Here is a 57,671-nt window from a genome sequence, read left to right on the forward strand (position 1 = left end):
ACATATTTATGCCTCATGCAAATATTATATTTATATAAGTATAATATGAATATAAGTAACTTTAAGATGCTTTATTAAAGTTAATAAAATATAAGGGGAAAAATGAATGAATGGACTCCACCTTCTCGGCGACGATTATTCTGTGACTCGCTTGCCTTTATCTGCCAAATCAAGTTTTATTTCAGTCACTTTGGTCAGAGTGGGAGCAATAACAACACTAGCCCAATTTATGTTAGGTGCAACATTAGGGCATGCGATGACATTTAACCAAGCGATGCTGGCAACCTTTTTAGGGAGTTTACTGCTCCAGTTTGTTAGCCTCGGACTCGGTATTGCTGGTGCTCGTGAGGGGGTGTCAATCAGTCTGCTAGCTCGTTGGTGCGGTTTTGGTCGCATTGGTTCTATTATTATTGGCAGCGGAATAGCGATTAGTCTGCTTGGTTGGTTCGGCATATTAAATGCAGTTTTTGCAGATAGTTTGAATCACATGTTGGGCGATTCGATCAATTTTACTTGGGCTGCCGCTATCTCCGGGATCGGATTTACAATACTGGTTGCATTCGGATTCAAAGCGTTGAGTTGGACAGCAAAGCTAGCCGTACCACTCTTTTTCCTGGCAATTTTCTGGATTTCATTCAGTCTGCTAGCAGGACACAATATTGCTGATTTGGCTGTCGTCCCCCCTACTGGGACGCCGATTTCAATTGCTGCAGGCGCTACGATGGTAGCCGGGGGATACATTGTCGGTGCATTAATGACACCAGATATTAGCCGCTATTGTAAGAATAGCAGGCACGTATTCTGGATGACTATGATCTGTATTTTAGTAGGCGAATTTATTGTCAACGGTATCGCCATATTGATTGCGCATGCGCTCAACACTGCCGATGTAGTGACAATTATGATCCAAACATCCGGGTGGATTGGGTTGCTCACCGTTATTCTTGCTACCATCAAAATAAATGATGTTTGTTTATATTCTTCATCGCTAGCCCTTACAAACGTGGTACAAGGAATAACGGGTAACAGGTGGAATCGAACTTGGCTGACGGTTTTGCTCGGTATCGCAGGCACCATCTTATCAATGGTCGGGATTTTAGATAAGTTTACCGATTTTCTCACTCTACTCGGTGTCGTATTTCCGCCAATATCAGGTGTCATGCTGGTTGACTATTACGTATTACGTACCAGCCGCCAATTGCTTGATGCCTCTCGCCAGACGCAGACATTACCTAAATCAACGCAGTTAATTGGCTGGAAGGCTATCGCGGCTTGTATTGTAGGGACTATCAGCGGTATGAATATTGATTTTGGCATCCCATCATTTAATTCGTTAATCATTGCCAGTGTTACTTATTGGATAATTTGTACTATAAGTAAAAAACCATGACTTCATTGTATGACGTTGTCACTTCCAGTGGATTACGTTGTTATACCCCATAGAAAATGTGTAATTTAAACAGGAGTTGAAAATGGTAAATGATATTAATCATAAAAATATAATTCGCTCTAATGGACTTGATACTGACTCTTTCGGATCACTCATATCATTTATGGAAAATAATGAAGAACCATGGGGCGTAAAAGATTGTGAATCTCGCTTTATGTATGCAAACAAAGCCACTCTTAAATTTAGCCAGTTACCCACTAATTTTAATATTGAAGGCCGATTGGACAATGAGTGTCCTGCCCAGTGGGCAGAATTTGCGCCAGATTTGCAAAAGCAAGATCGAGCAGTTGAAACGGCTAAGAAACGTGTGGCCATGATTCAAACCTGTTTATGGGGACGGGAGCATACGCTTTGTGAAAAATACCCTCTATTTGATGATTCAAAAAAATGCATCGGTACAATATTTCATGTAACAAAATTCAATTTCATTTCTCTGTATGACTTATTTAATAAGGAAATACCCTCTGTACTAGTAATGAACCCCCCTACAAATGATTTCACTAAAAAGGAACTTGAAGTGATATTTCACTTATTACAATCACTCAATGCTAAAGAAATCGGGATAAAGTTAAACCTTTCTCATCGAACAATAGAAAATAAATTACAATTGATATATGAAAAGGCAAAAGTAAATTCACTAAACTCATTTAAAGAATACTGTAAAGCCAAAGGCTTTAATCATTACATCCCGGAATGGTTTATTAAATCTGGCTGTATATTTATTTAGGATTCATAAATAACTCTAACTAGAGAATAAAAATGTGAACAATCCAATTCCGATACCAAAGTGCATCGGCTTAAATTTAATACATTCTCACAACAAAAATATGAATATGAAATGTCATTCAGACTGTCATCGTATTTATATGTTAATTAATGGCTAGAGCAATCAAAAGATATGTAATATTTTAATTAGACAGTCATAGGCTCCCTGCTCAACCCTTTTATCAACCAATACTTGCGCCAAGCCTGCCCCCAGTTGCGTAAATACGGATAAAGTATGAAAGAATTTATCCGTAGGACACAGTAAATCCTGTTTTAAAAAATGGTTTGTATGCTGGCGATGTATTGCTTATTGAAGTCCTGTTTTCTTGCATGACGTAAACTGCATTCTGCCGGTATCATCATTCTTCCTCCTACAAAATACAGTTCTGCACTCAAGCCGTTAAGATATCTACCTGAGTAATTTTGACATGAAATCCGGGAACATTGGTACATCTCTGCTGAATGAAAACGACGAGTTTATTGCCTTACGGACAATCAACCCATCTATAAAAGCAAACAGAATTATAGCGATTTCTTCAGGATTGATATCCATACGAAACTCTCCTGCCGTAATACCTTGCTCAATGATCCCCGCAATGCTTTGTCGCATGATGTTGTCACTGGAGATAAAAGATTTCTGTATATCCGGATTCCGCGCTGACTCCGCTATTATTTCAACCCAAAGCTGATGAGTAACCGGGTAGCCCACATCACTTATACAGGAAATTACCTGTTTACAAAGGCGATCATAATATGAGCCGGTATAAGGCTCATTATGTGCGGTCAATGCTGAATTTTGTTCTTCCAAAACGATGGCCCGTATAAGATCATCCTTGCTTTTAAAGTAAGTGTACATTGCACCCTGGCTAATACCGGCACGAGTGGAAATTTCGCGCACGCTTGTTGCATTAAAACCCTTTTCAGCGAAACAGGCTGCGGCAGCGGTAATTAGTTTATGGTAGGTTTCAGTATCCTTTAACATATCGGCCTTTGACAGTGAATCTATATTGAACTTTAACGCGCTTTTGCGCCAAGAGCCAGATATGAGGTTAGTGGCCTGGCCCTGACTTTATTCCATTACTTCAAAAGTGGTAACTCATTAAGCATATTCTTGAGGTTCAACATATCCCACGGCAGATGTTCAGCGATGGTAAGTCCAACAACTTCTGCTTCAGAGTTGGCCTGATTGATCAATTTAAGCACATCCTCGATGGTCAGTTTCCCTTCAGCCACGTCACCAAAGTCATGCTTCCCTCTCCCCGGTTTTGCAAACAAAACAGAACGAAAAAGTGAAGCGTCCAGAACATCCAGATCAAGGTGAATAGCCAGATACTCGATTTTTTCTCTGGCAATCCACTCCTTGACTTCTTTTGCACCGTTTTTGACCTCTTCAGGAGCTGAAGTCGCGATTTTATAACGGTTCAGGTATTCACTTTCGTAAGCCAGCGGATCGTGGATGCCAGCAATCATTATTTTTGACGGAGAAAGTTTATTCGTTACGTGCTCCACTAAATCTTTATCACCAGTTCCAATCAGCGCTCCCAGCACATGGGCATGTGCATTCGGATACTGTTTAGCCGTCTGTACATCAGGGTGAGCGTCAATCCACAACACACCCAGCTTATCAGCGTATTTACTCAGTAGATGCGCAAAAGGTGCAAGAGAGACCAGGCAGTCACCGCCTAAAACAACAATGGCGTCAGGGTTGTGTTTTTCAATAAGGTCTGCAGCATCATTCAACTGCTTAATAATCTGAGGCTTTGCAGTAATGCCGTCTACTTCAGCCAGAGGTTCTGTGCCCGGCAAAGCAACGGGAACTTCCTCGACCGGCCCTTTCGCTTCCGGAGAAAGGAAGGAAAGAAGAAGAGAACCAAGGTGATAGGGAGGATTATTTCCGCCCTGCCATTGGGGGAAAGAAAGTCTAAGTGTTTTCCTGGTCATAAATTGCCTACCTTTAGTTTCTGTGGAGACCCGCTTACTTTGAAAAAATTACATTTCTGACATTCATCAATGCGTAGCTGTTCAGATAAAAACTCTGAAAGCTGGAAATGAATGAACGATCATTCATTATGTGGTGAGTTCGAAAATTACACAACTAGTCTGTGTGTAGCTGTTAACTACCCTGGCTATTATGAACTGAATAATCAAATAGTTATGACGTTGAGTTTTGCTCTACTGTGATTGACCTGATCCGGTAGTTTAACTCACTTCGATTTTTATAATTTTCGCATTTAGCACTGAACAGTATTGGAACAATGCTTCTTAAGTGAAAATTCACTAATGATATTGATAAAGATATTATTGACTGAATGTAGATAAGTTGGTTAATGAAACTAAAAAATCCGTCGCCCCAACATATAACTTTTTCTGTGCCGATTTTTTCAGGGCTTTACTACTCACTAACATACAGTTTTGGTTGAGGCTACCATTTTTACCACTTGGTAGAACTTAGCCCCTACATTGCAGTTAAATTCCATATGATAATCTTTAATTGTTGCACCACTGGTTTCATCATTTAAATAATCACCAAACACAACATAATTCACGCCCCCATCTCGTTGTGATGATTTGAATATAATGCCATCAAATAGTCCATTCCTATAATTACGAATAGTTTCTGCAAACATCTGAGTCTCGATATAACTAGTATCAGTTGCTCTGAATGGGGTGGAAATTAGCCCATGAAGAGAGCCCAGTATATATCTGTTTTGAAGGTACTTGTCTTTTCTGGGATTATCGAGAATATTAGCACTTTCGTGTTGTATATCATCCAAAAGGGTAAAATCAAAAAAGTTAAGATCCTTGGTACTCACAAACTCGCCAATTGCTATAGTATCATTAACATAGGGACGAAGCTCCGAGATTGCTGTTTCAGGATCTCCCGCCGTATACATAAACGATATTCCCGGAGGACTCATTCGACTATTCGCTGCAAGATAATCTGGCGGTGCAGAAAGTACTTTCTCAGGATTTGATAAGAAAGCGTTTCTGTCATCTTTGACTAAGCGTCCACGATAAAAAACAGTTCCTTTATTTATTGTCTTCAATGCTGAGTTAAATTCGCTCTTTTTGTCCACACGATGCATACATGAGCCAATCAAATTTTCATAAAAACGAGAAGCATCTGTATGAGTGAAACGACGGTGGTGTTTAAGCTCTTTGGCAAAAATATTCCATTTCTCGATAGCTTCTTTAATGCAGTTTTCGATAAACAGATCATCTACAGTGCTTTGATAGCGCCCTTTTATTTGGAAAAAAGAGTCATCTTCTTGGCATAATAAGTCAGCGAGTTTTTCGAGTACTTGTTCATTATCATAAGTAAAGCGCTTCAATACTTGTTTCAACGAAATCGATGCAGAAGTATCGATTTTATTGAGTTCATAGTGATTCCTGATTTTACCTCTTAGCGTAAACAGAAAGTCCTCTAAAATAATGCCACGGAGTTTCTCTTCCGAACATATAAGACAACGTTTTGGAGCCCCAAAGTTAATATTTCTTGTATTGAAATAGTACGATGTTTGGTTACATTCTTCACAAATGACCCCAACAGAGTGTTGAATATTCTCCTGTCTCCGTAGTCTCAAACTCGTTCTAAAGCTACTCATGGTATTACGAATCCTGGCTTGTATTAAAACCATTGATATTAAGCCCTTTTCCCTCAGAGTCCCAGTCAATTTAGAACTGTTATCGATTGGTTAATTGGCGGCATACGTGGCATCTGGGTGTTAATTTATAATCCCGTCATACATTTACATGTTGGGCGTTAAGCATGAGGGATTAACCTAAACGTTGTCGCTAATCATATGGGCCACACATCGGCCCAGATGATTTACAACGTGTACGGGGAATGGATATCAGAAAAAACTTTGATCAAATGGCAATCTTGAATGCTGGTTTTGATAATGATGCCCACTAATGTCCCAAATAATAGCTATCTGATATAAATTCCTTATATATCAATAGTTATCTGGCCCACTGCGGTTTATTTAGAATATGGTCTTGCCAGTCAATTACTTCACTCTCGCGCACAGCAATATGGCGCACCGAAATCCGCTCGCCATGCATCGAGGATTTTGATCCCGTCAATAATGGATGCCAATGGGGTAAATCATGGCCTTCACCAATTAAACGATAGGCGCATGTAGGCGGTAGCCATTCAAAAGTCACCAGATTTTCGCGGGTTAACTTAATGCAATCTTCTTCTAATTCAAAACGACGCTCATAGTTACGACATTGGCAAGTTTTAATATTCAGCTGATCACAGGCCACATTAGTGAAATAAATTTCATCAGTGTCCTCATCAATCAGTTTATTCAAACAGCATTGACCACATCCGTCGCACAGTGATTCCCATTCGCTATCCGACATTTCTGCGAGTGTTTTTTGTTGCCAAAAAGGAAGTTGTGACATAACGGTATCCGGTATAGTGAATAAATATAGAGTCAAATGAGCGGGTCGTTATAGACGCTTTGGCTACCAGATGCAAGTTTTGCCGCCCGAGAGATGGTCCAGGCGGCGTATATTCACTCAGAGTACACGGGTGCTCAACGTCTTGCCATTGAGGCCAATTTTTAGCATATCGCCCGATGCCATCGGCCCGACACCTTGTGGTGTGCCGGTCAAAATAATATCGCCAGGCCGTAAAGTAAAGAAACGGCTGATATAACATATTAATGGCAGGATGGGCGTAATCATATCGCGGGTATTTCCCTGCTGACGGATTTCATCATTAATGGCCAGAGATAATTCTGCCTGTTGTGCATCACCAAACTCAGCAACAGGGATAAAACCCGAAATCGGACACGAACCATCAAATGCTTTGGCTTTTTCCCACGGCTGGCCCGCCTTTTTCAACCCGGCCTGTAATTCGCGCAGGGTTAAATCTAATGCCACACCGTAGCCCACAATAGCGCGAGCCGCTCTATCTTCATTCGCTTGTTTTAACGGCATACCGATCAAAACGGCTAATTCTACCTCATGATGTACAGCACCGAACTCCTTCGGGATAGCGACCGGTTGACGAATATCACACAATGCAGTTTCAGGTTTTATAAACAGCACTGGCTCGACTGAGGTGGTACTGCCCATTTCTTTAATATGTTCGGCATAGTTACTGCCGACGCAAACCACTTTATTTACTGGAAATTCCAGCAAAGCCCCTTGCCAGTCTCTATGTTGATACATACTGCCTCTCCTGATTACATCCTGATAGACACTACCCGCAGCCAAATACTCTGGTCTACCGCTCATTTTGACCGCAGGTTTTATTGACTAATACCATCTGCCATCATACCAATGCTGATAGCGAAATAGTAAGAACGATTCCAATGCATAATAGTCCGGAAATTATCATAAACCAGAAACGCGCGCCCTTGCACATCATCGGGCACGATCACCCAGGCGCGCAAGTCAGAGTTAGCCACACTCCCCTTAGGAACAACACCAAGCTGCTGCCATTGTTTCACGGTCTTGGCTTGGTTGTCTTTCAACCCCGCCAATGCAACATTGAAGCCCTCTGGCAATTGTGCTTCCTGCCCCCAACCAATGCCCGGTTTCCAACCTTCAGTAGACAGATAGTTAGCTGTAGAAGCAAATACATCATCAATATTATTCCAAATATCGACTTTGCCATCGCCATCACCGTCAGCACCATAAGTCAGGAAAGAGCTAGGCATAAATTGACTTTGCCCCATGGCGCCGGCCCATGAGCCTTTTAACTGCGGATCTTCAACCCGACCTTGTTGAATAATCTTCAATGCAGCAATCAACTCTTTGGTGAAAAATGCCTCGCGTCTCCCCTCAAATGCCAAAGTCGATAAAGCTGAAATTACATCCTCTTTACCTTGAATCTTACCAAAGCCACTTTCCATTCCCCACAGCGCCACGATATAGCGCTCAGGGACTCCGTAACGTGCAGTCACTTGTGATAATTGGGGTTGGTAGCGCTGATATATCTCTTTGCCTTGGGCTATTTTGCCTGGCGTCAAAACTTTGGCGAGGTAATCATCCAGTGTGACCTTTTTCTCTAGCTGGTTCCGATCTGATTGGATAACCCGATCAACAAAATGAATATTGGCGAAAGCAATCTCCAGAGTCGCCTCGCTGATCCCGTTTGCTCGAGCCTGAGCTTTCAATTGTTCAACATAAGCAGGAAACTGCGCCGGGTCACGCCCTTGCTCGGATAACATTTTTTTGCTGCTGTTATTGCTGACAAGGGCTGGTGTTGTTTGCGGTGCAACGACCGGCGTTTGTATTGGTGCGGCCGTGTTCTTATTAGCACACCCCAAAGATATAACAGCCGCAAGAGCGACTGTAATCATTGACAATTTCATCGATGCATTCCTTTATCAAGCCGTAAGTGAACTAGGCTTTCGTTTCACCCAAATGCATTTTTAATAGGCTTTCCGGCGGCGGCGGGACTTGCAGATAAAAACCTTGCTCAGCGAGTGAATTTTTCACTTTTTCAATATCCGCTGTTGCTAAGTTTTTACGCTCATTGAGTGAAAGCAGCATCGCAAATTGAGGTTTACCAAAACTGGCGAGTAATTCAGCTGGCACTCGCGAAAAATCGTCTTTCTTTTCAATATAAAGGTAGGTTTGATCGCGTTTCGGGCTTCTGTAGATAGCACAAAGCATATTCTGGACTCTAGTCGATAAATTCAAGGGTAATTTACCCTAAATAATTCGAGTTGCAGGAGGGCGGCAACTGAGTGCCACCCAGTCACTTACTTCAGTTAGTGACTGGGTCAACAAAAGCAACCAACGCACATGCAGCTTGAAGTATAACGGGTATAACTGGGGATTATAACACGCCAGGCTATATCACCTATCCGAGATATCAATAGATAGGGATATCAATGCGGACAGCACAAGGGTCTGGGGCTAAGTAAGACTTTTTAGTGTTGTTCATACTCGGGCGTTGTTGTTGCTGTTGTTGATATTCCTGCTGTTGGCATTTCACCTGTTTTTCCTTTTCATTCCTTGTCACCTCTGCATCCTTTCGCGCTTTCTCGTCATCCAGTTGACGTTGCCATGATTGAGCATCAAGGGCGCTTGCCCCTAATGCTTTTCGTTTTTCAAGATAATCCGTAGAAACTTTACTATCTTTTGGAAGATCAGCGTGGTAGCTAAAATCAGCTCTGACTTGCAATGGTATTGATAGGGTAATAGCGCAGATAAATGATAGTAGGGTGAAATTCCGTTTCATTGTTAATTTCCTTTAGTCAGTGAATGTAGAAGCTGAAAAATATCATATAATGATTATCATTCTCAATACGAAATCACTAGAGCAAACTTGTGACTCATTTCTGCTTTATCAATGTATGGCTCAAATTGGCAATGTATTGAGTGAGATTTCTCCGAAATAATATTACGAGGTATTTCACTCATAGTGATAATAGCCACATTACCCCCTCTTATTTCTCATCTTAAAAACGATAATAACGAGTATGAAGCCGGTTAGCCTGTTGAAAAAATAAACAACACAATCATGACAGTGATATTAACCAAATATAGACAAGCCGGGGCTAGCGAATAAGGAGAAGTTATGCTGTAATTTCCTACAAGATTGGCATCATTTGGGTGTTAGGATTCAATATATTGATACGGATAGATTTATTTTTATATTACCTATAACATGCTTGGGAAGATCAGAATATTGTACCCCGAATGATATTCCGGGGATTAAACGCAGCTGAAACTGAGTCAGGATAGATGTCACAATCGCCAATTGAGTTAAAAGGCAGTAGTTTTACCCTATCGGTCATTCATTTACATGATTCACGACCAGAGGTAATCCGTCAGGCATTACAGGAAAAGGTAGATCAAGCGCCCGCTTTCCTGAAAAACGCCCCTGTTGTGATTAACGTTGCAACGTTACCTAACGGTGCTAACTGGAAAGATCTCCAACAGGCTGTCACTTCAGCGGGTCTGCGTATTGTTGGCATCAGTGGTTGTCAGGATGAACGTCAAAAACGTGCGATAGCACGGGCTGGCTTGCCATTACTGAGCGAAGGTAAAGGTCAGAAAATGGCTCCGGAACCGGTTATTAGTCCGCCGGAGAATGTTCCTACCAAGACACGAATCATCAACACGCCTGTCCGTTCTGGCCAACAGATTTATGCCCGTAATTGTGATTTGATTGTTATCAGCAGTGTCAGTGCTGGAGCTGAATTAATTGCCGACGGCAATATTCATATCTATGGAATGATGCGCGGTCGTGCGCTAGCAGGTGCATCAGGTGATGCGCAGTGCCAGATTTTTTGCACGCATCTGGGTGCTGAACTAGTCTCTATCGCAGGGCAGTACTGGTTGAGTGATCAAATCCCCAGTGATTATTTTGGTCAAGCTGCGCGTTTGCATTTGCTGGATAACGCATTAACTATACAACCTTTAAATTAAGCCCTTTTGACAAGGAATCCATTTCATGGCACGCATTATTGTTGTTACATCGGGTAAAGGGGGCGTTGGCAAGACCACATCAAGCGCGGCTATCGCAACCGGCTTGGCCCAAAAAGGTAAAAAAACCGTTGTTATCGATTTTGATATCGGACTACGGAATCTAGACTTGATTATGGGTTGTGAACGCCGGGTAGTTTACGATTTTGTTAATGTGATTCAAGGTGACGCCACGTTGAACCAGGCATTAATAAAAGATAAACGCACAGATAATTTGTATATTCTGCCCGCTTCTCAGACCCGTGACAAAGACGCTCTGACCAAAGAGGGTGTCGAAAAGATTTTAAACGATCTTGGCGAAATGAATTTCGAATTTGTGGTATGTGACTCACCTGCTGGCATCGAAAGCGGTGCGTTAATGGCGCTGTATTTTGCTGACGAAGCGGTTATCACGACCAATCCTGAAGTTTCTTCAGTTCGTGACTCAGACCGTATCCTCGGGATATTGTCATCCAAGTCACGCCGAGCTGAGAATGGTCAGGAACCGATTAAAGAACATCTGCTGTTGACTCGCTATAACCCAGGGCGTGTTAATCGCGGCGATATGCTTAGCATGGAAGATGTCCTTGATATTCTGAGGATACCACTGGTTGGCGTTATTCCAGAAGATCAGTCCGTATTGCGCGCCTCGAACCAGGGCGAGCCTGTGATTCTGGACAAAGAGTCAGATGCCGGTAAGGCGTATGACGATACCGTTGACCGTTTGCTAGGAGAAGAACGTCCCTTCCGCTTCATTGAAGAAGAGAAGAAGGGCTTCCTGAAACGCCTTTTTGGGGGATAAACCATGGCTTTGTTAGACTTTTTTCTGTCCCGCAAAAAACCGACAGCCAATATAGCCAAGGAACGGCTGCAAATTATCGTCGCTGAGCGTCGTCGTGGGGACAGTGAGCCCCATTATTTGCCTGACTTGAAACGCGATATTTTGGCGGTTATTTGTAAATATATTCAGATCGACCCTGAAATGCTGCATGTGCAATTTGAGCAGAAAGGGGATGATATTTCGGTACTGGAACTTAACGTGACATTACCGGAAACGGAAGAAACGCCTAAATGATTTCTTCGCAATAACTACCCCCTGTATTTATTTACAGGGGGTAATTCCTTTTTGTTAGCTGTATATATTCCCAGGTTTATCCTTATTATATATACGCCCATCAAAACAAGAAAATTCTTAACTCTTACTTCTGCTATTAATAGCGCTGTAAAATCTCAGTCAATTCCGTTGCTAATAGCTCCCCACGCCAGCCACTTAATAGTTCAGGCTGAACCTCTGATGACTTCAATTTCCAATGCCAACTGAGCAATTGGTTTATTTGCCGGCGTGACGCTAACAATTCACTGCTTAACCCACTACGCTCACTGACCGACGCAATAAGTGCTTTAATATCTTTAAAAACTTTTTTGTAACCCGGTTGATCAACCAGATTGATAATCGGCGGTGGCAGTTGACCCTCAGGAACGGCATTACCTTCCGCTACCAGCGCCAGCAAGGTACGGCCATGATAGCGGATCTCCTGCCCACTCAAGCCCAGAGAGTCAAGTTCACCCAGCGAGGTTGGCTGATAACGGGCGACTTGCCACAGGTTCTCTTCGCGCACCACAAAGTTCACCGCCAGATCTCGTTCACGAGCCTGACGTAAGCGCCATGACGCCAGCTTTTGCAGGCAAGCCAACTGATGACCACGTAACTGCCAGGCATTGGTGATATCGCGGTAAGCTAATTCAGGATCGAGTGTTTCACTACGGCGGCGGCACAACAACTCACATTCGTCTTTAGCGGCGTCCATGCGCCCTGCAGCTTCGGTCGCTTCAACTAATTTAGCGGCCAAAGGTAGCAAGTAAAATACGTCAGCAGCAGCGTAATCACACTGTTTTTCACTCAGTGGACGAGCAATCCAATCCGTGCGAGATTCACTTTTATCTAATTCGACCCCTTCAAATTCATTCACCAGCATGGCGAAACCGCAAGATAATGTTCGGCCCGAAAATGCCGCCAGCACCTGAGTATCAATCATCGGTGTGGGCATGAGTTCAAAGGCATTCAAGAACACCTCGAGATCTTCACTCCCCGCATGCAGATATTTGACCACATTTAAATCTTGCAACAACTCTCGGAAAGGCTGCCACTGCGTGATGGGCAAAGGATCAATCAGTGAAAGTTGCTCGCCGTCATACAGTTGAATCAGGCCCAACTGAGGATAGTAGGTGCGGGTTCTGACAAACTCTGTATCCAATGCAACCTGGGCATGTGTTCTGGCTTGTTCGCAGACCTGCTGCAACGCACTGTCGGTCGTGATCAACTGATAATTCAAAACGTGATTCTCTATTAGTCGTTAGTTCTATGGCAAACACAACAACGCCGGTGATAACCGGCGTTGTTGATGATGATTGAGTGACTCCCTCGTTAAGCTAAGCCGCGTTTTGCTCGCTAGTCTTAGCTTTGATCTGATCGTCACGCAGTTCCCTGCGCAAAATTTTGCCAACATTCGATTTTGGCAATTCGTCACGGAACTCTACTATTTTCGGTACTTTATACCCTGTTAGGTAGCGGCGGCAATGGGTTAGCAGCTCTTCTTGAGTCAATGAGACATCTTTTTTTACGACAAACAATTTTACTGTCTCACCGGAGACCTCATTAGGCACCCCTACAGCGGCAGACTCCAGCACTTTCGCATGTAACGCCACCACATCTTCAATCTCGTTGGGATAGACGTTAAAGCCTGAAACCAGAATCATATCCTTTTTACGATCAACGATACGCAAGAAACCTTGTTCATCTAACGTCGCAATATCACCTGTTGCCAGCCATCCATCTTTTAATACTTCATCTGTCGCTTCAGGGCGTTGCCAATAGCCTAACATAACTTGCGGTCCGCGCACCCACAGTTCGCCCGGCACCCCCATGGCAACATCGTTGCCTTCATCATCCACCAACCGAACATCGGTGGAAGGCACGGGTAAGCCAATACTGCCACTGTAATGTTTCAAATCATAAGGGTTACCAGTGACTAACGGCGAACACTCCGTCAAACCATAACCTTCCAGTAAATGTTTCCCGGTCAGTTTCTCCCACTTTTCAGCCACCGCTTTTTGTACTGGCATACCGCCGCCCACAGAAAGCCGCAATGTCGAGAAATCTAATTTGGTGAATTCTTCATTATTTAATAGCGCATTAAATAACGTATTCACTCCTGTTATCGCCGTGAAGGGATAACGGCTGAGCTCTTTCACCGTACCTGCAATGTCACGCGGGTTAGTTATCAATAAACTGCGCCCGCCCAGTTCGATAAATAGCAGGCAGTTCATGGTCAAAGCAAAAATATGATACAGCGGCAGCGCCGTTACCACCAACTCGTGACCTGGCTGTAACAATGGCGCGTAGGCAGCCTTAGCCTGTTCCAGATTCGATTGCATGTTACGGTGAGTTAACATGGCCCCTTTCGCCACGCCAGTAGTACCGCCGGTGTACTGCAAGAACGCCATATCTGTATTGATGACATCCGGCTTCACATACTGCATCCGCCGACCTTTTTGTAAGGCCGTGCGAAATGAAATAGCATCAGGCAAATAGTATTTCGGCACCAGACGCTTGATATATTTCACCACAAAATTAACCAGAGTCCCTTTCGCAGTCGACAGTTGGTCACCCATCCGAGTCAAAATGACGTGCTTGACCTGAGTCTTAAATACGATTTTTTCCAATGTATGAGCAAAGTTGGAAACAATAACGATGGCCGCAGCACCACTATCATTAAGTTGATGCTCTAATTCTCTGGGGGTATACAACGGATTGACATTCACCACAACCATACCAGCACGCAGGATACCAAACAAAGCGATAGGATATTGCAGCAGATTCGGCATCATCAATGCGACTCGGTCGCCTTTTTGTAACCCCAGGCCTTGCTGTAAATAGGCAGCAAAAGCACGGCTACGCTCTTCCAGTTTACGGAAGGTCATCACCTCCCCCATATTGATGAATGCAGGTTGATCCGCATAACGTAATGCAGCGTTTTCAAACATTTCCACCAAAGAAGAATAGCGATCCGGATCAATTTCTGCGGGGACATCGGCCGGATATCGCTTTAGCCATACTTTTTCCAAGGTAGTGCTCCTAAAATTATTATTAGTCGCCCAGATGGGAAGGCAAACTTATTTACACCAGAACTTTAACAATATTTTAACTCAGCTTACCAGTTTGCTTTTAAACAATTTTGAGGTTGGGATATACATCACTATTTTCTGGCATTGAGATCATAGAAATAATCAAGTTGGCACATGTCGTCAAATAAACCTCAATAAAATCAACATGCTATTTTGATTTTATTATGTTAAATGATATAACTTTTTGATTATAAAATCTTTTATGCCAATTCTGTGTGGAATAGATGCAGAAAGGGCGCTGAATTCAGCGCCCTTTTGTTAAATATACGTCCGCGTAGGTAACCGGCCCACTACTCCGTGACGATAGTTTGTATTGGTGCTGGCCCAGGGTTATACCAACCGCCCCACCCTGGCCCCCACATACCAGGGTTACGGTAACCCCAAGGCCCCATAGTTGGCGGCATCAACACTTGTTGTTCGAGGTGCCAACGTTTATAACCGGTGGCATTCATTACCACAAAGTCATAAGGAGTCATGCCGATTTTACCCGCTTCAACACCGGTAATCGGCCCGACAACAGTCACAAGATGCCCACGAAAATCGACCGGTTCCAGGAAACCATTCACATAAGCGATAACACGCCCTTGTGAAGGTTCACCCAAAATAGGTCGTGCACCTGAGTCTAAAGGTACACTGGCAATCTCAAGTCGGGTGCGATGTGCTTCGTTGGTGACGTTAATAACCGTTCCGCCAAAGCGCGCTTCCTGACCGATAAATACTTTCGGATCAGTTCGAACCAAATTAAGGTTTTGCTGTGGTGTCGCGGTTGTTCCCTGAATCGCTGGCGGGATCGTGACACAACCGGAAAGTAGCAAAACGCCTAATCCCAGCCAACCACACATCCATTTGCGGTTTCTATTTCTGGTCGATTGAGTTGTTGACGTCATTATCGCCATAACCTGAGGCTCCTTATCATATCTCTATCTTGGTATTTTAGACTCTAAACAGCATGACAAGTTGCTATATTCTTAATTCTTCAAATTACAGCAGCAACGCTAAGTTCTAACGTCCCGGCAGTTTTTTCCAGGTCACTTCATTGCGCAGATACACCGGCTCGGCATGTTCCACACTGACAACCTGCCCATTCGCCCATGATGATAATGCCAGCGGCAACATATCTTCTGCATGAGGTAAGGTGATTTCACCGTCTGTCAGCACCACACGGCTACCGCTAATCAGATCAGGATAAGTCTGCCAGCCCGTCCCCACCGTTGACCACGAACCACCCAATGATTGTGCGTGCTCCAGCGCTTGTGCCGGAGTCATCACCGCTTCACTCGCATCGCCGAGCCATAGCCCTTCGTCGTTGCGCTCGAATTCACCCCAATAAACTTCACCCATACGAGCATCTATAGCGGCTAATATACGAGATGCCCCTGTCAGACGAAACGCTCCCTGAGCCATGGTCTGCAAGGTTGAAATGCCAATCATTGGCAAGTCAGCACCCAATGCCAGCCCCTGGCCAATACCGATACCAATGCGCACACCGGTAAAACTGCCAGGCCCACGGCCAAAAGCCAGTGCATCGAGTTGTTGCAGTGATAAGCCCGACTCAGCCAGCACTTGCTGCACCATTGGTAAAATTCGTTGGGTGTGTTCTCGTGGGCAAAGCTCAAATAAGGTCTGAACTTCACCGTTGTTCCAGAGTGCGACAGAACAGGCTTCTGTTGCGGTATCGATCGCTAAAATTCGCGTGGACATGCCAACCTCGGCAGGAAAAGAAGATGAATTCAACACAGGGCGCGCATGATAGCACACCCCTCCTCATTTTACCCTCAATCACGCTGCTTGAGAAAAGCGATAGCTTTCGCTAAATCACGGGTACGGGGCGCAGGGGGTAAGCTATTGAGGAACATCGCGCCATAAGGGCGCATCACCAGGCGGTTATCACAGATAACCAGCACGCCGCGATCATCAATATCACGAATCAGACGCCCCACACCCTGCTTGAGCGTAATAACGGCATCGGGTAATTGCACATCATTGAACGGATCGCCGCCACGCAAGCGGCAATCTTCAATGCGCGCTTTCAACAACGGGTCATCCGGTGAGGTAAATGGCAGTTTGTCGATGATAACGCAGGATAAAGCATCACCCCGCACATCCACCCCTTCCCAAAAGCTGCTGGTCGCCACCAAAAGCGCATTGCCCGCCGCCACAAATTGCGCCAGAAGCTGCCCTTTACTGGTCTCCCCTTGCACCAATACCGGCAATGTCATGCTGGCCCGGAACTCCTCAGCCAGGCCACGCATCATCTGGTGCGAGGTACACAGGAAGAAACAGCGCCCTTTGTTGGCATCAATCAATGGCTTCAGCATCACCGCCAACTTACGCGCCGCCCCTGGTTCATTGGCGGAAGGCAGATTGCGCGGCACGCACAGCAATGCTTGATTGGCGTAATCAAACGGGCTGGGCAGCAGCAATGTCTTGGCATTGGTCAACCCCAGTCGGGAGGTGAAATGCTCCAATTGATCATTCACTGACAGTGTGGCTGAGGTGAAAATCCAGGTGCCGGGTTTTTCTTCGATTAACTCGCGAAAGCGATCAGAAACTGAGAGTGGCGTGAGCGCCAGAACAAAATGCCGGGAGTTACATTCATACCAATAGCTGTAACCGGGCATAGAGACATCTTTTAATCGTTTCAGGCGATTGCGATACACCGTAGCGCGTTCAAAGGCCGCATCCAGCATGGCGCTACGGCCCAGAGACAATTTCATGACGTCGTAACACAGTTCCAGCGCATCATCGAGCAACAGCAATGCCCGCTGAATGGCAGGTTGCTCCATCACATCGCGCAGATTACCGCGATAACCTGGATCCCCCAGCACTAAACGAAAATCTTGTGTACTTTGAGTCAGACGGTCGGCACTTTTTTGTAATTGTGCTGAATCACGCACCTCAGTGCGATAGGCAATAATAATGTCTTTTGCCAAATCCATCAGTTGCCTGCTGGTCAGTTGCTGACCGAAATATTGGCTGGCAATGTCAGGTATCTGATGGGCTTCATCGAAAATCATCACATCGGCAGTGGGGATAAGTTCTGCAAACCCGCTCTCTTTTACCACCATATCTGCCAGGAATAGATGGTGGTTAACCACCACCACATCAGCATCCATCGCCCGACGACGCGCTTTGACCACAAAACAATCTTTGTACAGCGGGCAATCGCTGCCCAGACAGTTATCATTGGTGCTGGTGACTAACGGCCAGACAAAACTGTCTTCTGCCACTTCACCACAGGTACTGATATCCCCGTCTACGGTTTCTGCTGACCAGCCGCGCAATCGAACTAAATCGACTAATGTTTCACTGGCAAGTTCGCCACCCGCCAGAGATTGCTGTTCCAGTCGCTCCAGACACAGGTAGTTCGAGCGCCCTTTAAGTAACGCCAACTTTCCTTTGTATTTTAGGGCAGTCGCGACCGTGGGCAGATCGCGGGAATAGAGCTGATCCTGTAATGCTTTGGAGCCAGTGGAGATAATGACTTTGCAATCAGCCCGTAAGGCGGGTGCCAAATAAGCAAATGTTTTACCCGTACCAGTACCGGCCTCAACCACCAGTTGTTGTTTAGCATCAATGGATACGCTGATTGCCGCAGCCATCTGGCGCTGGGACTCACGGGGATTAAAACCTGTAATGGCCTGTGCTAATGCACCATCTGTTGCAAAATCGTCTGTCACGCTTTCTCTTCCGGGCGAAATCAGTGGTGATTATGCCAAGCCTGACGCCTTACGACCACACATTCTCGCGGCGAGCTATGCTACTCTAATGCGATAACTGACATTGACATTCACACAAGGGAGTGAAAATGAGTATTGAGCGCATTAATCCAGAAAAACGTTGGTCAGACGCAGTGGTATTTAACAACACTATCTATTACACCAGCGTACCGGAAAATTTGGATGCAGATGCTACGGCGCAGACGGCAAACACTCTGGCAGCGATTGATATGATATTGAATCAGCTTGGTTCAGATAAAAGCCGTATTTTAGATGCCACTATTTTTCTGGCTGATAAGGCCGACTTCGCGGCGATGAATGCGGCGTGGGATGCCTGGGTGGTTGATGGCAATGCGCCGGTACGCTGTACCGTCGAAGCCAAGCTAATGAATCCAAAGTATAAAGTTGAAATCAAAATTATTGCGGCTATTTGATTTTGCGATCGGCGGGGCGACTGCACTGATGGGTACTCCGGTCGCTTACGGCCCTTGTATTTTAAACAAATAAGGCCCCATTCAGTACCTTTCCCCGCTTATCAGCTTCGATTAAAAACGGTCACTCGATATACCCAAAGTAATTGGAGTTGCAGGTAGGCGGCCAGCAAACAAATCCCGATGAGCTTACACCGGTAAGTGATTCGGGTTTGCGCGCGCAGCCAACACTCCTGCAGCTTCAAGTACAAAGGGGATATTAGGATAGCTTTATCATTACCATCCCGGCCAGTAACAAAACCAATCCAATCCAGCCTTTATAGTTCAGGCGCTGATTAAATAAGATCCAACCGGCGGCTACAGTGGCAGCGATACCGAATCCGCCCCATAAAGCATAAGCTACTGACAACTCAATACCTTTTACCGCTTGAGCCAGCGCACTGAATGCCCCTAATACTGACAACAGCGATAATATGCCCAGCCATACCCGGCGAAAACCATCTGACATTTTCAGCAAGATATTGGCGATGATTTCCAGGATGACAGCCAAAATCAGAAACGCGATATGATAAAACTCAAGCTGTTGCATGATGCTCACCTGAATTTCGGTTCGGACTGTTTGGTTTCTTCGGCTTACGAGTCCCTGATTTCACTAACATTATGCCACCGACCAGGGTGACTAAACCGGCAATTTTCAGTGGCGATAAACTTTCATCAAACCACAACACACTGAAGACTGTGATAATCAGGATACCAATCCCTTCCCACAGAGCATAGGCCACACCTAAGGCTACTTTCTTCACTGCCAGCGCCAGCATGATATATGAGCCAGTTATCATAAAATACATCACGATATGCCCGGTCATCTCACCACTGACACTGGCGTATTTCATTGATAACGTGCCGATAATTTCTGCAACGATCGCCAGACCTAAAAATATCCAATAAATCATTATTCTTCTCCTAACACGCATAAACGCACGCTAAGGTCTATTTGTTACGGTTATCCTCACTCGGCACCCTATTTCACAGGGAATAGACGTGCGCAGGCCGTAAGAAATAGAAACTCACTTGGCGTATAGATTTTGTTAAATTTATTAACTACGGAAGAAGAACGACGCTACAGCTCGCTGCACCAGTGATGCTCACTGGCCAGAATGGCAGACAGGAAGAGTTGGCAGGTAGAAGATTTGAAAGTAATTCCATTAATTTTCATCATAATATATCTCTTTTTTCTAGCCACACGCGGTTTAGCTACATTCTTGTATGCAAAACTTAGTGTGATACGCCTAAAATCCTCATCAAATTGGAATAATTAACTGCTGTATTTTTACCACAGTGAATTTTATAAAGCAAACCATCAATTTGGTAAATAGTTTATAAAAAGAGATTACAAAATAATAAGTTAGTGATTCTAAAAAAACAAAACCCCTGCGTTGCAGAGGTTTTATCGTTGGCAACGAATGCCTGTATCTCCCATCAGTTCAGGAGGTTAGAGCAACTTATGCGGTAGCGCCCGCAACAGCTTGTTTGGCTAATTCAGTAATGCGAGCGTAGTCACCTTTTTCCAAGGCATCAGCAGGAACTAACCATGACCCGCCGATACACAACACGCTTTTCAGCGCCAGGTAATCACGATAGTTATTAGGTGTGATGCCGCCAGTTGGGCAGAAACGCACTTGAGAGAATGGGCCGCCAATGGCTTGCAAGGCTTTCACGCCGCCGTTAGCTTCTGCCGGGAAGAATTTAAACTCACGCAGGCCATAACTCATGCCCAACATCAGTTCTGAAACCGTGCTGATCCCCGGGATCAACGGAATAGAGCCTTCAGTCGCTGCTTTGAGAAGTTCATCTGTCAGCCCCGGGCTAATAGCAAATTGAGCACCAGCCTCAACCACGTCAGCCAATTGCTGCGGATTAAGAACAGTTCCCGCGCCAACTATCGCCTCAGGCACTTCTTTAGCAATGGCACGGATAGCCTCAACAGCACAAGGGGTGCGCAACGTCACTTCCAGCACCCGAACACCACCAGCCACCAGGGCTTTTGCTAATGGTACCGCTTGCTCGAGCTTATTAATCACAATCACCGGGACAACCGGGCCTGCGGTCATGATTTGTTCTGCGCTCGTTTTCCAGCTTTTCATCAGTTGTTATCTCCACTTATGCCGATTGGCATGTACTCACCCGAAGGTGTTAGTTGAAATATGGCAGGCAGAACATGCATTCCGGCTTTCTGCCTGCCATAAAGAATCACAATGCGAGCCGGCTAACGACTCTTTATTATTAATTATTTAGGGTATAGTCATAACCTAAATATTTATTCGAACTCATTCCATGAACGGCCATCACGAGTGATCATGGCAACAGACGCTACTGGCCCCCATGTCCCGGATTGGTAAGGCTTAGGTGCTTCATTATCAGCCGCCCATGCATCCATGATGGAATCGACCCACTTCCAGGCTTCCTCTACTTCGTCACGGCGCACAAACAGCGCCTGAATACCACGCATCGTCTCTAACAGCAGACGTTCGTATGCATCAGCCATATGCTGTTCGTTAAAGGTTTTGGTAAAGCTAAGGTCAAGTTTGGTGGTTTGTAAGCGGTGCTTGTGCTCCAGACCTGGCACTTTATTCAGCACTTCAATTTCGATGCCTTCATCTGGTTGCAGACGAATGGTCAGCTTATTTTGTGGCAGCTGCTGATAAGATTCACGGAACAGGTTTAGCGCAGGGTTTTTAAAGTACACCACCACTTCAGAACATTTGGTCGGCAGGCGTTTACCGGTTCTCAGATAGAACGGCACACCGGCCCAGCGCCAGTCATCAATGTCGACACGAATAGAAACGAACGTCTCAGTATTGCTGCTCTTATTGGCGCCCTCTTCTTCCAGATAGCCTGGCACTTTATTGCCCTGAACAAACCCAGCGGTGTACTGCCCACGAACCGTGGTTTCGCGCACATTGGTGTGATCGATACGGCGCAAAGAGCGCAGCACTTTCACTTTCTCATCACGGATACGGTCAGTGCTCAAATCGGCTGGCGGTGACATAGCAATCATGGTCAGAATTTGCAGCAAGTGGTTTTGAATCATATCGCGCATTTGACCAGCTTGATCAAAATAGCCCCAGCGCCCTTCAATTCCCACTTCCTCAGCGACAGTTATCTGCACATGGTCAATCGTGCGATTATCCCAGTTGGATGCGAACAAAGAGTTGGCAAAACGCAGCGCCAACAGATTCAATACTGTCTCTTTACCTAAATAATGGTCAATACGGTAAACCTGACACTCGTTGAAGTATTCGGCAACCTGATCGTTAATCACCCTTGAGGAGGCTAAATCTTTCCCCAGTGGTTTTTCCATTACCACACGCGCTGGCTCTTTATTCAGCCCTGCCTCGCCCAAACCTTTGCAGATTGCACCAAAAGTATTAGGTGGCATGGCAAAATAATTGATAGTTATGCGATTTTTCTGATCCAACATTTTGCCCAATTTGGCAAAGTGTTTGCTGTCATTAACATCTAAATTACAGAAGTCGAGACGAGAGCTGAGTTTTTGCCACAATTCATCATCCAGCTTCTCTTTCATAAAGGTATCGAGGGCTTCCTTTACCACGGCTGTGTACGCGTCTTTATCCCAGTCGGCACGGCCTACGCCGATAATCCGAGTATCTGGGTGGATGTGACCCGCTTTCTCTAATTGGTAAAGGGAAGGCAACAGTTTCCGGCGAGCCAAGTCTCCCTTAGCACCGAAAATCACCAGATCACACGCCTGTGCTGCCTGGCCTGTATTAGTTACCGCCATGTTATTCTCCTCGTTGCAGGATATTTGTAATTTTCTTACATTACTAATGTACTCTCTTTGACTATAGCCAGTAAACCCAGATAAAAACGGGTCAAAAAAGGTCAAAAAACACGCGATAGAGTGGCAAGCCGCGCCAAATCTGGCTGTACAACTTTAAAATGTAATTTTATGACGTTTCTGACAACTATTTACCATTATGAAAATTAGACACAGGTCATATTATGGTGAAAAAGAGTCACTTCTTACCAGATGCCTCTGCCAACGGGTTCCAGCTCGTAGTATATTTTCATTAAACCGGCATAGATTTCTCCTTTAAATGAAATCGGTAAAACCCATGGGTGATTCTCGATATATGAATACGCTGGAAAATATCCAAAATAATCTGGACCTCCTGAGCAAATCGGAACGGAAAGTTGCCGAGGTGATCCTCGCTTCCCCACAAACGGCCATCCACTCAAGTATCGCCACTCTTGCCAAATTGGCGAACGTCAGCGAGCCCACGGTAAACCGTTTTTGCCGTCGGTTAGACACCAAAGGTTTTCCTGATTTTAAACTTCATTTGGCACAAAGTCTGGCTAATGGCACACCTTATGTGAACCGAAATGTTGAAGAGGATGATAGTGTAGCCGCTTACACGGGGAAAATATTCGAATCAACCATGGCCAGTTTGGATATGGTGAAGAACAATTTAGACATTGCCGCCATTAATCGGGCGGTAGATTTATTGACACAAGCGAAGAAAATTTCTTTCTTCGGCCTGGGCGCATCCGCTGCCGTGGCTCATGATGCCATGAATAAATTTTTCCGCTTCAATATCCCGGTAATTTATTTCGATGATATTGTCATGCAACGCATGAGTTGTATGAATTCCAATGAGGGTGATGTCGTGGTATTGATCTCTCACACTGGACGAACAAAAAGTCTGGTTGAGTTGGCGCATTTGGCGCGTGAAAACGATGCCACAGTTATTGCCATTACCTCGCGTGATACTCCGCTGGCTAATGAAGCAACACTACCGCTGTTGTTGGATGTACCGGAAGATACTGATATGTACATGCCAATGGTGTCGCGCATTGCTCAATTAACGTTAATTGATGTGTTAGCCACCGGATTCACGCTGCGTCGGGGCGCTAAATTCAGAGATAACCTGAAACGGGTCAAAGATGCATTGAAAGAGTCCCGTTTCGATAAAAATTCATCGCGAGTCAACAGTGGTGAGTAGTACTCAAGCGCCCACGCGCAGAATGCAAACTCGCTTTGTTTTGTGCTAACGCAGCTTCTGTAATGATAATCTGACATATTATTGGATAATAATTTTCACCATGACTCCGGTAAATATTATCTGAGTCGATAAGTTAAGATAGCTTGAGTACATTTTACTATCGGATTTGTTATCCGCTGTTTTAACAACACCATGCTTCACCAGTCAACGGAGTAAGAGATGTCCAGACGGCTTAGAAGGACCAAAATTGTTACTACACTGGGGCCGGCTACTGACCGCGACAATAATCTGGAAAAGGTTATTGCTGCAGGTGCTAACGTAGTCCGCCTGAATTTTTCCCATGGTAGCGCTGAAGATCACGAATTACGGGCTAATAAAGTCCGTGAAATCGCCGCCAAACTGGGCCGGCATGTAGCGATTCTTGGCGATCTACAAGGTCCTAAAATCCGTGTATCAACCTTTAAGGAAGGTAAAGTATTCCTTAATATTGGTGATAAATTCTTGCTAGACGCCAACATGGCCAAAGGCGAAGGCGACAGGGAAAAAGTGGGTATCGATTATAAAGGGTTACCTGCTGATGTGGTTCCCGGTGATATCTTGTTGCTAGACGATGGCCGTGTACAGTTGAAGGTTATTGAAGTTCAGGGCATGAAGGTCTTTACTGAAGTCACCGTCGGCGGCCCGCTCTCCAATAACAAAGGGATTAACAAGTTAGGTGGCGGTCTATCGGCCGAGGCATTAACCGAAAAAGATAAAGCCGATATCATTACAGCGGCCAAGATTGGTGTGGACTTCCTGGCTGTCTCTTTCCCTCGTACCGGCGAAGATTTGAACTATGCCCGTCGTCTGGCCCGTGATGCAGGTTGTAATGCGAAAATCGTCGCTAAAGTAGAGCGTGCAGAAGCCGTTGCTACCGATGAAGCGATGGATGATATCATTCTGGCCTCTGACGTTGTCATGGTTGCTCGTGGTGATTTAGGTGTTGAGATTGGTGATCCTGAGTTGGTGGGTATTCAGAAAAAACTGATCCGCCGCGCTCGCCAATTGAACCGTGCAGTGATCACTGCGACTCAGATGATGGAGTCGATGATAACCAACCCAATGCCAACCCGTGCTGAAGTTATGGATGTGGCCAATGCGGTGCTCGATGGTACTGATGCGGTGATGTTATCGGCCGAAACAGCCGCAGGTCAGTATCCGGCTGAAACCGTTGCTGCGATGGCAAAAGTTTGTCTGGGTGCGGAAAAAATCCCAAGTATTAATGTGTCAAAACATCGCCTGGATATGCAATTCGATAATGTCGAAGAAGCTATCGCGATGTCGACCATGTATGCAGCAAACCATCTGAAAGGTATCACTGCGATTATCGCCATGACCGAATCAGGGCGCACTGCACTGATGATGTCCCGTATCAGTTCCGGTTTGCCGATTTTTGCTATGTCACGTCATGAACATACTTTAAATCTGACTGCTATCTACCGTGGTGTCACTCCGGTATTCTGTGATACTCACACTGACGGCGTGCTGGCAGCAACTGAAGCGGTTAACCGCTTGAGAGACAAAGGCTACCTGCTTTCCGGCGATCTGGTTATTGTCACTCAGGGTGATGTCATGGGGACGATTGGCACGACCAATACCAGCCGTATTTTACGTGTTGAGTAATATGACGTCGCGATAAACGAAAAGCAAAAAACCCGCTAATCACCAGCGGGTTTTTTTATGTTTGCTAATTATTTCAGCCCTGCAACTGCACCAAACGTTACAAGTCTTTGCGAACATAAGGTTCTATTTCACCTTCTTTACGGGTTTTAAGCAATTTCAAAATCCAGGTGTATTGCTCGGGATTCGGCTTAACCAGCAGTTCAACTTCTTCATTCATACGGCGTGCAATATAAGTATCGTCAGCATCTGCCAAATCATCCATTGGTGGACGAATATAGATATCAAGGCGGTGTTCACGATAATTGTAGACAGGGAACATTGGAACGATCGCTGCACGACAAACCTTCATCAACCGACCTACTGCCGGTAACGTGGCCTTATAAGTCGCGAAGAAATCAACAAATTCACTTTGCTCAGGGCCGTAGTCCTCATCGGGCAAGTAATAACCCCAGAACCCCTGGCGTACAGAACTGATAAAGGGCTTGATACCGCTCTCACGCGCATGAATACGACCACCAAACCGTAAGCGTGCACTGTTCCATAAATAATCGACAACTGGATTACGTTGATGATGGAACATGCCCGCCACGGGTTTGCCTTGCTCAGCTAACAACATGGCAGGAATATCTATCGACCAGGCATGGGGCACCAACAAAATAACATTGCGCTCCTGTTGTTGCAGCCCATCTAAAATATCCAGTCCATGCCAATGGACACGCGTCAGGACTTTCTTAGGGTCGCGGAAACACAGTTCCGCCATCATCATTAAAGGTTGCGCTGCAGTCGCAAACATTTGATCAATAATATGTTCGCGCTCTGCTTCTGGCAACTCTGGCATACAATAAAGGAGGTTAATGCGGGCGCGGCGGCGGGCACTTTTAGCCAATTTACCGGCAAGACGCCCCACCCCAGCCAATAACGGATCACGGAATTTCGGTGGAACATAAGCCATCGCGGCCATGGCCCCGGCCCCTAACCATACCCCCCAAAAACGAGGATGTAGGAAAGATTTTTTAAATACCGGAATAAAACCAGCAGCGTCGTTTTTCTCTTTATGCATGGGGAACTCTTGGAATTGGCGGTGAACTAATAATATACCGCTGGGTAGAAACGCGCCGGTAGCCCATCGCTACCGGCGTGCTATTAATCCAGTTGCAACTGCGGGATGACCTGTTTAGCAACGGCCAGATAGTCGCTGCGATCTTTACCACTCAACCCTTCTGAACGCGGTAACTTCGCAGTTAATGGGTTAACAGCTTGCTGGTTCATCCAAAATTCATAATGCAGATGTGGACCAGTGGAACGCCCCGTGTTACCTGACAATGCGATGCGATCACCACGTTTCACTTTTTGGCCGGGTTTCACCAATAGCTTCTTCAGATGCATATAACGAGTGGTGTATTGGCGACCATGACGAATAGCGACATAATTACCGGCAGCTCCACTGCGCTTAGCAATAACCACTTCACCATCACCCACCGCCAGCACCGGTGTACCAACTGGCATCGCAAAATCCACACCTTTGTGTGGCGCAATACGACCTGTTACCGGGTTAATTCGGCGAGGATTGAAGTTAGACGAGACGCGGAATTGTTTCATGGTAGGGAAACGCATAAAACCACGTGCCAGCCCTGAACCCTGCCGGTCATAGAACTTACCATCTTCGGCGCGGATGGCGTAATAATCCTTACCACCTGAGCGCATACGCACCCCAACCAATTGACTCTGCTCACTGCGGCCATCAAGTATTTCACGGGACATCAGCACCGAGAACTGATCACCTTTACGCAGTTTGGAAAAATCTAACTGCCATTGTAATGCTTTCGTCACAGCGCGTATCTCTGCAGCCGTCAGTCCAGCCTTTCTGGCGCTGGTAACAAAACTGCCATCAAGCCGACCAGTAAGAACGGTATTGGTCCAGTCGCCTTTCTGTAACTCTTTTGTTTCTTTGAAATTATTGCCTACACGGTCATAAGTGCGGGTTTCCCGGCGAGAAACTTCCCACGTCAGGCGCTGCAAGTCACCGGTGTCATTGACAGTCCAGGAGATTTGTTGCCCGACCTTCAGATTACGTAAATCTCGGTTTTGGGTCGCCAACAGAGAAACATCGGAAATATCGATGCCATATTGGGTAAGAATACTGCTGAGGGTATCCCCGGTTGAAACCACATACTCATGGACGCCAGTTTCACTGACATCTTTGGCATCTAATTCGTCTTGCGGGATTTCATCGTCAGGAGTCGGCTGATCAATGGGTTCACTGGCTTCAGGTAATAAAATACGGGTTTGACTGGTATCTAATACCACGCTTTTGGCGATTGGCTCATGTTCCGGATGATAAACAAAAGGCCGCCAAACAGCGACGGCCAGTGTCATTACAGTCAACGATCCCAGCATAATACGATGGGGTCGAGGGAGATTGTTATACGCCAAGGTGATAGTTCGGACTATCTGCTGCACTTATGAGTATCCTTTTAATCTTGCTTCAGGCAGCTCACGTATTGGTTCGACAACTGAGACATAAAGTTCACATAGCTGTCCTTGCCTAATACTATGCCACTCCCCAAAGGATCTAAGGTGCCTGAACGCACGTCTGTTCCTTTGGCGACAGCATTAATGACGGCCGGCCTGAATTGTGGCTCAGCAAAAACGCATACCGCTTTATGCTCAACCAACTGTGTTCGAATTTGATGTAAACGCTGCGCACCAGGTTGAATTTCGGGATTGACTGTAAAATGCCCTAATGGGCTCAAGCCAAAGTGTTTTTCAAAGTAGCCATAAGCATCATGAAAAACGAAGTATCCCTTACCTTGGGCAGGCTTTAGCATAGTAGCAATATTTTTTTCATTTTGCGCTAGTTGATCCTCGAATCGGCGCAGGTTTGCATCTAATTTGTCCTTATTTTGTGGCATAAGTTCCAATAATCTGTCGTGAATAGCAATTGCAGATTGTTTGGCGATAGTTGGGGACAGCCAAATATGCATATTATATTCGCCGTGATGATGCTCATCATGGTGATTATCTTTAGCATGATCATGGTCATGACCGTCGCCTTCCCCTTCATGTTCATCATCTTCATTACCTTTCATCAATAAAGGCATGACAGAAGGTAACTGCGCCAATGCTATCTGTTTATTATCAGCAACTTGCGTTAGAGGTTTCGATAAAAATGCTTCCATTTCCGGCCCAACCCAAATAACCAGGTCAGCGCTACGTAACCGCTGGACATCTGATGGGCGCAGGGCATAATCGTGCGGTGATGCGCCATCGGGCAATAAGACTTCTGTCGGTAATACGCCATCAGCGATAGCTGAGGCGATAAAACCCAGCGGTCGCACTGATGTAACGACCGCTGCTGAAGCAATATTAAATGGATTGGCCATTAATACTGCACTGGCCAACATTGCGCGCTTTAGCCATTTATTTTTGTGTAACATAATACGAATTCTCGACGTTTTGATGGGTTAAGCGTAATATTATAACATTCAATCAGTTCTGCAAACGTAATCATAATGTCCACACTGGTAACGCTAAATAAGATATCCGTCACTTTTGGTAGTCGGCGGGTGCTCAATGATATTTCCCTTTCCCTGCGTCCGGGAAGAATTCTTACTCTGCTTGGGCCAAATGGCGCAGGCAAATCAACCTTGGTGCGCGTGGTGTTAGGGCTGATTGCTCCTACCAGCGGCTCGATTATTCGTGAGCCGGGTTTACGCATCGGCTATGTGCCGCAAAAGCTCCATCTGGATACCACATTACCACTGACAGTAAGCCGTTTCATGCGGCTAAAACCCGGCGTCAAAAAAGCAGATATCTTGCCAGCACTTAAGCGGGTACATGCTGCTCATCTATTAGACCAGCCGATGCAAAAACTCTCCGGTGGTGAGAACCAGCGAGTGCTATTAGCCCGCGCATTACTGAATAGCCCACAGTTGCTGGTATTAGATGAACCGACACAAGGTGTTGATGTTAATGGACAACTTGCGTTGTATGACTTGATTGAACAGCTACGTAGAGAACTCGGTTGTGCCGTACTAATGGTGTCCCATGACCTGCATTTAGTGATGGCTAAAACCGATGAAGTATTATGTCTTAACCAGCATATTTGCTGTTCCGGCGCGCCGGAGGTGGTCTCAACGCATCCTGAATTTATCGCCATGTTTGGTCAACGTGGCGCTGAGCAGCTAGCGGTTTATCGCCATCACCATAATCATCGTCATGATTTGCACGGAAAGATTATTTTGAAGAACAGTGGGAGCCGTGGCGCATGATTGAATTATTGTTACCTGGCTGGTTGGCCGGTGTGCTGCTGGCAACGGCGGCTGGGCCTCTGGGATCATTTGTTGTCTGGCGTCGGATGTCCTATTTTGGCGATACCTTGGCTCATGCATCATTACTGGGTGTTGCATTCGGTTTATTGCTCAATGTGAATCCATTTTATGCAGTCATCGTGATGACCATGTTGCTCGCGCTGATTCTGGTGTGGTTGGAACGCCGCCCGCAGTTGGCCGTTGACACACTACTCGGGATTATGGCTCACAGTGCATTATCTTTGGGCTTAGTGGTGGTTAGCCTGATGCATAATGTGCGGGTCGATTTAATGGCCTATCTGTTTGGCGACCTGCTTTCAGTTACATTGAGTGATATCTGGTTGATAGCCGCAGGAGTGGTGGTGGTGCTCGGGATATTGTGCTGGCAATGGCGAGCGTTGCTATCAATGACTATCAGCCCGGAACTGGCTCATGTGGACGGTGTTAATTTAGAACGCGTCCGGATGCTGTTGATGCTGGTGACCGCACTGACTATTGGTTTGTCGATGAAGTTTGTTGGCGCGCTGATTATTACGTCCTTGCTGATCATTCCTGCCGCCGCCGCACGCCGTTTTGCCCGCACGCCAGAACAAATGGCCGGTATTGCCATTGGTATTGGTATTGTTGCCGTGACCGGTGGCTTAACCTTCTCTGCCTTTTATGATACCCCAGCTGGCCCTTCAGTTGTGTTGTGTGCTGCAGTGATGTTCATCCTAAGTCTGTCGCAAAAAGCGCGCGGGTAATAATTGTTAAGTGGGGTTTATATTAATAAACCCCATTCTTAACTCTTTCTCCTATTTGCCTATCACTTCCCATAACCATCAATTCTGTTTTTTATATTTTAATTAGTGTGATCAACCACAAATACAATATATATGCAGTGTAATACCCTGCATAACACTTCAAACATTGAGCAATATATTGATTATGCAGATACTCAACTCGTCTCTGCATGGGCTTTGTACGCTCTCAATTTACGCCGAATGACTATTCGCAAAGAGGCGACCTATCATGGATAGATCCACCCCCACTGGTTTACTTCAGCAACCTAAACCGTTCTTTATGATCTTTTTTGTCGAATTATGGGAGAGATTCGGTTATTACGGCGTGCAAGGTATTCTGGCTGTTTTCTTCGTTAGCCAGCTAGGATTCTCGCAAGAACAAGCATTTGTTACTTTTGGTGCTTTTGCTGCTTTGGTTTATGGCCTGATTTCTATCGGCGGATATGTCGGTGACCATCTGCTCGGGACTAAACGTACCATGGTCTTGGGGGCAGTGGTGCTGGCTGCAGGTTATTTCGCCACCGGTTTATCATTGTACCAACCGAACCTTATTTTCTTTGCTTTAGGTACTATTGCTGTGGGAAATGGTTTATTCAAGGCCAACCCAGCCAGCTTATTATCTAAATGTTATCCACCGAAAGATCCCCGCCTGGACGGAGCCTTTACTCTATTTTATATGTCGATCAATATCGGCTCCTTGCTGTCACTTTCATTGGCACCGGTTATAGCAGAACGTTTTGGGTATACCGTAACCTATTACTTATGCGGCATTGGCTTGATTTTTGCTCTGCTGGTCTACTTCTGCTGCCGCCATATGGTGCGCCATATTGGTTCTGAACCCGATACAAAACCCTTAAATTGGCGCAATCTGCTATTAGTGCTACTGGGCAGTGCTGTAATGATATGCATCTGCGCCTGGTTGATGAATCATGTGATCATCGCCAACCTGGTGTTGATCGTCTTATCACTGATCGTCGTTTTTATCTTTTTCAGAGAGGCATTGAAGCAAGACCAATTGGGCCGTAATAAAATGTTTGTTGCTTTCATTCTGATGATTGAAGCCATCGTATTTTACGTTTTATATGCGCAGATGCCGACTTCGCTTAACTTCTTCGCTATCAATAATGTCCATCATGAGATCCTCGGATTCAGTATTAATCCGGTCAGTTTCCAGGCGCTAAACCCATTCTGGGTGGTCGTCGCCAGCCCCATTTTGGCCTCAATTTATACTCGGTTGGGCAGCCAAAATCGTGACTTATCCATGCCCGCAAAATTTACATTAGGGATGTTTTTATGTTCGCTGGGTTTCCTGACTGCGGCGGCGGCCGGAATGTGGTTCGCTGATGCACAAGGTCTAACATCACCTTGGTTTATTGTTCTGGTTTATTTATTCCAGAGCTTGGGGGAATTGATGATAAGCGCCCTCGGCCTGGCGATGGTGGCGGCGTTAGTACCACAATACTTAATGGGGTTTATTCTGGGGATGTGGTTCCTGACGCAGGCAGCTTCATTCCTGATTGGCGGCTACGTCGCAACCTTTACCGCGACACCTGAGGGCATGACTGATCCACTTGAAACATTACCTATCTACACCGACGTGTTTGGCAAAATTGGCATGGTCACACTGGTCATTGCATTAGTTATGGCACTACTTATCCCATGGCTTAACCGAATGATTAACACATCGGCCAAGGAGGATGCAGTAGCCTGAGAATCTCACTTATCAGGGCTGACAATAGCGCAGCCCTGCATCAAAGAGGCTTACTCTTCCCGGGTGATACCAAAATGTTTATAAGCGTGATTGGTAGCAATACGCCCGCGCGGAGTACGCTGAATAAAACCTTGCTGGATTAAGTACGGCTCCAGAACATCTTCAATGGTTTCCCGCTCTTCACCAATCGCTGCCGCCAGGTTATCCAACCCCACCGGCCCACCCATAAATTTATCAATAACAGCCAGCAAAAGTTTTCGGTCCATAAAATCGAACCCTTCAGCATCGACATTCAGCATATCCAGCGCTTTCATCGCCACATCTCCATTGATAGCTCCATCGGCCCTCACCTCTGCAAAGTCACGCACACGGCGCAACAAACGGTTGGTGATACGCGGTGTTCCTCTGGAACGGCGTGCCAACTGGTGCGCGCCCTCGGGAGTCAATTCAAGACCCAAACACTTGGCACTGCGCGAAACGATATGTTCTAAATCAGCGACTTGATAGAACTCAAGCCGCTGCACAATACCGAAACGGTCACGCAATGGAGAAGTCAGTGAGCCGGCTCGCGTGGTCGCTCCTATCAAGGTAAAAGGAGGTAAATCAAGTTTGATGGAACGTGCAGCTGGGCCTTCGCCAATCATGATATCCAGTTGATAATCTTCCATCGCCGGGTAGAGAATTTCTTCTACCACTGGAGATAATCGGTGGATTTCATCAATAAATAACACGTCATGCGGCTCAAGATTGGTTAGCATGGCAGCTAAATCACCCGCCTTCTCCAACACCGGGCCGGAGGTGGTGCGCAAATTAACACCCATTTCATTAGCAACAATATTGGCTAATGTGGTTTTACCTAAACCCGGAGGGCCAAATATCAGCACATGATCCAACGCATCACCGCGCTGTTTCGCCGCCTGGATGAAGATTTCCATTTGCTCACGGACATGAGGTTGCCCGACATATTCAGCCAACAGCTTCGGACGGATAGCCCTGTCAATACTCTCTTCATCACTGATAACACCCGCAGAGATCAGGCGGTCTGCTTCAATCATTTTAGACCCCTACTTCAATCATTATCTACCTATAACGCGGCACGCAAAGCATCACGGATCAGGGTTTCACAATCGGCACCCGGTTTAGCTATTTTACTCACCAGGCGGCTGGCTTCTTGCGGTTTATAGCCCAAAGCCACCAGCGCAGAAGCGGCTTCCGCTTCGATATCGGCATCTGAAATTTGTGACGAATTGCTGGCAGGCAACTGAATATCACCGGTGTTGTTGAATAAGTCACCATTGAGGCCTTTAAAGCGGTCTTTCATTTCAACCACTAACCGCTCGGCGGTCTTCTTACCAACACCCGGTAATTTCACCAGCGTGGTGATATCTTCGCGTTCAACCGCCGCCACAAACTGCTGTGCTGACATGCCAGAAAGAATGGCCAGTGCCAGTTTTGGCCCCACACCGTTCACTTTTATTAATTCACGAAACAGTGCTCGTTCCTGCTTATCATTAAAACCGTATAGTAGCTGAGCATCTTCGCGCACCACAAACTGGGTAAAGATAATGGCTTCGTGCCCAATATCTGGCAGCTCATAAAAACAGGTCATCGGTAGTTGGACTTCATAGCCAACACCGTTAGTTTCCAGCAGCACCAGGGGTGGCTGTTTTTCCAGAATGATACCTCTGAGGCGCCCTATCACGTTGACTCTCTCCTCGTTTACCCGCATTCGGGTATAAACATAATGGCTGTTTATAGCATAAAAAAGGCTGGATGGATATCCAGCCTACAATAACAGTTAACCTGCTCGCATTAAAATACCCGTCAGCGAAGCCTGCCGCGCGCCAGCACCATTTGGTCATTACCCAAACGCAGGGTATTTTGACTAAGATGGCAATGGGTTATGGCAATGGCCAGCGCATCTGCGGCATCAGCTTGAGGGTTCGCAGGAAGTTTCAACAGTGAGCGCACCATGTGCTGAACCTGGCTTTTTTCCGCCGCACCTGTGCCTACTACCGTCTGTTTAACCTGACGAGCGGCATATTCGGAAACCGGTAAATTCAGGTTTACCGCCGCAACGATCGCCGCTCCTCGCGCCTGCCCCAGCTTTAAGGCCGAGTCCGGGTTTTTCGCCATAAACACTTGTTCGATTGCAAAAAAATCGGGTTGGAACTGAGTGATAATTTCAGTGACACCTGCATAAATCAACTTCAGGCGAGTAGGCATATCATCAACGACAGTGCGAATACAGCCACTGCCCAGATAGGTGAGCTGACGACCTTGTTGGCGAATTACGCCGTAACCGGTGACACGAGAACCGGGGTCGATGCCTAATACGATCGCCATACCAGTTTATTCACCTTGTTCAGTACTTCTAATGTAATGCACCGGCCACAAAATGTGGCCAGTATGTAGGGTATTAAAATAGAGCTAAATAGCAGGATATAATCACACTGATTTACAGTGTTGCTGCCACTTCATCAGAGATTTCACCGTTGTGGTAAACCTCTTGCACATCATCAGAATCTTCCAGCATATCAATCAGACGTAGCAGTTTCGGTGCAGTTTCAGCATCAAGTTCGGCTTTGGTTGATGGAATAAGAGAGACTTCTGCCCCTTCGGCAACCAGACCGGCAGCATCCAGTGCATCTTTCACCGCGCCGAGAGACTCCCAGGCAGTAAACACATCAATAGCACCATCATCATAGACCAGGATATCGTCAGCACCCGCTTCCAGTGCTGCATCCATTACCGTATCTTCATCCAAACCCGGTGCGTAGGAAATAACACCTTTTTTGGTGAACAGATAAGAAACCGAACCATCAGTCCCCAGATTACCACCGGTTTTGGTGAATGCATGGCGAACTTCAGATACGGTACGGTTACGGTTATCACTTAAGCATTCAACCATTACGGCGGTGCCGCCTGGGCCATAGCCTTCGTAAATGATGGTTTCCATATTGTTATCTTCATCACCCCCTACACCACGGGCAATGGCGCGGTTCAGGGTGTCGCGTGTCATGTTATTTGACAGCGCTTTATCGATAGCCGCACGTAAGCGTGGGTTCGCACCAGGATCACCACCGCCCAGGCGCGCAGCAGTCACCAATTCACGAATAATTTTAGTGAAAATCTTACCGCGCTTGGCATCCTGTGCCGCTTTGCGGTGTTTTGTGTTGGCCCATTTACTATGACCTGCCATAAATAAGTATCTCCAAAATAGCCTAATTATACCCTTCGTTCTTGAAGCCACAGCGGTGTTAGCTGTTCTCATTCACCCGAATCACTGACGAAAGTCAGCTCATCGGGATTCGTTCGCTTGCCGCCTGGCTGTAACTTCAATTACTTTGGGTATACACGGGAATAAATAACGTACTCTTCAATCGCTTGCTGATTACTCCAGGACTTGGTCAATGCTGCGGCATCCGCAGCATCTAGCCACTGGTAAGCAAGATGTTCGGTAATCACAACATCCCGCTCTTCGGGTAACGCCAAACAGAACCAATGTTCTTTATTGCGCGTAACACCCGGCGCATAGCGACGGCGCAAATGCACAAAGAGTTCAAATTCCACACAGCGCTGGCAGTCGAACAGCTCCAGATTTTCACCCAGTATATCAATGCCGACTTCTTCCTTTACTTCGCGCTGGGCGGTTTCCAACGGCGTTTCATCACCTTCCAGACTGCCGGTGACCGACTGCCAAAAATCAGGATCATCACGCCGTTGTAACATCAACACCCGGCCACTGTTTCTGGCGTAGATCACCGCCAAAATAGACTCAGGGCGCTTATACCCGTCATCTTTCAAACTACAGGTGTGTTGGCTGCACTCAATCATCCGAATCACTTACCGATGTAAGCTCATCGGAATAATCTCGCTTGCCGCCTTCCTGCATCTTGAAATCTATTGGGTATGTATAATTCATTACTGATTCTCTTCTGCCGAGCTATCAGTGGCCCCTTTCTTCGCTACCACGCTGATAGACAGCTCTTGCAGTGAAGCAGGATTGGCAAAACTTGGCGCATCAGTCATCAGACAAGCCGCAGCCGTGGTTTTCGGGAAGGCAATAACATCACGAATGTTATCAGTACCGGTCAACAGCATAACCAGACGATCCAAACCAAAAGCCAGGCCCGCATGTGGTGGAGTGCCGAATTTCAATGCATCCAGCAGGAAGCCAAACTTCTCACGCTGTTCTTCTTCATTGATACCCAGAATACCAAACACTTGTTGCTGCATTTCAGTGCGGTGAATACGCACTGAACCGCCACCCACTTCGTAGCCGTTAATCACCATATCGTAAGCATTGGCGATAGCGGTGGTCGGTGCTGCAGCCAATTGTTCCGGGCTCATGTCTTTAGGTGCAGTGAACGGATGGTGCATAGCGGTTAAACCACCTTCGCTATCGTCTTCAAACATCGGGAAGTCAACTACCCACAGCGGCGCCCATGAATCCAGTTTGGTCAATGCCAGGTCACGGCCGACTTTGAGACGCAATGCGCCCATAGCATCCGTCACCACTTTATAGCTGTCAGCGCCGAAGAACAGGATATCGCCGCTTTCAGCCTGAGTGCGAGCCAGAATAGCTTCCAACACATCAGCACTGAGGAACTTCGCGATTGGGCTTTGTACACCCTCAACGCCAGCAGCACGATCATTAACTTTCAACCATGCCAAGCCTTTAGCACCATAAATACCAACAAACTGACCGTATTCGTCAATTTGTTTACGCGTGATCTGTGCACCACCCGGTACGCGCAATGCTGCGACACGGCCTTTGGCATCATTGGCAGGGCCGGAGAAGACTTTAAACTCGACATCTTTAACTAAATCAGCGACATCCACCAATTCCATCGGGTTGCGCAGATCCGGCTTATCAGAACCGTAGCGACGCATAGCTTCGGCAAAGGTCATCACCGGGAAATCACCGAGATCGACGCCTTTGGTTTCCTGCCACAATTCTCGCACCAGTTTTTCCATCACTTCACGCACCTGGTCGGCGGTCATGAAAGAGGTTTCAACATCGATCTGAGTAAATTCTGGCTGACGGTCAGCACGTAAATCTTCATCACGGAAGCATTTTACAATCTGATAGTAGCGGTCAAAACCAGACATCATCAGCAGTTGTTTGAACAGCTGCGGAGACTGCGGCAGTGCATAGAACTTGCCTTTATGGACGCGGCTTGGCACCAGATAGTCACGCGCACCTTCCGGAGTCGCTTTGGTCAGCATCGGGGTTTCAATATCCAGGAAACCGTGGCTGTCCATAAAGCGGCGCACAAAGCTGGTAATTTTAGCGCGCGTTTTCAAACGATCAGCCATCTCAGGGCGACGCAAATCCAGATAGCGATATTTCAGGCGTTGTTCTTCGCTGTTGGTCTGATTAGAGTCCAGTGGCAACGGCTCAGAACGGTTAATGATATTCAGTGTATTGGCAAAGATTTCCACTTCACCGGTCGACATATCTTTATTTATTTGGCTGTCAGGACGTGCACGCACAGTACCGGTAATCTGGATACAGAACTCATTACGCAGTTCAGATGCTTGCTCGTAAGCGGCTTGATGATCGGGATCGAAGAAAACCTGAACAATGCCTTCGCGGTCGCGCATATCAATAAAAATCAGGCCACCGAGATCACGGCGACGATTAACCCAACCACAAAGTGTTACTTCCTGGCCAACATGGGACAGATTCAACTGCCCACAATACTCAGTACGCATACAATATCCTTTTACTCAGCCGATGCCGCACGCGTTATGTACTGTCCGTGCGGCTATTTTCTGATTAGCTCTTATGAGCCTCAGCTACTACTGTCTGGTTTACTCTTATTATCTGGTTTGCTGTTACTGCCCGGCTTGAAATCTGTCGCGTACCAACCGGTGCCTTTCAATTGAAAACCGGCCGCAGAGATAAGTTTCGCTAACGCGGGCTGATGACACGCAGGACATTGAGTCAGTGGCGTGTCGGAAAATTTCTGCAATTTCTCTAATCGATGGTTGCAAGCGCTACACGCATATTCGTATATAGGCATATATGTATAGGTATTTTGGATTAAAGAGTGTTGAAAAAAGGGGGTCATTATAAAGGAAATTCGTGGCGTAGATAAGAGCGAACGCACAGCTCAGGCACGACAAAACCTCTTTCAGTACTGTTTTAACACATCATTTAACAAAATTATCTCCTCACAAGGACGACCCGATAACATATGTTGGCATAAACTGGTCAGCAGATTAAGTCTATCGTCCAGAATTTCTCCAATGATACCGAGGCATAACACCATGAAACTTGATGCAAAAACCACCGCATTGGTACTGATTGATTTGCAACAGGGAATTTTACCCTTTGCCAAAGGCCCTTACAGTGCAGAACAGGTCGTCGCGACCAATGCTGGCCTGGCAGAACGCTTTCGTCAGCTAGGTGCTCCTGTGGTTTTCGTGCGCGTGGGTTGGTCAGATTCATTTGCTGAGGCGCTGAAACAGCCGGTCGATCAACCCAGTCCAAGTCCGGCCGGTGGTTTACCTGAGTCATGGTGGACTTTCCCGTCAGAGCTTGCAGTTACAGATAAGGATATTAAAGTGATAAAACACCAATGGGGAGCGTTTTACGGTACTGATTTAGATTTACAACTGCGTCGCCGCGGGATCAAAACCATCGTGCTGGCGGGAATTGCCACCAATATTGGCGTTGAATCCACCGCCCGCACCGCCTGGGAGCACGGTTATGAACTAGTGATAGCCGAAGATGGCTGCAGCACCGCCAGCACCGAGATGCAGCAATTCGCGATGAAAAATATCTTCCCGCGTATCTCTCGCGTACGTAGCAGCACAGAGATCCTTGCAGCCCTGAGCGCGTAACGTTATAAACTTATCTTCGCTAACAACGCTGTAGCATCAAAAAGAAATATCCAAACTAGTTGACGTTGCGGCCAGGCAGCAAATGAATAAATCCCGATGAGTCTATTTATTTTAAAGTCAACGGGCAGTCAGTGATTCGGGTGCGTGAATACAGCTAACAACGCGGCAGCGCCAAGTAAGAAGGGTTTACCCAAATTAATTGGTGTTACAGCTAGGCAGCAAATGAATAAATCCCGATGAGCTGACATCAGTCAGTGATTCGGGTGCGTGAATGCAGCTAACAACGCTGTAGCGCCAAGTAAGAAGGGTAAAAGATGTATATAGGACTGCCGCAATGGCAACACCCAACCTGGAACCAGTTGGGTATCAAGGATTTGGCTGATTACAGTCGCTACTTTAATTGTGTTGAAGGAAATACTACTTTTTATGCTCTGCCACGGCTGGAAATAGTACAACGTTGGCGCGATATGACATCAGATAGCTTCCGCTTTTGTTTTAAATTCCCGGCGACAATCAGCCATCAAGCGGCCCTGCGTGACTGTGATAAAGATTTGCAGGCTTTTTACCAATGTTTGTCCCCCCTGCACAACCGGATTGGACAATTGTGGTTACAGTTACCCGCCGCTTTCGGGCCAAGTGAACTAGACCGTTTATGGCAATTTTTCGATAAATTACCGGCGGGTTTCCATTATGGCGTGGAAGTGCGTCACCCAGAATTTTTTGCCAAAGGTGATGCCGAACGTGCACTCAACCAAGGATTACACCAGCGAGCAATCAATCGAGTGATGCTTGATAGCCGGCCTATTCATGCGGCAAAGCCTCTCACTGAAGCTGTTCGTGACGCTCAAAGCAAGAAGCCGCGCCTCCCCGTACATGCTATCGTCACCGGCAGTCAACCATTGGTGCGTTTTATTGGTGGCGACCAATTGGAGGATAATTTGGCATTGTTTGCGCCTTGGCTGCAAAAACTTCCGCTATGGGAACAACAATATCAGTCCTATGTTTTCATTCACACACCAGATAACAGTGATTCCCCCCAGCAGGCACAAAAGATTTGGCAGCAATTAGCCACAGTGATGACCACCTTACCCCCAGCCCCTGACTGGCCGGAACAAGATACGCTGTTCTAATCCCACTTGTGCACTTTTTAGCCAAACACATCGCCAGCCGCGAGATATGCTTATCCCTGTTGCACAAGTTCATCATTCCAAACACTAAACCGAGTATCAAGAAATGTGATTCCTGCCATTTTTCTAGCGACAGTAACACAGTAGGCGGTTATCATTATCTGGCCAGTCTATGGTTGGGCAATGGAGTTAAAAATGGTTAGCTCGCTTTATGTGGTGTTGGGCGCACTGTTATTGATCAAGCTTTCATTTGATGTGGTTAAATTGAGAAATCAGTACCGAGTCGCTTATGGCGACGGTGGTTTTTATGAATTACAAACCGCCATCCGCGTACATGGCAACGCCGTAGAATATATTCCTATTGCTGTCATTTTGCTCATTATGATGGAAATGAACGGTGCTGAGACGTGGATGATTCACATTTGTGGATTAATGCTGATAGTTGGCCGCCTGCTACATTATTATGGTTTACGCCATCGCGAAATTCGCTGGCGCCGCTCCGGGATGAGCGCCACCTATGTTTCGTTGGTTTTGATGATTATTGCTAATATTTACTACCTGCCTTGGGATCAGATTTTCAGCCTGACCTAATAGGCCTGTTCAGATTGTTGCTCGGTCCCCAAACGGAACACAGTTAGTTCGGGCGGCTAATTGCCGCCTTCATGCCTGCCTTCACCTATCTACTTATCCACACGTTCTTTATCGCGCTCATTTATTCTGTTTTCTGTTATGATATGCGCCTTTAATTTCTTGTTCATTTCTTACTTAGTCAATGACAGCCATGCCAAAACGCGACACGCAATCTCTACATGACACGCAGCAGCAGCCTGGGCCAGCAGCGCCACAGCGTGATAGCCTGTTTGCTGCCCCTATTGCCAAGTTAGGTGACTGGACTTTCGACGAAAAAGTCGCTGAAGTCTTCCCTGATATGATTCAGCGATCGGTGCCCGGTTACTCCAACATCATCTCGATGATAGGTATGTTGGCAGAGCGTTTTGTGCAACCCAATAGCCAGATTTACGATCTTGGCTGCTCGCTCGGTGCAGCAACACTCTCAATGCGTCGTAATATCAAAGCCGAAGGCTGTAAAATCATTGCCGTGGATAACTCACCAGCGATGGTTGAACGCTGCCGCCGTCATATCGACGCCTTCCGGGCAGAAACGCCGGTAGACGTGGTGGAATCCGATATTTTGGATATCGAGCTTGAGAATGCCTCGATGGTGGTGCTTAACTTCACATTGCAATTTCTTGAGCCTGCGGATCGCCAGCGGCTACTCAATCAGGTATACCAAGGGCTACGCCCAGGTGGTGCCTTGGTGCTGTCAGAGAAATTCAACTTTGAAGATAATGATATTGGCGAGTTACTGTTCAATATGCATCATGATTTTAAGCGCGCCAATGGTTACAGCGAACTGGAAATTAGCCAGAAGCGTAGCATGCTGGAGAATGTCATGCTGACGGATTCGGTTGAAACCCATAAAAAGCGTCTGCGTGATGCCGGTTTCGAACACGCGGAAGTGTGGTTCCAATGTTTCAATTTTGGTTCGTTAATTGCCCTGAAAGCGGGAGAGGCTCAATGATTGAATTTGGCGATTTTTACCGGCTGATTGCCAAAGGTCCTCTAAGCCCATGGCTAGACACCCTGCCCGCTCAGCTCAGTACCTGGCAGCGCGAATCATTACACGGTAAGTTTAAAACCTGGTTTAACGCTGTTGAGCATTTGCCGCAACTCACGCCAACCTTGCTGGATTTACGCGAGGGTGTGCGGGCAGAGATGATCCCGCCGATTTCAGCAGGACAACGTGAAGGGATGGAAAACATGTTGCGCGCCCTGATGCCCTGGCGCAAAGGCCCCTTCTCTTTGTACGGGTTAGATATTGACACTGAATGGCGTTCCGACTGGAAATGGCAGCGAGTCTTGCCGCACATCAGTCCATTAGCAGGTCGCACTATTCTGGATGTCGGATGTGGCAGCGGGTATCACTTATGGCGCATGATTGGTGAAGGTGCTCATCTGGCGGTGGGAATCGACCCAATGCAGCTATTTTTATGTCAGTTTGAAGCTATTCGTAAATTGCTCGGGGGTGACCAGCGAGCCCATGTATTGCCACTGGGTATTGAACAACTGCCGGAACTGGCGGCCTTTGATACCGTATTCTCAATGGGCGTGTTGTATCATCGCCGCTCGCCATTGGATCACCTTTATCAACTTAAAAATCAGTTGGTTAATGAGGGAGAACTGGTGCTTGAAACGTTAGTGGTCGAAGGTGATAGCCAGCAGGTACTAATGCCCGGTGATCGGTATGCTCAGATGAGAAATGTGTACTTTATTCCATCGGCTCCGGCTCTGAAAGCCTGGCTGGAAAAATGCGGATTTGTCGATGTCAAAATCGTCGATATGGCCGTCACCACCACCGATGAGCAACGCCGTACCGATTGGATGACCAGTGAGTCATTAGCTGAATTCCTTGACCCCAATGATTCCACCAAAACGGTCGAAGGCTATCCGGCTCCACTCAGAGCAGTACTCATCGCCCGTAAACCATAAAAAACCCCGGCCTGATTGGTCGGGGTATTGACAACTTCAGTACTGTGGGTGCGCAAAATCTACGCAGATTGTGGTAACGGTGCGCCCATCACCAACAAACTTTTCATCGCTTCAACCACTTCACCGTCTACACAATAATGAGCAAACTCATCGACATCGCTGTCTGCGCACATTGTCACACCCGCTTTGCGGTATTTCATGGTTGACGGCACAGTTCGGCCAGCAGAGCTGTGAAGCTCTCGAATACCGGCATCAATAAACTTCTGCATATTCGTGAGACGAACCCCCGCCCCGGCCATGATAATCGGTCCTTGCCCCTGAGTGGCGGCAACTAAATCTTTCAATAATGCCAGCCCCAACTCAGCATTCTGTTGCTGACCTGAGGTTAAAATTCGCGCCACATTCAGATCCGCTAATTGTTGTAACGCAATCATTGGGTTCTGACACATATCAAATGCCCGATGGAAAGTGACCGCCAATGAACCACTAACAGACATAATTTCTCGCATCCGGCGCATATCAATGTGACCATCAATATCCAGCACGCCCACTACCACCCCGGCAAACCCCATATCACGGATTCTGGCAATATCATTTTTAATGATGGCGAAATCATTGTCGCTGTAACAAAAATCCCCTCCGCGCGGACGGACGATTGGGTGAACGGGAATGGTAACCGTCTCTCTGGCCTGCATTAATGCACCGATACTCGGCGTTAAGCCCCCTTCGGACTGACCGCAGCATAATTCAATCCGGTCGGCTCCTGCCTTTTCTGCTATTTGCGCGCAATCCACGCTATAGCAACAAATTTCCAATTTAGTCATTCTCTCCCCCGTTTGACGGATGCCACTGCGGCAGTAAATACCCTATGACTTCTCAGCATATAAATATCGGCTTAATAGTTAATCGACTAAATAACAGGCTAAATAATGTCTCACACTAAAAAAGCGTTAATCAAGCATACTGAAGCATTCACTATGGCACTCATTTTGAATCCATGAGTAGACGCCAGTCACAGTGATAACCATAAGTGATAGTCGGTATCGAAATAAATAACCCATATACGTTAGCCATTGCGCTCGCTATTGACAATTTGTCGCAAAGTATAAGGATGAAACTTAATGGTTATCTCACCATCACTCACCGCTAATGTCGGATTGGCTAAGCGCTCATGCTCGCCTTGCGGAGAACTAAACTTAGTCGTAACCCCCTCTGGCAGGGTAGCCGGTAATAAGGCGCGGGCCCGCTGCATCAAGGTTTGTGGGTCACCTGCCAGCACCAGTTCAACATGCTCCCATCCTTCATGTGGATAATATGTTTTCCCCGGATAAGGTAATTCCACACAATCTATTTGCCATGGCCCAACAATTAGTGGTGGCGTTAAATCGAACAGACAAATAGATCGGCCATTAATTTGTGTTTCAGACATCAAATTGCCACATTGCTGTAAACCACTGCGCCAGCGTTGTGCTGTTTTTGTTTGATGACACCGCAATGAAATATGGTCAGCACTGAATTGCGTCAAATCCAGATTTAATTTAGCCGCGAAAACAACCAGCTTTTGTTCAAAATAGGGCAAGTCTGTGAATAAGTCCGATAATTCGACGATATCTTTCAGGCTGCTCATTTTATTCTCCTGTTAACTGTTATTTCCGGAATTGAAGCGGCCATAATCTACAGTTATTCGTTCTAATCAGCCATATTTAATCTATACCCGTCATACTTCAAGCTGCATGTGCGTTGGCTACTCTCGCTCACTCGAATTATCCAGGGTATATACACACAATAATCCGCAGTTCCATTTACGACAGTAACCACCGGCCTGATGCTGACGCCGGGGGCCAAATATGGTATAAATCCTGCCATCTTGTGACTCACGCTCTGCCAAACCTTCCCGCTGCTGGCGTGATAGGTTTTTGGGCCCCGTTTGAATTAACTGGCACAGCGATGCTCGTGTGCGTCATTAATATGTTTTTTGTGCGTAATTAAGGTAACCCGGTGAATATTCAGGCTCTTCTCTCAGATAAAGTCAGCCAGGCGCTGATTGCAGCAGGTGCTCCAGCAGGCAGCGAACCTCAGGTTCGCCAATCAGCCAAAGCTCAATTTGGCGATTATCAAGCTAACGGTGTGATGGCCGTTGCCAAAAAACTTGGCATGCAGCCCCGACAACTGGCAGAAAAAGTCATTGAACTGCTCGATCTTGACGGTATTGCCAGCAAAGTCGAAATTGCCGGCCCTGGCTTTATCAATATCTTCCTTGATCGCCAATGGGTTGCCAGCAAAGTCGAAGAGGCGCTGAAAGCCCCTAAACTGGGCGTTCAGCCGGTTGAGCCACAAACTATTGTGGTTGACTACTCTGCGCCGAATGTGGCTAAACAAATGCATGTTGGTCACTTGCGTTCGACCATCATCGGTGATGCTGCGGTACGGACTTTAGAGTTCCTGGGCCATAATGTTATTCGTGCCAACCACGTCGGCGACTGGGGCACTCAGTTCGGTATGCTGATTGCTTATCTGGAAAAAATGCAAAACGAAAATGCCAGCGATATGGGCTTATCGGATTTGGAGCTTTTCTATCAGCAAGCCAAGAAAACTTATGATGAAGATGAAGAATTTGCCAAGCGTGCCCGTGCTTATGTGGTGAAACTGCAAAGCGGTGACGAATATTGCCGTCAGATGTGGCGTAAATTGGTGGATATCACCATGGCGCAAAACCAAATTGCTTACGACCGCCTGAATGTCACCCTGACCAAAGATGATGTGATGGGTGAAAGCCTGTATAACGCCATGTTGCCTGAGATTGTGGCAGACCTGAAAGCCAAAGGGCTGGCAGTGGAGAGTGAAGGTGCAACCGTTGTCTATCTGGATGAATACAAAAATAAAGATGGCGAACCTATGGGCGTCATTATCCAGAAAAAAGATGGCGGCTATCTCTACACCACTACCGACATCGCCTGTGCCAAATACCGTTACGAAACACTAGGCGCGGACCGCGTGTTGTATTACATCGACAGTCGTCAGCACCAGCATCTGATGCAGGCCTGGACTATCGTCCGTAAAGCCGGTTATGTGCCAGAATCTGTGCCATTAGAGCATCATATGTTTGGCATGATGCTGGGCAAAGATGGCAAACCATTTAAAACCCGCTCCGGCGGTACGGTCAAACTGTCCGATTTGTTGGATGAAGCCATCGAGCGTGCGGGTAAACTGATTGCCGAGAAAAACCCGGATATGCCAGCAGACGAACTCAAGCAAGTGGTTGAAGCTGTGGGTATTGGTGCCGTGAAGTATGCCGACCTGTCAAAAAGCCGCACCACTGACTATATCTTTGACTGGGATAACATGCTGGCACTGGATGGTAATACTGCGCCTTACATGCAATATGCCTATACCCGTGTGGTTTCAGTATTTAAGCGCGCTGGTATTGATGAAAGTAACCTGACCTTGCCGTTAGTGATTACAGAAGACCGCGAAGCTGCTCTGGCTACCCGCTTGTTGCAATTTGAAGAGGTCATCACTACCGTGGCTCGCGAAGGGACACCGCATGTGATGTGTTCTTATCTGTATGACCTGGCCGGTTTGTTCTCCAGCTTCTACGAGCATTGCCAAATCCTGAATGCTGATAGCGAAGAGAGCCGCCAGAGCCGCCTGAAACTGGCCATGCTAACAGCAAAAACCCTGAAACAAGGGCTGGATACCTTAGGTATTCAAACGGTTGAGCGGATGTAATTTGTTATTGCGTCAATAATGTCAAAGGCACCCAAAAGGTGCCTTTGTTGTACTACTCGACTACAGATTAATGCACTGACCGCTAGTTAACCGGCATTTTATGGAGAATGAATTCACCGTCCATGTCATGGAAGATTCCTCCGGGAACATTGCTAGTTCCATGAGTAATATAAGGAGAGTGTATAAAAGGTATTTTTCCTGCCGCCGCATCAGACACTCCTGCGCTAGCAACCCCCATCACGGTGGGAGCAAGATTAAACCCACCACCACTCCTATGAGTGTTATTCTTCATATCTTCCGAATGTAACTCATTAATATTTAAAGTGACTATACCGCTGGCATTGTTTATTTGAGCCACTTTCAGTACCGTTTTACCCAATACTGTTACAGAAGCGACTTTTTGCGCAAAAATACCTGACGTCTTATCGATAGCATCATTTTTAACCAGACTTATATCCAACTTAGCATGACCCGCTAATCCAGCAGGGTCTGTTAATCCTGTTTTAAAGTTGTTGCCAAGAAAACGAGCCGTCTTATCAGCAAAATTTCGTGAAGTCGTCTTGTTTGATAACGCTGGTAATTCTACAGTCTGTTTATCTTTGTTGAAAACAACCCCACCCATAATATCTTTGCCTGGAAATTTTTTATTGTATGCCGTGCCAGCTTTGTCAATCCCACTGGTTAACACCCCTTTTATCTTTCCCTCAAAACGTTTAGTGCCAATTTTCGATATTTTACTCACCACACTGCTACTTTTATCATTTGTATGACTCAGGGCGAAATCGACAGCTACATTAACAATATTTTGTCTATCTTTCTGACTCTCTATATGAAGATCACCGCCAACATTAACACTAGCTTTATTTGTATTAACATCGACCCCAAGCATATGTGTATTTTTATGGCTCTGTAGTGAGAAAGAATCTGTAGAAATGGAGGTGTTAGTATATTCGAAGATATCCTGAGTATTAACACCTGCTTTTATTCCGGCACCGGTATAATGACTTTTACTACTGCTATTTTTATCAACCTTGCCATTACTGTCTTTACCAAATTTATTGGTTAGCACTAAATCGGCATTAATATCAAAGTCCCAATTATCTTTGGGGAGTACATTTAAGGATGACTCCATAAATACCCCGCCATTATTAGCGTGTATTTTCACTTGCTGCGAATTAAGCTGGAGCCCTTGAGTATAAATCGCCTGATTATCATTACTACCGGCCTGTAGTAACACCGAACCATTACTATGAATATTGATGCCTTTACGGATAATGGTAGATTCTTTTATTTTATCTGCCTGACCATCGCCACCGACAAATCCCATTTTAGAGGCGTCTGTATCAGATGAACCTATTTTAACCCCTGTTCTTACATTCCCAGCGGCCTTGAGATTATTATTAGCACTATCTGATAGTGATGCGCCTAAGATAAGTTTTTGGCCCGCAATCATGTCAACATTACCCACCTTGGCATCTTCATCGCCAATTTTAGTCCCCTTAAGAGTAATATTAGCTGCTTGCAATATGACACTATGCTGCGATTTAATTTGGCTCACTTGGGCATTTGACGTATGCCCATGACTCTTTTGGTACTCGCCCCCCAACCCCACACTAAACTCTTTAGATGTTACAGTACCACCCAGTGTTAATTTACCTTTCCCGTGAGTGCGGCTGTAGTCGTTACGCTCATTATCAATAACTTGTTCGAAATGAATATCTCCATCAGATTTAATCTGGACTTTCCCCCGCGCAGAGAATATGTCAGTGGCTTGATAATATGTATCACCCATTGTCTTAATCAGTACATTGCCATCAGCCTTAATAAATGATGGTAGCATTGTGCTGACATATTTATTTCCTTCTGAAGTTTCACCCTTTGCTGAAAGGGTTACTTTCACATCCTTACCTGTGGTAGTTGACACACGGACACCGGCACCGCCTCGCTCATTATCCTCCTTTTCCTGGTTGTAATTTATTGCCGCGTTACTGAAATGACGATTAGCTTCCAAACTGAAGATCCCACCATTCTTATCCTTGCCCTTGGTTTTATATTGTGTACCAACATCCATGACATCTTTTTGTGCTGTTAAAATAATATCGCTAGCTTGTACTTCAGTGACTAACGCTAAAGAGCTGAGGCCTGATTGAGTTTTATTATCCCCACTACCATAAACATCCAAGCCCAAATTAGGATCTGAAATTCCTTTCAAGCTACCTTTTCCTCCCAGATGCTGAAGTGTATTCATCGGATCCTTTATAATTTTCTCTATTTGTCGAGTATATTTACTATAATCAATATTAAAGCCGACTCCTCCTTTTATCTCTTTTTCAGTACTATCAAAAATGGTTTTATCATTGCTTGCCATATGATATATATTTTTTGCATTCTCATGGTATTCTCCACTCACCCGATGATTAGCCCCTTGATGAGTGATATCCTCTTTAGCAGTAATTTTCATATTACCATTAATATCAGTTTTTGATCCAATACTGCTATCAGTCACTTTATAATTCTTCTTATTATTGTATTTAATCTCTGCACCACTACCAAATTTATCAATGCCACCGTCATAATGTGCACCACCGGCGTAAATAGTTCTCTCTTTACTGCTCATATTCGAGTTAACTGCTGACAAAAATTGTAATCCATTACCGGCTGACAAGGTCAGATCCCCTTGATTTGTTTTTATCGCTGTACCAAAAAATCTAATATCTTTTTCAGCTGAAATGTTAACCTCTCCACCAGTTAATGTCGCAACATGGTGATTTAGTTTACTGTAATAGTCTTTATCGTTGACATGTTTAATCTCAAAGCCGGCCCTATATTGTTTATCTCCCTGCTTTTTTGCATACCATTGCCAGTTAAGATCGCTTTTTTCTTCATCAATCTTTTGTTGTTGGCGAGCCGCGGTCGCAATAACATTACCTGTGCTTTTTATTTTCAACTTACCTTCAGCATTAATTAAGGCTCCATCAATAAAAACACCATTTGAGTCTATATAAATATCACCATTTGATTTTATCTCTGTATCAATAAAACTCTCATTACTGTCAGTTTTCTTATTAGAATTTGTAATGATATTAAATACCCCACCCGTTTCCTTGATATAATGTACAGTTTCCTTATCAAGTAACCCATTCAACAACATATCTTTCTTGGATTTGATAGAGATAAGATTATTCGCATTGACTTTACTGGAAATGATTGAAATGTTTTCATCTGCATCAATGTAAATATTAGAACCAATCAAATCAGACTGCTGGTTTTTGTAATTACGTTTACTATCTAAATGTTTTTCACTGCCACCTAACGCGCCCCATTGGGTAAACCCCGCATAATTCTCATTTGATTTTTTTATTTCCTGTGGGGTTATCGTAATACTACCTTTACTTTTTAACTTGAGTTCACCGGCAGCTTTAATCTCTACTCCCGCCAAACGGGTATCCCGCCCAGCAATAAATTCAGTATTTTTCTTTGATTTTATGATTGTTTTAGTCAGCGTTTCAAATTCTTTAGATTGTTTTATGTTGCCATTTTGCAAATCTGGTCCGATATCTTTCAGTTCAACTAATTTATTATCTGTTCTGGCGGATTTAAGTCCACTGATAAGCACATCACGTTGTGCATTTAACTTAATACTCCCATTATTATCTTCAATATGAACACCTTTTAAAATTAAATCACCATTAGTCGACTCCATACTAATTCCGCCATATCCCCTTATTAAACCCTCGCTAAAATATTTTTCACTTGCAGTCTGGCTGGTTATTTTATCACCAATGCCATCACCTTGTTTGTCAGAGTTTATAATCTTATTGTCTTCATGGGCTAAGCCATCAATTGTTAATGTAGAACCCTTGAGTGATACATTATGACCGCTGACTCTAACGCCGGTTAATTGGTTATTATCACGTGCGGTAATATTAATAGTGCTTCCGCGCATGTTAATATAATTACTTCTATTGTTTCCACCTATTAAAGATGAAATATCTTTTTCCGCGATAATATCCTTGGCATGTATATTAATGCTGCCGCCATCTAAAGTGTCACTTTTCAACCGGGCTGTTCCTTCTACTGCACTTATATCCAACTCCTCTGATGCAGTGATATTACCTTGTAATATCAAGCTATTCCTCTGACGGGTATCGTGCAATCGAATACGATTGGCCGCAATGCTGCCAAGAAAATATCCGTCCACCAGAGTATCTGGTGATCCACTCACGCCAGCGTGGATTATTTCATTATTTTTAGAAAATTTATTTTTACCGACAATAACATTAACTGCTTCAGTCGCCATAATATGGCTATCAGCATTAATCGTTGGAGTAATCAATGTTAACACTTTAGCCATGTACGCTTCGCGAGTGTTCTTTATTGTCATTCTGTTTGTATTACTTGTACTATCAAACTCCTGTAACCTGCCATCATCGACCACTGGCTTACCCACGACCAAAGTAACCTGACTGAAATTAGGATCAAAACTACAACCATCACAGGAAATACCATTTTCATTAGCTAAAATATAATCTGTAGGATTACCAATAACTTGCTGGTGCCCTGCTAATATTGAATCATTACTCCCTATGACTTCATTTAAAATCACGCGAGCAGGATTTCCATGCAAAGAAGATGTATCGGCTGACGCCTGTAAATTTTTGTTACCTTCAATACTCAGTGAACGACCTCTTCCTCCACCCAATGAGCTATTACTGGCAGAATTATTAAATATAGTTCCATTCCGATCAACATTAAACTCATCATACTGATTATGTGATACACCGTCGGAAGAAGGCGTCACTATATTAATTATGGGGACGTTATTTTCAGTTGTATAAATATCAGGCCGATGTGCAGCATCACCTCCTGCAACTATGCCGTTGGCATAACAAATAGAAGATTGTGTTAGAATTAACGATAATACAACTGTTAGTTTCCCTGCAGGGGAAAGTTTGAACTTTTTATTTTTCATTAAAATATCCTTATTAATAAATTTATGACTATTGATGTGAACTAAAAGGTGTAGGAAACTTGAGTTAACAATTGCACAGGCTCATTTTTATTGTTGTTTGAAAGCCACCAACCGCGACTGATATCCAGATTAAGCAATGCTTTTTTATACTGTAATGTTGCACCAACACTTATGCCGGTATTACTTTGCCACCCCTTCTTACTCTTGTGTTGTAATGCCCGCCCTGCATCGAAACCGATATGTGGAGTAATAACGGCCTGGCCCAGAAAAAAATGATTAGATAATGTGTTCCTTATATACCAGCCATTACCTGCAGATTGAGAACCACGACTAAACCCTCTAATTGCATGGCGTGCGGTGAGATCTATCCTCTCAGGAGAGGCTGTTTTATCCTTACTATACTGTCCAACAAAAAGATGATCTAATTGGTACACTGACTCAAATAGCTTTACACGATGATTTAAATTAACTGATAGTTTGCTTGTAGTGAATTTACCATCAGCAAAGCGTTTATTATCTCTATTAAACTGACCAGTATTAAACCATGGCACCCCTCTTTTTACGCCTATATTAAAATTCATCGAACCATTAGGGAATAAACGGAACTGATTTAGACTCATACCTAGAGCACTAAGCCTATGACTGTTAACCCCCACTTTCGTTTTAGCAATATAGTTGTCTATAATTTTATGTTCTACTTTCGTACTGATACTATTAATGGTATTTTGGTTTCGATAAAAAACGTAATCAGCATTAAAATTGTATTCTTTTGATCTTCCATTAAAATTAATAACATTAAATTTAAGTTTTTCATTACGACGATAATTTCTATAATTAACAAGTGTGCTTAATGTAAGAGCGCCATAAGGCACTGAATAAAGAAATGTCACCTCATTCTTGTAGGACTTTTTAGCATTTTCTAACGTCCGAACAAAATCTAATATAACTAAATCGGAAAAACCGAGCGGACTATCTAGCTTGAGTGAAGTTCTATTCCGCCATTTGTCTGACCCTTTATAGCCATAATTGTCAACTGAAGTTGATAGATGCCAAGGCTCAGCATTAATATTATTAATATTCACGATCACATTGTCACTTTCATGGCCTGGCTGTATATCTAGCGTTACTCTATTGGATTGCAATCTGTGCGCCTGATCGATGGCTTGATCAAGTTGCGATACGTTAAGTGGTTTACCGACCACATCAGGAAAAAGCATTTTATGATGTATTCGCCTATCTCCACCTTCGATTTTCTCAACTATTCCTTCTGTTATACTCAGACCAAGCTGGCCCCGCGAATTTATTGGTATGAATCTGACTCGGGCTGCAATATATCCATTTTTTACATATTGACTTGTAATATCTTTAGCCAGGGCGTTAATATCATTATGTTTAATGCAGCCATTATTTATATTTATTAGTTTCTCTGTATATTTTATAGAATCCAGTGTAACCCCGCGAATAAATACCTCATTTATTGGCAAACAGTATGTTTTTCTTTCTTTTTCCATTGCATCAGGAATATCTGCATTAGAAATATTGCAAACAAAAAAAACCATTAAAAACATTAACCGTATAATAAGCATTTATAAAATACCTTGGAATTCGCATGTTAAAGACCCAATAAACATTAAGATGTTTAAAATCATACGCTGTAAAAAGTTAATATGAGAAAACTCATCAAAATTAAAGTATAAGTGCAAACAAGCACCCATTCAAAATACAGAATTCATGAACTCAAAAAAGTGTATGAACATCTAATTAAATTATTTTTAATGATTAGTAATGTAATCAATAACTCTATTATTCATTTATTTAATATAATTAATTAGTGACATTAAAAAATGCAATGTAACTGTACCATATAGACATAAAATCTATGGCTCTCCATCCACTGGCACAAGATTCCATCGCGACAATGCAGAGCTGGTAAGTGGTAAGAAACCGGATAAGTTGAGTGCGGGAGGCCTTTTGGCATAATCACGGATGTCCGTGCTTGTCCTGGCAATGGGTGTGGAATGAACTTTTGCTAAGATCGATACCGATAAACGTAACGTTTTGCATGCTGACCCCACAAAAATAAAACACCCTGTCAGCTTACTGCTCACAGGGTGGGGGCGACCATCTCATTAACCTCGATATAAATCGGGATTTTTTATTTAAATGGTAAGTATGGTTTGATTCATTAACTCAGTTCGTTCTGCGAGCAAAGTCGCGCAATTTAAATCCAAGCAAAGCAAGTGCTGCAAAATAGGCAACAACCCCCGCGATAACAACAGCAGAAAGCCGTAGCAGGCGATAAGCCATCCCCCCGACATCCCAGTCCGGCATGACCCACAGCAGCCCCAGCAACACCACGGACATCACCACCACACCAATCACTAATTTAGTCAGGAACACCGCCCAGCCAGGTTGCGGCTGGAAAATCTTCTGCTTACGTAACTGCCAGTATAACAAGCTCGCATTCAGACAAGCCCCCAAACCAATCGACAGTGATAAACCGGCATGTTTAAGTGGCCCGATAAAAATCAGGTTCATAATTTGGGTGATTATCAGCGTAATAATGGCGATTTTGACCGGGGTTTTAATGTTCTGACGTGAGTAAAAACCCGGTGCCAGCACTTTTACAACAATCAACCCCATCAATCCGATGGAATAGGCCACCAGCGCACGTTGTGTCATCAGCGCATCAAACGCACTGAATTTCCCATATTGGAATAATGAAACAACTAATGGTTTGGCTAAAATGCCCAAAGCCACCGCACTTGGCAATGCCAGCAGGAAACACAGACGTAACCCCCAATCCATCAACTTAGAATACTCATCATGATTACCACTGGAGAAACTTTTTGCCAGTGAAGGCAACAAGATAGTCCCCAATGCCACCCCCAACACACCGGAAGGAAACTCCATCAAGCGGTCAGCATAATACATCCATGACACCGAGCCTGAGACCAAGAATGATGCGAAAATTGTATTGATAATCAGGGAGATTTGGCTCACTGACACGCCGAGAATCGCTGGCCCCATTTGGCGCATTACTCGCCATACACCGGCATCTCGCAGCGACAACCGAGGCAATACCAACATGCCTATCTTTTTCAGATGAGGAAGTTGATAGCCTAATTGCAGTACGCCCCCGACCACCACCGCCCAAGCCAGCGCCATTACCGGTGGATTAAAATAAGGTGCAGCGAAGAGCGCAAAGCCTATCATGCTGATATTAAGGAAAGTCGGAGCAAACGCCGGGATAGAAAAGCGGTTCCAGGTATTCAGAATCGCTCCGACAAGGGATGCCAGTGAAATCAGCAAGATATAAGGGAATGTCACCCGCAGTAATGCAGAAGTTAATGCAAATTTGTCTGGTGTATCAGTAAAACCGGGAGCAGTAATAAAAATGACCCAGGGTGCAGCCAGCATCCCCAATACTGTAACTACAGCCAGAATAAGCGTTAATAAGCCGGAGACATAGGCGACAAATGTCCGGGTTGCCTCCTCACCTTGCTGGCTTTTATATTCGGCCAAAATCGGTACAAAAGCCTGTGAAAATGCCCCTTCAGCGAAGATACGCCGTAATAAGTTAGGTAATTTGAATGCAACAAAAAAAGCATCCGTTGCCATACCCGCGCCAAAAACCCGCGCGACAATCGCATCACGCGCAAAACCCAACACGCGGGAAAACATGGTCATAGAACTGACAGCTGCCAGTGATTTCAGTAGATTCATAAATTTTTCTGATCTGTTTTCCGATCTGTATTTGCAAAATGCGCTTTAAATATCAACGCCTGCTTTAAGCAGGCGTTGCTTCTACCTCTAAGCTCATCAGGGTTGATGATGAGCTTGGTATTGTATCAGTACTGGCAAGTTATTCAGCCACCTGCTGTTGTAACAGAATCTCTATCGTTCGTTGCGCGCGAATAGCCTCTTCACCTGACACTTGTGGTGTTGTCTGATTACTGACAGCCTCGATAAAGTGATGAACAGCACCGCTAAAGCCTCTTTGTTCCAATGTGGTTTGCCAACCAGGTGCGGGCAAAGTTATCACCTGCCCGTCGGACTCCTGCTGCCATTGGCGCATATCCGTAATCTGATAGCAGGAGCCGGGGCTAACCGCTTGTACACTTTCGCGTTGTGTTCCACCGTGACGATGCATGCTGGTGGTGATCAAACAATCGCCCGCCTGGAAATGGTGCTCGGCATACAACATCTGTTGTTGCGGGTTTGTTTGTATCGTCCCACTCAATAATTTTGCTGTAGCCCCCCCCAGCCACAGCGCTGTATCCACCACATGCAGATAATCATCAAGCAAGGTAAAACGGACATCATTTGGCCCGATACTATTCTGCCGATGTTTCTCCATGCGCAGCGATGCAGGGTGACTCATTTGCTGCTTAAGCTGCTGATACAAAGGCGCAAAGCGTCGATTAAACCCCACCATTAGCGCCAACCGCTGCTTCGCCGCCAATGCAATCAATTGTTCGGACTGTGCAATGGTTTCGGCTAATGGTTTATCGACATAAACATGAATCCCGGCCTGCAATAACTCGCTCACCACCTGAAAATGGCTGGCGGTGCTGCTGTGGACGAAGATGGCATCACATTCAGCGGCCAAGGTATCCAATCGTGAGAAATAACGCATGCGATAGCTATCGCACACAGGTTGTGCTTTTATCTGGTTGGGAGAAAACGCCCCCACCAACTGCCAGCCCTGCGTTTGAGTCAAAATAGGTAAATAGGCTTTTTGCGCAATACCACCAAGGCCGACTATGCCGACACGCAGTTTTTTATCAACACCGGATTGTTTCATAGCATCCTTATTAATCATCCAGCTGTATCAACACTTCGTCCAGGCGACGAGTCAGTGCAATAACCTGCTGTTCAAGCTGAGCGACTCTGGCCTCAAGGGTGCCAGTTGATCCTGATGCAATTTCTTCTGTCGATGATGCTGGTGCGATATCACCACTTAACAGATGCATAAAGCGGCTTTCTCGCTTACCTGGCTCTCGCGCCAAGCGCACCACGAAAGGCCCGTCTTCGCGTAAAGATAACTGATTGAGCACTTCTTCAGTTTCAGCCACATCGGAAAACTCATGCATCCGGTTGGTACGAGTACGTAACTCGCCCGGTGTCTGTGCCCCGCGCAAAAGTAATGTGGTCATCACGGCCAGTTCAGCAGGAGAGAACTTCAGATTGCCAAATTCTGAATTGCAAAAACGGTGCTCATACTTCATCACCCGATTACCACTTTGGGTGCGGATAAGATGTTTTTTCAACAAAAAATCCAATGTTTGTTGCACCTCTGATTCAGATAACTCCATCACCGGTTCACGGTTGGTTTTCTGATTACAGGCAATCGTCACACCATTAAGTGACATCGGATATTGTTCCGGCGTTGTCACTTGTTTTTCCAGCAAACAGCCAATAACTCTGGCTTCTTGTGCATTTAAACTGTGTTTCATCCTGACCTCAGCGAGTTGGCGTCCATTCTTTGTTAGTCAAAGCCGTCAGCACATGATCGCGCCATTGACCATCGATCAATAAATAATCTTTCGCGTAACCTTCACGTTCAAATCCAAGGCGTTCGAGCAAATTACCACTGCGATGATTATGCGGCATATAGTTAGCCATAATACGATGCATCCGCTCCTGTCGCTGCATGTAGCGAATCAGGGGTTGTAAGGCTTCAAACATCAACCCCTGCCCCTGCCAACGCTCACCTAATGAATAGCCAAGAAAGCAGGCATGGAACGAACCGCGTAACACATTGCTAAAATTCGCCACACCACGGACTTCTTTTTCTTCTGGATCTAACAAAATAAAATAATAGGCGCTGCCCTGTTTTTGCAGCTCCATTATCATTCCCAACCGTGCCTGCCAGCCAGAAGGCATGCAATGACTTTGATCACGCACGGGTTCCCATGGTTTAAGAAATGCCTGGTTTTCAGCGTAATACTCCGCCATGC

At 45.4% G+C, this 57,671-nt stretch carries 52 protein-coding genes and 1 pseudogene (1 of these 53 running past the window's edge); 17 read left to right on the forward strand and 36 right to left on the reverse strand.

Annotated features, from left to right (window positions below; translation table 11 throughout):
- Positions 1–106: 106 nt before the first annotated feature.
- The gene (locus tag FTB31_RS19740; RefSeq protein ID WP_077295194.1) at positions 107–1,390 is read left to right on the forward strand and encodes a cytosine permease; all 1,284 of its coding nucleotides are present in this window, start codon (positions 107–109) and stop codon (positions 1,388–1,390) included.
- An 82-nt stretch (positions 1,391–1,472) separates the two neighbouring features.
- Positions 1,473–2,177, forward strand: coding sequence for a helix-turn-helix transcriptional regulator (locus tag FTB31_RS19745; protein ID WP_050075503.1), 705 nt, complete (start codon positions 1,473–1,475; stop codon positions 2,175–2,177).
- 447 nt (positions 2,178–2,624) lie between these two features.
- Here FTB31_RS19745 and FTB31_RS19750 read toward each other — a convergent pair whose 3' ends face one another.
- The 8 genes from FTB31_RS19750 to FTB31_RS19785 form a co-directional block, all read right to left on the reverse strand.
- Positions 2,625–3,197: a TetR/AcrR family transcriptional regulator gene (locus FTB31_RS19750; protein WP_050075502.1), complete on the reverse strand. Its 573-nt coding sequence runs from the start codon at positions 3,195–3,197 to the stop codon at positions 2,625–2,627.
- 95 nt (positions 3,198–3,292) lie between these two features.
- On the reverse strand, positions 3,293–4,156 hold the full coding sequence (locus FTB31_RS19755) for an arginase family protein (protein ID WP_050075501.1): 864 nt from the start codon (positions 4,154–4,156) through the stop codon (positions 3,293–3,295).
- Between the two features lie 458 nt (positions 4,157–4,614).
- Entirely contained in the window at positions 4,615–5,820 is a 1,206-nt protein-coding gene (locus tag FTB31_RS19760; protein WP_196299154.1) for an RES family NAD+ phosphorylase, read from the reverse strand.
- 358 nt (positions 5,821–6,178) lie between these two features.
- Positions 6,179–6,625, reverse strand: coding sequence for a YcgN family cysteine cluster protein (locus FTB31_RS19765; RefSeq protein WP_050075499.1), 447 nt, complete (start codon positions 6,623–6,625; stop codon positions 6,179–6,181).
- A 117-nt stretch (positions 6,626–6,742) separates the two neighbouring features.
- Positions 6,743–7,399: a fumarylacetoacetate hydrolase family protein gene (locus FTB31_RS19770; RefSeq protein WP_050075498.1), complete on the reverse strand. Its 657-nt coding sequence runs from the start codon at positions 7,397–7,399 to the stop codon at positions 6,743–6,745.
- 80 nt (positions 7,400–7,479) lie between these two features.
- Positions 7,480–8,547 (reverse strand): lytic murein transglycosylase, encoded by a 1,068-nt coding sequence (locus FTB31_RS19775; protein WP_175628115.1) that lies wholly within the window; start codon positions 8,545–8,547, stop codon positions 7,480–7,482.
- 31 nt (positions 8,548–8,578) lie between these two features.
- A complete protein-coding gene (locus FTB31_RS19780) occupies positions 8,579–8,851 on the reverse strand; it encodes a YcgL domain-containing protein (RefSeq protein WP_050075496.1) in 273 nt (90 codons plus the stop codon).
- Between the two features lie 202 nt (positions 8,852–9,053).
- Positions 9,054–9,422, reverse strand: a complete 369-nt coding sequence (locus tag FTB31_RS19785; RefSeq protein ID WP_050075495.1) for a hypothetical protein — start codon at positions 9,420–9,422, stop codon at positions 9,054–9,056.
- A 506-nt stretch (positions 9,423–9,928) separates the two neighbouring features.
- On the opposite strand from FTB31_RS19785, the gene minC reads away from it, so the two are divergent.
- Genes minC through minE form a run of 3 tightly spaced genes read left to right on the forward strand, consistent with a single transcriptional unit; the run spans position 9,929 to position 11,726 of the window.
- Positions 9,929–10,615 (forward strand): septum site-determining protein MinC, encoded by a 687-nt coding sequence (minC, locus tag FTB31_RS19790; protein WP_050075494.1) that lies wholly within the window; start codon positions 9,929–9,931, stop codon positions 10,613–10,615.
- A gap of 25 nt (positions 10,616–10,640) precedes the next feature.
- Complete coding sequence (gene minD, locus FTB31_RS19795) at positions 10,641–11,453, forward strand: septum site-determining protein MinD (protein ID WP_005163000.1); 813 nt, start codon at positions 10,641–10,643, stop codon at positions 11,451–11,453.
- 3 nt (positions 11,454–11,456) lie between these two features.
- A complete protein-coding gene (gene minE, locus FTB31_RS19800; protein WP_002211180.1) occupies positions 11,457–11,726 on the forward strand; it encodes a cell division topological specificity factor MinE in 270 nt (89 codons plus the stop codon).
- Between the two features lie 136 nt (positions 11,727–11,862).
- Here minE and rnd read toward each other — a convergent pair whose 3' ends face one another.
- The 5 genes from rnd to FTB31_RS19825 form a co-directional block, all read right to left on the reverse strand.
- Entirely contained in the window at positions 11,863–12,984 is a 1,122-nt protein-coding gene (gene rnd / locus FTB31_RS19805; RefSeq protein ID WP_077175395.1) for a ribonuclease D, read from the reverse strand.
- Between the two features lie 97 nt (positions 12,985–13,081).
- Positions 13,082–14,776, reverse strand: a complete 1,695-nt coding sequence (fadD, locus tag FTB31_RS19810; RefSeq protein ID WP_050075492.1) for a long-chain-fatty-acid--CoA ligase FadD — start codon at positions 14,774–14,776, stop codon at positions 13,082–13,084.
- A 350-nt stretch (positions 14,777–15,126) separates the two neighbouring features.
- The gene (locus FTB31_RS19815; protein ID WP_050075491.1) at positions 15,127–15,732 is read right to left on the reverse strand and encodes a Slp family lipoprotein; all 606 of its coding nucleotides are present in this window, start codon (positions 15,730–15,732) and stop codon (positions 15,127–15,129) included.
- A 106-nt stretch (positions 15,733–15,838) separates the two neighbouring features.
- Entirely contained in the window at positions 15,839–16,537 is a 699-nt protein-coding gene (gene tsaB, locus FTB31_RS19820) for a tRNA (adenosine(37)-N6)-threonylcarbamoyltransferase complex dimerization subunit type 1 TsaB (RefSeq protein ID WP_050075618.1), read from the reverse strand.
- Positions 16,538–16,611: 74 nt separating this feature from the next.
- Complete coding sequence (locus tag FTB31_RS19825; RefSeq protein WP_050075490.1) at positions 16,612–18,516, reverse strand: ATP-dependent DNA helicase; 1,905 nt, start codon at positions 18,514–18,516, stop codon at positions 16,612–16,614.
- 128 nt (positions 18,517–18,644) lie between these two features.
- On the opposite strand from FTB31_RS19825, the gene FTB31_RS19830 reads away from it, so the two are divergent.
- Complete coding sequence (locus tag FTB31_RS19830) at positions 18,645–18,989, forward strand: RidA family protein (RefSeq protein WP_077175396.1); 345 nt, start codon at positions 18,645–18,647, stop codon at positions 18,987–18,989.
- A gap of 256 nt (positions 18,990–19,245) precedes the next feature.
- On the opposite strand, the gene mdtI is transcribed toward FTB31_RS19830, so the two are convergent.
- From mdtI to zwf, 4 genes are all read right to left on the reverse strand, one after another.
- Complete coding sequence (gene mdtI / locus FTB31_RS19835; protein WP_050075489.1) at positions 19,246–19,575, reverse strand: multidrug/spermidine efflux SMR transporter subunit MdtI; 330 nt, start codon at positions 19,573–19,575, stop codon at positions 19,246–19,248.
- Entirely contained in the window at positions 19,562–19,939 is a 378-nt protein-coding gene (mdtJ, locus tag FTB31_RS19840) for a multidrug/spermidine efflux SMR transporter subunit MdtJ (protein WP_050075488.1), read from the reverse strand. The genes mdtI and mdtJ overlap by 14 nt, the downstream gene beginning before the upstream one ends.
- Positions 19,940–20,488: 549 nt before the next feature.
- Positions 20,489–21,130, reverse strand: coding sequence for a bifunctional 4-hydroxy-2-oxoglutarate aldolase/2-dehydro-3-deoxy-phosphogluconate aldolase (locus FTB31_RS19845; RefSeq protein ID WP_005163029.1), 642 nt, complete (start codon positions 21,128–21,130; stop codon positions 20,489–20,491).
- Between the two features lie 173 nt (positions 21,131–21,303).
- Positions 21,304–22,788, reverse strand: a complete 1,485-nt coding sequence (zwf, locus tag FTB31_RS19850) for a glucose-6-phosphate dehydrogenase (protein WP_050075486.1) — start codon at positions 22,786–22,788, stop codon at positions 21,304–21,306.
- Positions 22,789–23,122: 334 nt separating this feature from the next.
- On the opposite strand from zwf, the gene FTB31_RS19855 reads away from it, so the two are divergent.
- Both FTB31_RS19855 and pyk read left to right on the forward strand, forming a co-directional pair.
- Positions 23,123–24,010 (forward strand): MurR/RpiR family transcriptional regulator, encoded by an 888-nt coding sequence (locus FTB31_RS19855; protein WP_320407051.1) that lies wholly within the window; start codon positions 23,123–23,125, stop codon positions 24,008–24,010.
- A gap of 219 nt (positions 24,011–24,229) precedes the next feature.
- On the forward strand, positions 24,230–25,672 hold the full coding sequence (gene pyk, locus FTB31_RS19860) for a pyruvate kinase (RefSeq protein ID WP_050075484.1): 1,443 nt from the start codon (positions 24,230–24,232) through the stop codon (positions 25,670–25,672).
- A gap of 97 nt (positions 25,673–25,769) precedes the next feature.
- On the opposite strand, the gene lpxM is transcribed toward pyk, so the two are convergent.
- The 3 genes from lpxM to znuA form a co-directional block, all read right to left on the reverse strand.
- Positions 25,770–26,732 (reverse strand): lauroyl-Kdo(2)-lipid IV(A) myristoyltransferase, encoded by a 963-nt coding sequence (gene lpxM / locus FTB31_RS19865; protein ID WP_050075483.1) that lies wholly within the window; start codon positions 26,730–26,732, stop codon positions 25,770–25,772.
- 83 nt (positions 26,733–26,815) lie between these two features.
- Positions 26,816–28,132, reverse strand: coding sequence for a murein DD-endopeptidase MepM (gene mepM, locus FTB31_RS19870; protein WP_139343720.1), 1,317 nt, complete (start codon positions 28,130–28,132; stop codon positions 26,816–26,818).
- Positions 28,133–28,146: 14 nt separating this feature from the next.
- Positions 28,147–29,109 (reverse strand): zinc ABC transporter substrate-binding protein ZnuA, encoded by a 963-nt coding sequence (gene znuA, locus FTB31_RS19875; RefSeq protein ID WP_227720159.1) that lies wholly within the window; start codon positions 29,107–29,109, stop codon positions 28,147–28,149.
- A gap of 75 nt (positions 29,110–29,184) precedes the next feature.
- On the opposite strand from znuA, the gene znuC reads away from it, so the two are divergent.
- The 3 genes from znuC (at position 29,185) to dtpB (ending at position 32,475) form a co-directional block, all read left to right on the forward strand.
- Positions 29,185–29,943 (forward strand): zinc ABC transporter ATP-binding protein ZnuC, encoded by a 759-nt coding sequence (znuC, locus tag FTB31_RS19880; protein ID WP_050075480.1) that lies wholly within the window; start codon positions 29,185–29,187, stop codon positions 29,941–29,943.
- Entirely contained in the window at positions 29,940–30,725 is a 786-nt protein-coding gene (gene znuB / locus FTB31_RS19885) for a zinc ABC transporter permease subunit ZnuB (protein WP_019079627.1), read from the forward strand. The genes znuC and znuB overlap by 4 nt, the downstream gene beginning before the upstream one ends.
- 268 nt (positions 30,726–30,993) lie before the next feature.
- On the forward strand, positions 30,994–32,475 hold the full coding sequence (gene dtpB / locus FTB31_RS19890) for a dipeptide/tripeptide permease DtpB (RefSeq protein WP_050075479.1): 1,482 nt from the start codon (positions 30,994–30,996) through the stop codon (positions 32,473–32,475).
- Between the two features lie 50 nt (positions 32,476–32,525).
- Here dtpB and ruvB read toward each other — a convergent pair whose 3' ends face one another.
- The 7 genes from ruvB to FTB31_RS19925 all read right to left on the reverse strand — a co-directional run bounded on the left by ruvB (position 32,526) and on the right by FTB31_RS19925 (position 38,555).
- Complete coding sequence (ruvB, locus tag FTB31_RS19895; RefSeq protein ID WP_005163065.1) at positions 32,526–33,530, reverse strand: Holliday junction branch migration DNA helicase RuvB; 1,005 nt, start codon at positions 33,528–33,530, stop codon at positions 32,526–32,528.
- 29 nt (positions 33,531–33,559) lie between these two features.
- Complete coding sequence (gene ruvA / locus FTB31_RS19900) at positions 33,560–34,177, reverse strand: Holliday junction branch migration protein RuvA (RefSeq protein WP_050075478.1); 618 nt, start codon at positions 34,175–34,177, stop codon at positions 33,560–33,562.
- 122 nt (positions 34,178–34,299) lie between these two features.
- Complete coding sequence (gene ruvC / locus FTB31_RS19905) at positions 34,300–34,821, reverse strand: crossover junction endodeoxyribonuclease RuvC (protein WP_004390700.1); 522 nt, start codon at positions 34,819–34,821, stop codon at positions 34,300–34,302.
- Between the two features lie 112 nt (positions 34,822–34,933).
- The gene (locus tag FTB31_RS19910; RefSeq protein WP_050075477.1) at positions 34,934–35,677 is read right to left on the reverse strand and encodes a YebC/PmpR family DNA-binding transcriptional regulator; all 744 of its coding nucleotides are present in this window, start codon (positions 35,675–35,677) and stop codon (positions 34,934–34,936) included.
- Positions 35,678–35,817: 140 nt separating this feature from the next.
- Positions 35,818–36,312, reverse strand: coding sequence for a dihydroneopterin triphosphate diphosphatase (gene nudB, locus FTB31_RS19915; protein WP_139336909.1), 495 nt, complete (start codon positions 36,310–36,312; stop codon positions 35,818–35,820).
- A gap of 87 nt (positions 36,313–36,399) precedes the next feature.
- Positions 36,400–38,196 carry an aspartate--tRNA ligase gene (aspS, locus tag FTB31_RS19920; protein ID WP_077175400.1) on the reverse strand — a complete coding sequence of 599 codons (1,797 nt, stop codon included), beginning with the start codon at positions 38,194–38,196 and terminating at the stop codon, positions 36,400–36,402.
- Positions 38,197–38,276: 80 nt separating this feature from the next.
- Positions 38,277–38,555 carry an FmdB family zinc ribbon protein gene (locus FTB31_RS19925; RefSeq protein ID WP_320407094.1) on the reverse strand — a complete coding sequence of 93 codons (279 nt, stop codon included), beginning with the start codon at positions 38,553–38,555 and terminating at the stop codon, positions 38,277–38,279.
- 199 nt (positions 38,556–38,754) lie between these two features.
- On the opposite strand from FTB31_RS19925, the gene FTB31_RS19930 reads away from it, so the two are divergent.
- The 5 genes from FTB31_RS19930 (at position 38,755) to cmoB (ending at position 43,007) form a co-directional block, all read left to right on the forward strand.
- Positions 38,755–39,330: a hydrolase gene (locus tag FTB31_RS19930; RefSeq protein ID WP_050075474.1), complete on the forward strand. Its 576-nt coding sequence runs from the start codon at positions 38,755–38,757 to the stop codon at positions 39,328–39,330.
- A 314-nt stretch (positions 39,331–39,644) separates the two neighbouring features.
- Positions 39,645–40,460 carry a DUF72 domain-containing protein gene (locus tag FTB31_RS19935; RefSeq protein WP_050075473.1) on the forward strand — a complete coding sequence of 272 codons (816 nt, stop codon included), beginning with the start codon at positions 39,645–39,647 and terminating at the stop codon, positions 40,458–40,460.
- Positions 40,461–40,652: 192 nt separating this feature from the next.
- Positions 40,653–41,048: an MAPEG family protein gene (locus FTB31_RS19940; protein ID WP_025378080.1), complete on the forward strand. Its 396-nt coding sequence runs from the start codon at positions 40,653–40,655 to the stop codon at positions 41,046–41,048.
- A 190-nt stretch (positions 41,049–41,238) separates the two neighbouring features.
- On the forward strand, positions 41,239–42,039 hold the full coding sequence (gene cmoA, locus FTB31_RS19945) for a carboxy-S-adenosyl-L-methionine synthase CmoA (protein WP_227731718.1): 801 nt from the start codon (positions 41,239–41,241) through the stop codon (positions 42,037–42,039).
- Positions 42,036–43,007: a tRNA 5-methoxyuridine(34)/uridine 5-oxyacetic acid(34) synthase CmoB gene (gene cmoB / locus FTB31_RS19950; protein ID WP_227731719.1), complete on the forward strand. Its 972-nt coding sequence runs from the start codon at positions 42,036–42,038 to the stop codon at positions 43,005–43,007. Before cmoA ends, cmoB begins: the two co-directional genes overlap by 4 nt.
- 59 nt (positions 43,008–43,066) lie before the next feature.
- Here cmoB and cutC read toward each other — a convergent pair whose 3' ends face one another.
- Entirely contained in the window at positions 43,067–43,831 is a 765-nt protein-coding gene (gene cutC, locus FTB31_RS19955; RefSeq protein WP_005169161.1) for a copper homeostasis protein CutC, read from the reverse strand.
- Positions 43,832–44,073: 242 nt separating this feature from the next.
- Complete coding sequence (locus tag FTB31_RS19960; protein ID WP_050075470.1) at positions 44,074–44,634, reverse strand: VOC family protein; 561 nt, start codon at positions 44,632–44,634, stop codon at positions 44,074–44,076.
- 371 nt (positions 44,635–45,005) lie between these two features.
- Between FTB31_RS19960 and argS the strand changes: the two genes are divergently transcribed.
- Positions 45,006–46,736, forward strand: coding sequence for an arginine--tRNA ligase (argS, locus tag FTB31_RS19965; RefSeq protein WP_050075469.1), 1,731 nt, complete (start codon positions 45,006–45,008; stop codon positions 46,734–46,736).
- Positions 46,737–46,818: 82 nt separating this feature from the next.
- On the opposite strand, the gene FTB31_RS19970 is transcribed toward argS, so the two are convergent.
- The 7 genes and pseudogenes from FTB31_RS19970 to rimJ form a co-directional block, all read right to left on the reverse strand.
- A complete protein-coding gene (locus FTB31_RS19970; protein WP_227731720.1) occupies positions 46,819–51,708 on the reverse strand; it encodes a hemagglutinin repeat-containing protein in 4,890 nt (1,629 codons plus the stop codon).
- Between the two features lie 41 nt (positions 51,709–51,749).
- Positions 51,750–53,294 carry a ShlB/FhaC/HecB family hemolysin secretion/activation protein gene (locus FTB31_RS19975; protein ID WP_139344343.1) on the reverse strand — a complete coding sequence of 515 codons (1,545 nt, stop codon included), beginning with the start codon at positions 53,292–53,294 and terminating at the stop codon, positions 51,750–51,752.
- Positions 53,295–53,604: 310 nt separating this feature from the next.
- A pseudogene (locus FTB31_RS19980) lies at positions 53,605–53,772 on the reverse strand (IS110 family transposase); the annotation flags it as partial.
- A 126-nt stretch (positions 53,773–53,898) separates the two neighbouring features.
- Complete coding sequence (murJ, locus tag FTB31_RS19985) at positions 53,899–55,434, reverse strand: murein biosynthesis integral membrane protein MurJ (RefSeq protein ID WP_050075467.1); 1,536 nt, start codon at positions 55,432–55,434, stop codon at positions 53,899–53,901.
- Between the two features lie 139 nt (positions 55,435–55,573).
- Entirely contained in the window at positions 55,574–56,533 is a 960-nt protein-coding gene (locus tag FTB31_RS19990) for a Gfo/Idh/MocA family protein (protein ID WP_077175405.1), read from the reverse strand.
- Positions 56,526–57,167: a YceH family protein gene (locus FTB31_RS19995; protein WP_077175406.1), complete on the reverse strand. Its 642-nt coding sequence runs from the start codon at positions 57,165–57,167 to the stop codon at positions 56,526–56,528. Before FTB31_RS19995 ends, FTB31_RS19990 begins: the two co-directional genes overlap by 8 nt.
- Positions 57,168–57,174: 7 nt before the next feature.
- Positions 57,175–57,671, reverse strand: the 3' portion of a protein-coding gene (gene rimJ / locus FTB31_RS20000) for a ribosomal protein S5-alanine N-acetyltransferase (RefSeq protein WP_050075464.1). 88 nt of this gene lie beyond the right edge of the window; only the last 497 of its 585 coding nucleotides appear in the window; the start codon falls outside the window, past its right edge — the gene reads right to left on this strand; its stop codon occupies positions 57,175–57,177.

It is taken from the genome of Yersinia proxima, assembly GCF_902170785.1.
Classification (GTDB): Bacteria; Pseudomonadota; Gammaproteobacteria; order Enterobacterales; family Enterobacteriaceae; genus Yersinia; species Yersinia proxima.

Bases quoted from the DNA above. Each gene is read 5' to 3' on its own strand.
- FTB31_RS19740 (WP_077295194.1), top strand. From the start codon at position 107: ATGAATGGACTCCACCTTCTCGGCGACGATTATTCTGTGACTCGCTTG.
- FTB31_RS19745 (WP_050075503.1), top strand. From the start codon at position 1,473: ATGGTAAATGATATTAATCATAAAAATATAATTCGCTCTAATGGACTT.
- FTB31_RS19750 (WP_050075502.1), bottom strand. From the start codon at position 3,197: ATGTTAAAGGATACTGAAACCTACCATAAACTAATTACCGCTGCCGCA.
- FTB31_RS19755 (WP_050075501.1), bottom strand. From the start codon at position 4,156: ATGACCAGGAAAACACTTAGACTTTCTTTCCCCCAATGGCAGGGCGGA.
- FTB31_RS19760 (WP_196299154.1), bottom strand. From the start codon at position 5,820: ATGAGTAGCTTTAGAACGAGTTTGAGACTACGGAGACAGGAGAATATT.
- FTB31_RS19765 (WP_050075499.1), bottom strand. From the start codon at position 6,625: ATGTCACAACTTCCTTTTTGGCAACAAAAAACACTCGCAGAAATGTCG.
- FTB31_RS19770 (WP_050075498.1), bottom strand. From the start codon at position 7,399: ATGTATCAACATAGAGACTGGCAAGGGGCTTTGCTGGAATTTCCAGTA.
- FTB31_RS19775 (WP_175628115.1), bottom strand. From the start codon at position 8,547: ATGAAATTGTCAATGATTACAGTCGCTCTTGCGGCTGTTATATCTTTG.
- FTB31_RS19780 (WP_050075496.1), bottom strand. From the start codon at position 8,851: ATGCTTTGTGCTATCTACAGAAGCCCGAAACGCGATCAAACCTACCTT.
- FTB31_RS19785 (WP_050075495.1), bottom strand. From the start codon at position 9,422: ATGAAACGGAATTTCACCCTACTATCATTTATCTGCGCTATTACCCTA.
- minC (WP_050075494.1), top strand. From the start codon at position 9,929: ATGTCACAATCGCCAATTGAGTTAAAAGGCAGTAGTTTTACCCTATCG.
- minD (WP_005163000.1), top strand. From the start codon at position 10,641: ATGGCACGCATTATTGTTGTTACATCGGGTAAAGGGGGCGTTGGCAAG.
- minE (WP_002211180.1), top strand. From the start codon at position 11,457: ATGGCTTTGTTAGACTTTTTTCTGTCCCGCAAAAAACCGACAGCCAAT.
- FTB31_RS19815 (WP_050075491.1), bottom strand. From the start codon at position 15,732: ATGGCGATAATGACGTCAACAACTCAATCGACCAGAAATAGAAACCGC.
- tsaB (WP_050075618.1), bottom strand. From the start codon at position 16,537: ATGTCCACGCGAATTTTAGCGATCGATACCGCAACAGAAGCCTGTTCT.
- FTB31_RS19830 (WP_077175396.1), top strand. From the start codon at position 18,645: ATGAGTATTGAGCGCATTAATCCAGAAAAACGTTGGTCAGACGCAGTG.
- mdtI (WP_050075489.1), bottom strand. From the start codon at position 19,575: ATGCAACAGCTTGAGTTTTATCATATCGCGTTTCTGATTTTGGCTGTC.
- mdtJ (WP_050075488.1), bottom strand. From the start codon at position 19,939: ATGATTTATTGGATATTTTTAGGTCTGGCGATCGTTGCAGAAATTATC.
- FTB31_RS19845 (WP_005163029.1), bottom strand. From the start codon at position 21,130: ATGAAAAGCTGGAAAACGAGCGCAGAACAAATCATGACCGCAGGCCCG.
- zwf (WP_050075486.1), bottom strand. From the start codon at position 22,788: ATGGCGGTAACTAATACAGGCCAGGCAGCACAGGCGTGTGATCTGGTG.
- FTB31_RS19855 (WP_320407051.1), top strand. From the start codon at position 23,123: ATGGGTGATTCTCGATATATGAATACGCTGGAAAATATCCAAAATAAT.
- pyk (WP_050075484.1), top strand. From the start codon at position 24,230: ATGTCCAGACGGCTTAGAAGGACCAAAATTGTTACTACACTGGGGCCG.
- lpxM (WP_050075483.1), bottom strand. From the start codon at position 26,732: ATGCATAAAGAGAAAAACGACGCTGCTGGTTTTATTCCGGTATTTAAA.
- znuA (WP_227720159.1), bottom strand. From the start codon at position 29,109: ATGTTACACAAAAATAAATGGCTAAAGCGCGCAATGTTGGCCAGTGCA.
- znuC (WP_050075480.1), top strand. From the start codon at position 29,185: ATGTCCACACTGGTAACGCTAAATAAGATATCCGTCACTTTTGGTAGT.
- znuB (WP_019079627.1), top strand. From the start codon at position 29,940: ATGATTGAATTATTGTTACCTGGCTGGTTGGCCGGTGTGCTGCTGGCA.
- dtpB (WP_050075479.1), top strand. From the start codon at position 30,994: ATGGATAGATCCACCCCCACTGGTTTACTTCAGCAACCTAAACCGTTC.
- ruvB (WP_005163065.1), bottom strand. From the start codon at position 33,530: ATGATTGAAGCAGACCGCCTGATCTCTGCGGGTGTTATCAGTGATGAA.
- ruvC (WP_004390700.1), bottom strand. From the start codon at position 34,821: ATGGCGATCGTATTAGGCATCGACCCCGGTTCTCGTGTCACCGGTTAC.
- FTB31_RS19910 (WP_050075477.1), bottom strand. From the start codon at position 35,677: ATGGCAGGTCATAGTAAATGGGCCAACACAAAACACCGCAAAGCGGCA.
- nudB (WP_139336909.1), bottom strand. From the start codon at position 36,312: ATGATTGAGTGCAGCCAACACACCTGTAGTTTGAAAGATGACGGGTAT.
- aspS (WP_077175400.1), bottom strand. From the start codon at position 38,196: ATGCGTACTGAGTATTGTGGGCAGTTGAATCTGTCCCATGTTGGCCAG.
- FTB31_RS19925 (WP_320407094.1), bottom strand. From the start codon at position 38,555: ATGACCCCCTTTTTTCAACACTCTTTAATCCAAAATACCTATACATAT.
- FTB31_RS19930 (WP_050075474.1), top strand. From the start codon at position 38,755: ATGAAACTTGATGCAAAAACCACCGCATTGGTACTGATTGATTTGCAA.
- FTB31_RS19935 (WP_050075473.1), top strand. From the start codon at position 39,645: ATGTATATAGGACTGCCGCAATGGCAACACCCAACCTGGAACCAGTTG.
- FTB31_RS19940 (WP_025378080.1), top strand. From the start codon at position 40,653: ATGGTTAGCTCGCTTTATGTGGTGTTGGGCGCACTGTTATTGATCAAG.
- cmoA (WP_227731718.1), top strand. From the start codon at position 41,239: ATGCCAAAACGCGACACGCAATCTCTACATGACACGCAGCAGCAGCCT.
- cmoB (WP_227731719.1), top strand. From the start codon at position 42,036: ATGATTGAATTTGGCGATTTTTACCGGCTGATTGCCAAAGGTCCTCTA.
- cutC (WP_005169161.1), bottom strand. From the start codon at position 43,831: ATGACTAAATTGGAAATTTGTTGCTATAGCGTGGATTGCGCGCAAATA.
- FTB31_RS19960 (WP_050075470.1), bottom strand. From the start codon at position 44,634: ATGAGCAGCCTGAAAGATATCGTCGAATTATCGGACTTATTCACAGAC.
- FTB31_RS19970 (WP_227731720.1), bottom strand. From the start codon at position 51,708: ATGAAAAATAAAAAGTTCAAACTTTCCCCTGCAGGGAAACTAACAGTT.
- FTB31_RS19975 (WP_139344343.1), bottom strand. From the start codon at position 53,294: ATGCTTATTATACGGTTAATGTTTTTAATGGTTTTTTTTGTTTGCAAT.
- murJ (WP_050075467.1), bottom strand. From the start codon at position 55,434: ATGAATCTACTGAAATCACTGGCAGCTGTCAGTTCTATGACCATGTTT.
- FTB31_RS19990 (WP_077175405.1), bottom strand. From the start codon at position 56,533: ATGATTAATAAGGATGCTATGAAACAATCCGGTGTTGATAAAAAACTG.
- FTB31_RS19995 (WP_077175406.1), bottom strand. From the start codon at position 57,167: ATGAAACACAGTTTAAATGCACAAGAAGCCAGAGTTATTGGCTGTTTG.